This window comes from Microbulbifer variabilis, from assembly GCF_056232115.1.
The window spans coordinates 2205001-2262671 of sequence record NZ_CP174325.1; the positions used below are offsets into that span (position 1 = coordinate 2205001).

Here is a 57671-nt window from a genome sequence, read left to right on the forward strand (position 1 = left end):
CTTAGGCAAATCCGGGTCCCTAAGGCTGAGAACTGATGACGAGTCTCTTTTAGAGACGAAGTGGTTGATGCCCTGCTTCCAGGAAAAACTTCTAAGCTTCAGGCAATAGTGAACCGTACTCTAAACCGACACAGGTGGTCAGGTAGAGAATACCAAGGCGCTTGAGAGAACTCTGGTGAAGGAACTAGGCAAAATGGTACCGTAACTTCGGGAGAAGGTACGCCGGTTTTGGTGATGGGACTTGCTCCCTAAGCTGAGGCCGGTCGAAGTGACCAGGTGGCTGCGACTGTTTATTAAAAACATAGCACTCTGCAAACACGTAAGTGGACGTATAGGGTGTGACGCCTGCCCGGTGCCGGAAGGTTAATTGATGGGGTTAGCTTCGGCGAAGCTCTTGATCGAAGCCCCGGTAAACGGCGGCCGTAACTATAACGGTCCTAAGGTAGCGAAATTCCTTGTCGGGTAAGTTCCGACCTGCACGAATGGCGTAACGATGGCCACGCTGTCTCCACCAGAGACTCAGTGAAATTGAAATCGCTGTTAAGATGCAGTGTACCCGCGGCTAGACGGAAAGACCCCGTGAACCTTTACTACAGCTTTGCACTGAACTTTGAGCCTATTTGTGTAGGATAGGTGGGAGGCTTTGAAGCAGCGACGCTAGTTGTTGTGGAGCCGTCCTTGAAATACCACCCTGGTATGTTTGAGGTTCTAACTCTGGTCCGTTATCCGGATCGAGGACAGTGTATGGTGGGTAGTTTGACTGGGGCGGTCTCCTCCCAAAGAGTAACGGAGGAGTACGAAGGTGCACTCAGCATGGTCGGAAATCATGCAATGAGCATAATGGTATAAGTGCGCTTGACTGCGAGACAGACATGTCGAGCAGGTACGAAAGTAGGTCATAGTGATCCGGCGATTCTGTATGGAAGGGTCGTCGCTCAACGGATAAAAGGTACTCCGGGGATAACAGGCTGATACCGCCCAAGAGTTCACATCGACGGCGGTGTTTGGCACCTCGATGTCGGCTCATCACATCCTGGGGCTGAAGCCGGTCCCAAGGGTATGGCTGTTCGCCATTTAAAGTGGTACGCGAGCTGGGTTTAGAACGTCGTGAGACAGTTCGGTCCCTATCTGCCGTGGGCGTTGGAGATTTGAGAAGAGTTGCTCCTAGTACGAGAGGACCGGAGTGAACGAACCTCTGGTGTTCCGGTTGTCACGCCAGTGGCATTGCCGGGTAGCTATGTTCGGACGGGATAACCGCTGAAAGCATCTAAGCGGGAAGCCTCCTTCAAGATAAGATCTCCCTGGGAACTTGATTCCCCTAAAGGGCCGTGGAAGACTACCACGTTGATAGGCTGGGTGTGGAAGCGTTGTGAGGCGTTGAGCTAACCAGTACTAATTGCCCGTGCGGCTTGACCATACAACAGAGATGGTTACTAACGACTAGCTAAGCTAGCGGATTGTGAGTTAGAGACATACAATCGCTTGCGGTGTATTACTACAGATTGTTTTACCGACTTATTTGGGGTTATCGCCGGTCGACAGACCGAGGCAAACAGCGATAACGCGGCAGGCCAAGCACATTGCTTATAAGACCAGCGCCAACCCAAGCCAGTTTGCCTGACGACAATAGAGTTGTGGAACCACCTGATCCCTTGCCGAACTCAGAAGTGAAACGCAACATCGCCGATGGTAGTGTGGGGCTTCCCCATGTGAGAGTAGGTCATCGTCAGGCTTCTAATCCGAAAGGGCCACCCAATGGGTGGCCCTTTTTTTATGTGTGAAAAAAATATCCGTGAAGAGCCGTAAAGAAGAAAAGCAAAAACTTGGAAGTTAAAAATAAAAAGAAGTTAAAAATAAAAAAAGGCAAAGATGAAACGAAGAAAAATTAAAAAAGAAAAGCTAAAAATAAAAACAAAGAAATCCTGAGAAGTAATGAATAACCCAGTCAGGTTTTTGCCCTCAAAATCCAGTTGAAAAATTTAAACAGGAAAAACCCCGATAAAAAGTCGAACACGTTTACGCGACTGTAAATAAAGAGTTCTCCTCGCGACTTTCTCTCCTGAAAAAAATTGAGCGCCCAGCTATTTTTTACTGCAATCTTCCCTGGAAGGGCATTCCCAAATAATTTACCGCAGTACTACTAGTAGTCTTCCCGGAAAAAATCTTCCCAATAAAGAAATTATCTCCGCTGTAAAAAAGGGCCTGACAGGGATAAAAGTGACACAAAAATACCAACGAAAAAGCCGGTGATTTTTTGTGCGCTCGCGCAATGTCACACAACTGTAAGGCTGGCAGCGGATATACCACAGTTATACACAAGTCTATCCAGCCATTCTGTTAATAACGGCCGACCTGTGGAAATCACCCTAGAATCAGTGGTGTTTTTTTATCCATTAAAAGGCCCCCTATGGAAACAGAGGCCTGAAAGTGGATATCCCGGAGTTATGCACAGGTCTATCCATGGATTCTGTTAGTAACCGTCTCTTCATCCGCTTGTCATCAGTTATAAACAACTACCTGTTTAGACAGAGGTGTCAGTTTTATTAAAGGTGGCACGGAAGTCTTTGTGATCGAAAGTTTGGGTTGGGTGGAATAAGAGGGAAATAAAAAAGCCCCTCTGAGTGGGGCTTTTTAAAATAACTGGAGTATTTATAGATTACTCAGATTTAGTGGGAATACGCCCGAGGTCACCTTCCATTTCGGTGGCAAGGAAAGACATCACCACCCAGGCAGCGACATTTTGGCGCAGGTTCTCAGGGTCGATTTTGTCCAGGGTATCGTTGGGAGTATGGTGGTAGTCGAAGTAATCAGTACCATCCTGGTAAAGGCCAAAGGCTGGCACACCCTGGGCGACGAAAACACTGCTATCGGGGCCGCCATAGGATTCGTTATTACCACGCTCAATGCCTAGCGGCGCCAATAATTGCATCATCTGGTCGGCGATATCGAATTTACTCTCCGGCAGCCTAGTATCAAAGCGCCAGACTTTTCCTGCGCCAAAGTCAGATTCTGAAATGGCGATAATGTTGTCGAGTTCATGGCGGTGGGCATCGACATATTGCTTAGCACCGACCAAGCCAATTTCTTCTGCACCGAACAGGACTACACGCAGGGTGCGACGTGGACGCTCGGGTAACTCACCAATCAGGCGTGCAGTCTCCAAAACAATGGCGACACCAGCACCATCGTCAAGGGCACCTGTGGCTTCGTCCCAGGAGTCCAGATGGGCCCCAATGATCATGACTTCTTCCGGCTTTTCGCGACCAGTAATTTCCCCAATCACATTAAAAGAGGGGCCATCGGCAAGGCGCTCATTATTCACATTGAGCTTAACTTCTACAGGTGCACCGCGTTTGAGCATGGCTTCAAGCAGGTTGGCATCGGGTGCTGAGAGCGCCAGGGCGGGGACCGGATTTTTAATACCGTCGATAGACATCATACCGGTGTGAGCGAAACGGTCTGAGTCTGTGCCGACGGAGCGCAGGAGCAGGGCAGCTGCACCTTTCTCTGAAGCTGCGCGCATACCGCGACTGCGCCCCTGAACTGCAGGGCCATAGCCTTCACCGGTGCGGGCTTTTTCCATGCGTTTGTTGATAAACGCTATTTTACCCTTAACCTGTTTTGGCGATGCTTTAATTAAAGCCTCTACATCGGCGAACTCGACAATCTCGGCGGTGAGACCGCCATCGGGTGTTGCAACACTGTAGCCCAGGGAGCTGACAACCAGGGGTTGCGGATAAGGAGAAACAACTTCTGCGTGGGCATGGCCACGAGCCCAGCGCGGTACGTCTATCTGTTCCGTATAGACCCGGTCAAAACCCAGGTCTTGCATCTTTTTCTGAGCCCAGGCCACTGCACGCCGGTCTCCCTCGGTACCTGCGCGGCGAGGCCCAACCTCCACTGTCAATGATTCCACGATGCTGTATGCATCTGAGGACTCCAGGGCGCGGTCGCGTAGTACCTCGGCAACTGAGAGGTCCTCCTGAGGCAGCGGTTTTGCCTGGGCGATACCAATCGCCATGGTTGCTATAAGACCCCCGGTAAGGGATAACAGTGGTTTAAACATATGTTTATCCTTGATTAACACTCGTTGGCTCAAGATTTTGACTGTTTGTCTGATGTATTAATAAGTAGTTTGCTGCGAATTTGGCGCAGCTGTTCCAGTCCCCTTTCGGTAAATAAATAGGGTGGGCTATCACTGGACTCGTACTCTTCTATTTCCAGGCACTTGAGACGCATTTTCTCCAGCTCTGGGTCATGGCGCATCGGAATCGCCACCAAAGCACGCCACTCACTCTCGCTGGCCTGACCGGTAATGGCGTCTTCCAGGCCTTTAATAAAACTGGCTCTATCCATGCGAAAACGCGGGGTACGCAAGTGCATAAAAGTCCAGATTACAATGACGAATGCACAGAAGGACAGCAGCAAGGTGAGAAACAGGGTCACTTTTCTACGGCTCCAATAGTAATTTTATCGCGATAGCCAGGGTGGCAAGAATAATCACAGGCTTAATTAGCCTGGCTCCATGTGTGATAACCAGGTTGGACCCAAGTCTTGCACCAATTATCTGGGCGGCAGCCATAGTAATACCCAGCATTAGAGAGAGGTGGCCACCTAGTATAAATATAACTAGTGAAGTGATATTTGTGGCCAAAACCAATGGTTTGGTCGACGCAGTAGCTTTACGCATGTTGTAGCCGAGTAGCGCCGCAAATGCTAAGGCATAAAAGGCTCCCATGCCGGGGCCAAAAAAACCTCCGTAAAAACCTATCCCGCCACCGACAAAAAGATGAAAGAGCCTCGAGTCCATTCTGGGTTTGGAGTCGATGTCTGAAATTCTCGGTGAAAAACTGAAGTAGAGAGCAATGGCGATAATCAGTAAAGGCAGTAATGTATCCAGTGTTTCAACGCCGAGCTTTGTGACAGCCCAGGTCCCCATGGATGAACCGATCATTGCTGTGACAAGGCCGGGCCACAGGGGTCTCAGTTGCAAGTGCCCCTTTTGAAAATAGTTAAAACTGGATGAGAGAGTGCCGAAAACCGCTTGGAATTTATTGGTGCCGAGGGCATCGAGCGGGGGAAGGCCAGCCCATAAAAGTGTGGGCAGGGTGATCAGGCCTCCACCACCGGAGATGGCGTTGATAAAGCCCGCGGTGAAGGCCACCGCGGTGAGTATCAGGAGTGTGGTTAAGGTTAAATCGCTACTAAGTTCTATCACGGGAGGATTCGTTACCCTCCAAGGTGCCAGTCTGCATTTTGCGGTGGAACCCCTGGTATTTACTGAAGCGGTGCTGGATCTCTCTCATATCCTCGTCCAGGTTTCCGGTGGGATGGTAGAGGGAGTCAAGGCAGAAGCGTTTACGTGAAAAATCCCAGGCAACCAATAAGATTGGTACATTGGCTGCGTAAGCAATTCGCAGGAAACCACTTTTCCACTTGGTAACTTTCTTACGAGTTCCTTCGGGAGTAATACCGACCCACATTTTCTCGTTATTGCGGTACTGCGTGGCTACCTGTTTTGCGATACCCCCTGCGGAGCCGCGATTGGTAGGGACACCGCCGAGCCACATAAAGAGATTTTTAAAGGGAAAGAAAAAAGCTTCCCGTTTCATCAGCCAGGAAATTTTTACCCTGTAGGCCATGATAAAAGGCATGGCTACGACAAAATCCCAGTTGGATGTGTGTGGGGCCAGGGCCACCATCACTTTCTTCTCAGGGGGGAAGGTGCCCTCCAGGCGCCAGCCCATCAGCCTGATCAGCAGCCTGCCAATAGCAGCGGTGACGCTGTTGCCAAGGCGGGGTATCTCTGCCGGTAATTCTTTCTGCTGACTCATTATGGATCTCTCAGTCTACTGCTTAAACGCCCTGGAACTGGCAAATGGTCTCAGGAAAAGCCCGCATAAATTAATGCTCACGGGTAGCGTAGAAGCGAATATCCGGATAACGCTCCTCTGCCAACTGCAAATTCACTCGGGTTGGTGCCAGATAGGTTAGGTGGCCGCTACCGTCAATGGCGAGATTGGTACTTGCTTTGCGTTTGAAGTTCTCCAGTTCTTTGACGATTTCACTTTCCACCCAACGGGCTGTATTCACATTTACATTTTCGTAAATGGCTTCTACTTTGTATTCGTCCTTAAGGCGATAGGCAACCACTTCAAACTGCAATACACCAACGGCACCGACAATAATGTCGTTGTTATCCAGCGGGAAAAATACCTGGGTAGAGCCTTCTTCAGAAAGCTGTTGTAAACCTTTTTGTAACTGTTTCAGTTTCAACGGATCTTTGAGGCGAATCCGGCGGAACAACTCTGGAGCAAAATTGGGGATACCAGTAAATTTAAGAGCCTCACCTTCGGTAAATGTATCGCCAATCTGGATAGTACCGTGGTTGTGTAAGCCGATAATGTCACCGGCAATGGCCTCTTCTACATGGGTGCGGTCGCCGGCCATAAACGTCACGGCGTCGGCAATTTTTACATCCTTGCCAATGCGCACATGCTTCATTTTCATTCCGCGGGAGTAGGTACCGGAACAAACGCGCATAAAGGCGATACGATCCCGGTGTTTGGGGTCCATGTTGGCCTGGATCTTAAACACAAAACCGGAAAACTTTTCTTCGCTCGGTTCAACCTGGCGCTCTTGGGTAGCGCGGGACTGGGGACCCGGAGCCCACTCCACAAACCCATCGAGCATTTCACGAACGCCAAAGTTACCAAGGGCAGTACCAAAAAATACTGGGGTAAGTTCGCCCGCTAGGTAAGCTTCCAGATTGAACTCATGGGTGGCACCGCGCACCAGCTCGATCTCCTCGCGGATATCCTCTGCGTACTCCCCGAGCAATTCGTCAGCCTCTGCTGAATCAAGTCCCTTAATCTGGATATCATCCGGGATGGTGTGGCCTTGGCCTTGGGTAAATACGTGAATCGTATCGGTGTAGAGGTTGTAAACCCCTTTAAAGCTTTTGCCGGAACTGAGCGGCCAATTGATAGGAGCGGCCTGGATGTTGAGGACCTCCTCAATTTCATCCATCACTTCGATGGGGTCTCGAATGTCCCGATCGAGTTTGTTGATAAAAGATAGAATGGGAGTGGTACGCAGGCGGCACACATTCATTAGTTTTATTGTACGGTCTTCGACCCCCTTGGCCCCATCGATCACCATCAGTGCCGAGTCCACTGCGGTGAGTACCCGGTAAGTATCCTCGGAGAAGTCCTCGTGTCCAGGAGTATCGAGCAGGTTAACCGTGCGCTCTTTGTAGGGAAACTGCATGACCGATGAGGTGACAGAGATGCCCCTTTCTTGTTCCATGGTCATCCAGTCAGAGCGCGCATGGGGCCCCTTCTTACCTTTGACAGAGCCTGCCATCTGGATTGCGTTTCCGAACAAAAGTAACTTTTCGGTCACGGTTGTTTTACCGGCATCCGGGTGGGAAATGATGGCGAAAGTTCTACGTCTTTGAAATCGTTGAGAAAAATCTTGGTTCACTTAGATTTAACCTTATCTGTGTACGCCCTGTGTACACATATAGAAATATACTCCAAGGCCGAATCCGAAAGGACGCATTATATCAAATTGGCCTTTGGTTTTGCTCTTGGCTGGTGACCAATGAATACTATCCGGTCAGGCTGGTCGATGCTAATAGGGTGGCAGGGTAGGCTCTTGGCTGTATACATTTACTGTTGCTGGAGTTGACTCTTTCCAACGTTCCTGGGTTAGCTTCACTGATTAGTTTTCGCGGTCCATGTTTTGTATTGATGTGACAATATTGACATTTGATGACAGGCTGGGTTGAAATGACTATGGACTTGCTGAAAGTCTTCACACGTCATTTTCAAGGAGCACTGAAATGGAAGTTAAACGAAAATTTTTTCTAACAGCAGCATTACTTGTATCAGTAGCGCACTCTGTACCGGCACTGGCATCTACATTATCAACAAGCATAGAACTCAAAAATAACACTTCTTCTGATAATGTGCTCATTAATGGAACAAATTCAACCGGGATTATTTCTCCATTATTTCCAAGCCCAGCAGTTGCAAACAATTCGACTTTCCACACCTCTATCACTAATAGTGTGGCGGATGCTGGGGTATTAACCTATCAATCATGTAGGTTCAATTGGTCAGTTATCCAGATGAATGGCTACTATCAATTTTCAATAGGAGCAACCCCTTCATCTAAGTGCAGTTCAGATGTATTGGTTCAAAATGTGTTTACTGGGGAATACAAAATAAGATTCAACATCGACGCCTAAATAAGTAAGTAATCCTTAGCGAAGGCGATGAGGTGCCTGCCATCGCTAAGGATGGACTGGAAAACAACTGTGTATTTTTTAGGCGTAAAATTTGAACCTCCCACTGCTCATCACCTTTGATCGACTAATATCCATTTAAAATCTTTTTGCCTTCGATATCGAAAATCCTTTAGAGATACACAAAATGTAATACCCGCTCAATTTTAACGCAGAAGAAATAATTATTTTCTATTAATTGATTATGGGCAATGGAGATAGATTTATTGAGAAATGCAATAAAAGACGCCGTGTAATTGTGTGTGATAAATAATGAAGTTCGAAGCGTAACAACTTACCCCTTAGTGCCGACAAATAATCCCAAGTCAGATTTTTTACTTGAACTTAGTAGATAAATTTATTTGCGACGGTTATGTAAGGAGAATGATGATGTGTAATAGTTGTTATAGTTCTGGGGCAACTTATACTTTAATAAATAAAATTGAACTGTGGGCCAATAATGGTCTTACCTATACCGATTTGGAGTGTTTGGTTCGTTCATCTGCTGTGACTTATCCAAATACTTATGTTTTTGTTTTTAAAAATGCAATTATATTTAATGGTACCGCTCGAAAGGTATACGTGGACGTACATTATGTTGGCAACAAAATAATTCCGGGTTCGCCACGACAAGCATTTGGAGGGCTTTGGGTGAGCGGAGTTGGAAATCAAGCGATGAAACCAGAACAGCACGGTGGTGTGCTACTAAGACAATTAAAATTGGAGCTTCCCAGTCATGCGCCAAAAGGTGGAGTTAAAGCTGTATTTGGTGACCGACATGGCAATCAGCCATTACCAAATGGGATAATTCAATCGAATAAGTTAATATAAGGTGCTCTTTTCGGGTTGATATCCTTCCCGCCCGATAAAATACAAGCTTTTCTCTTCGGGTGGGGAAGTATTGGTCTTAAGCTGCTTCTGGATGTGAAACTTGAGACTCCCACTTTTCAATATCATCGATAGCCCAATGTTTGTGACTGTCAGATGCTTTGATGTGTGGCTATGGAAAAGGGTTTGTGTCTCGTTTTATCCATCTAAAAAATGTACGGCTTGAGCAGCGGTAGTGCTGGTATAAATCCTTGGTTGACCAATATCCTTTAATCATATTTTTTCTGTTTCTTAATATCTAGACATTTTGCTCTACACAAAGGCAAATCCCTGGCTGTTGTGTGTGAGTTCACCTGCTTGCTACACGGAGTCGTAAACGGGATTAACCGTTGCGTGTCCGAAGAAAATATCGTTGATAATATTGCGTATCATTAGGTGATGTGATCGCCGAAGTTACCATTATCGCCCATACATCACCGGTGATTCGTAGGTAGATTTTCGGCAGGTCAGAAAGTCCATTATTGGGTCGTAATTGCCAGGTGAGGGGAAACTATACAAAAGATCGAAAGACTCAATTTAAAGTCTGGCTAGGGAACCCTTTATCTGGGGGCTATAGGCCCTCAAAAGAAATGGAAGATACAGGAGGCTTATATATCTCCTGCCTATACCATTAGGTGGGGACTTGCCAAGGGTGATGACTTGAGTAGTTAGTGGAAGCTGTACCTTAGGAGTGGGATTTGCTGAGGGTGGCAACTTGAGTGGCTTGCAGAAATTTTACCCTTAGAAAATTAATATTTAAATCAGGTAGTGTTCCACTTCATATTCTTTGTGCCATCTCAGCCACTGTATTCTGCCAAGTGTCCGACAGTGCTCAGTATGTATACATTTTCACGGTTAACAACAAGTCGATTTGTGAACATGCCTATATACAGATTTTCTTGTGGCTGAGGTTGGTTTTGTATGCGCCGGTACTGTTTAGAGGGTGGGGTATACTGCGAATTAGGCAATATGTGAGCTTGATCAGCGAAGACCAAGCTCCAATGGGCTGAGTTGCTGTCAGGGCTGGCGCTTCTGGACATCTTTCGAATAAAGTTGGCCTTTCAGCCAAATCAATGTTGGGCGGATTGCACAGTGGGACCAGTCAAGGCTGGTGAACGGGTTTGCAGTTCTCTTAAGTTAAGGGGGATCTATGAGTCAGGACAGGTTGCAGGCGTTGCGTGGTGAGCTCAAGCGGCAGGGGGTGGAGGCCTTCCTGGTTCCCCGCGCTGATGAATATCAGAATGAGTATGTACCCGCCGCCGATGAACGACTGTCCTGGATAACTGGGTTTACCGGGTCCGCCGGCATGGCAGTAATCAGTCAGAGGGAAGCAGCGCTGTTTGTCGATGGGCGTTATACATTGCAGGGAGAGCAGCAGATAGGGGATCAACCCATTGAGTTGGAAAACCTTGATGGTCAGGCTATTGCTGCTTGGGTTTGCGATCAATTACGTGAAGGACAGTCGCTTGGCTTTGACCCACGTTTACATACCGAACCTGGACTGGCACTGCTGAAAAAGCGTCTCGCCGAGAGGGATATCTCCCTCCGGCCACTGGAACAAAATCCAATAGATGCGGTTTGGCGGGATCGGCCCCACCCTCCCTGTGGAGCCGCGCGTCCACATCCATTGGTATTTACCGGGGAGCACTCTAGAGAAAAGCGCCAGCGTATTGCTGGATTACTGGCGGAAAAACGTGTAGATGCCCTTTGGCTGCCCAACCCCGAAAGCTGCGCTTGGCTTTTTAATATCCGCGGTGATGATATTCCCCACCTCCCCGTTGCCCTGGCTAATGCGGTGTTGTACCAGGATGGCAGTGCCACACTGTACCTGGCCGAGCAGGCTATTGGTGAAGGGGTGCTGGAGCATCTGGATCACGAAGTGATACTGGTGTCAGAAAAAGGGCAGTTATTCGAAGACTTGCGCCGTCGCCATGCCAATAAGATCTGGGTAGATGCCTCAATAAGCAATTGCTGGACCCTGCAGCAGCTGCGCGAACTGGATTTACAGTTGCTACTTGAGCGCGATCCCGTGATTGAGGCGAAGGCTTGTAAAAATTCTGTGGAGCTGGCCGGCTCCAGGGCCGCCCATGAGCGCGATGGCGCGGCACTGTGTGAGTTTCTGTGCGAGTTACCCAGTGCGGTTCAAAATGGCCTTGACGAACTGTCGGCGGTGCAACTGCTGTATAGCAAGCGCGAGGAGCGCGAGGGTTTCCGCGGAAATAGTTTTGAAACTATCTCGGGCTACGGACCCAACGGTGCCATTGTGCACTACCGGGTGAGTGATCAATCCAGCTTGGCGATGAAAGCGGAAAGCATTTACCTGTGTGATTCCGGGGCTCAATACCCGGATGGCACTACCGATGTCACTCGCACAGTGGCCCTGGGGAAATTTCCGGCACCTGCAAAGGAGCACTTTACCAGAGTACTGAAGGGCCACATTGCAATAGCCACCCTGCGCTTCCCACTAGGCACCTGCGGAGAGCAGATAGATGCTATCGCAAGGCGCTCACTGTGGGAGGCGGGTCTGGATTATGCTCATGGTACAGGCCATGGGGTTGGCAGTTTCTTAAGTGTGCATGAAGGACCACAGAGAATTGGCAAGGTAGCCACTGGTGTGGCATTGCAGCTAGGCATGATTCTTTCCAATGAGCCCGGCTTTTACCTTACCGGCCAATATGGAATTCGAATAGAAAATCTGGTTTTCGTTAAAGAGAGTGCGGATTACATCGGTTTTCTGGAGTTTGAGGAGCTGACATTGGCGCCGATCGATCACCGTTTAATTGATGTGGAGCTGCTGACAAAAAAGGAGTTGGACTGGCTCAATCGCTATCACCAGCGCGTACGCGATACTATTACGCCGCTGGTCAATGAGAAGACTGCCGAGTGGCTGCAAAAGGCGACCGAAGCCCTGTAATTTTTTAGCTGGGGCTTGCCCCCAGCAGTTGTTATAAGCACCAAAATTTGCCTGTGAATAACAAGGCTATTATTGCATCTCGAATTTATATCCCGCCCCATACACCGATTGAATAAGCTCTGTGTCTGGTAGTACAGCGGTTATTTTCTTGCGTACTTTTTTGATATGGCTGTCGATAGTGCGGTCGCTGATTACCCGGTAATCTGAATAGATGCGATCCATGATTTGCTCTCGGGAAAAAATGCGGCCGGGTTCACTGTAGAGCAGCTCAAACAAGTGAAACTCCAGGGAGGTCAAACCAACATCGCGGCCGCCAATACGCAGCTGCCTGGTTTTGGGTTCCAGTTGTATCGTGCCCAGGTCTGGTTGCCCGGTGGCAGTGGTACGACGTAATACCGCCTTTACCCTTGCTACCAGCTCCCTGGGACTGTACGGCTTGCACACATAATCGTCCGCACCAATTTCCAGCCCTCGCAGGCGGTCTGCTTCCTCTATTCTGGCGGTCATCATAATAATCGGTACATTACTGGTGCGACGGATTTCCTCGCAGATTTCCAGTCCGCCTTTTCCGGGGAGCATCAGGTCCAGCAAAATTAAATCTGGCGATTGGGACTTCACATAGGGCACAACCTGATTGCCATCAGAAAGGATATCGGCTTGATATTCAGCTGCGCGTAAATAGTCCAGCAGCAGGTTGGCCAGCTCGGTTTCATCTTCAACTATAAGGATTTTTGCGGTCATTATTCCTACCATTTGATCCGCTGAATAAGGGGGAGAAAAATACTGATTTCCAGGCCTCCTAAGCGCGAAGAGGTGGCTGAGATACTGCCCTCATGGGCTTTGACAATATTTTGACAGATTGACAAACCCAGGCCAGCCCCACCGGTCTCGCGGCTACGTGAACTTTCAGTACGGTATAGGCGGTCGAAAAGGTGGGGTATATCCCCATTGGTGACTCCAGGGGCTGAATCCTCGAAAGTGAGGATAACGGTTTGTGCTTTGGCACGGGCTGAAACTCGTAATTGGCCGCCACTATCGGTATAGCGCAAACTGTTAGTGAGCAGGTTGCCGAATAGCTGCTGTAGGCGCGCCGCATCGGCATAGATGAGCCTGTCTGCACTTAGTTTATTGGTCAATTTCAAGGCTATATTTTTCTGCGCAAAGGCACTGCGAAAATCATCGACGATATCATTTAGTAATGGAGCTAGGGGAATATCGGTTTTGCAATAACTAAGAGCTCCCACGTCAGATAGGGAGAGTTCGTAGAGGTCGTTGATCAGGCGATTTAACTGGTGAATTTTATCATGGAGTATATCGAGGTTTTTTGGGGAAGCGGTGCGTACACCATCCTGTAACGCCTCAATTTGTCCCTTCAACACTGCCAGTGGAGTGCGCAATTCATGGGATATATCTGCCATCCAGCGATTGCGTGCGTGCTCATTGGCCTCAAGGGTTGCAGCCAGCCGGTTGAAATCCGCACTTAGCTGGCCCAGCTCATCGCTGCGTTCAATATCGATACGGGTTTTGTAATTGCCGGAGGTAAGGCGATGGGTAGCTTCAGCTAGGCGGCGGATGGGGCGAACCAGCTGCCAGGCCAGGGGCAGGGCGATACCAAGGGCCAGGATGAAGGTGACAATAGAGATCAGTGCAAAAGTACGTGACTGTTCCCGTATAAAGCCCTGCTCATAATTATTGGACAGGGATGCCGGTGGGTTGATAGTGAGAAACCCCACTGTCTTGCCTTCAACGGTCAAGGGTTGGTAGAGCAATTTCTCTGCTGGTGCGGGGCGTCCAATCACCAGGCGCTTTTCGCTATCGAGCAGGCTTAGGCGTGGGCCGAGACGGTCACCAGCGGGTGGAGGCATTCCTGGTCTGCCACCTTCTGGACCCATGCCCCTTGGAGGCCTGCCGGGGCCGCCAGGGGGCGGTGGTGGTAATTGTCCCAGTTGGCGAAAGATGGTTTGATGGTGTAGGTCCAGCCATTCATGGCCGTTGCCTTCCAGGGACTGCCAGCTCCCTTTATGTGCATAAAAGTCTTCCAGCGCTTGAACAAGGTCTTCAACATCGCGTAGTTCCTGTGCACGCATGTAGGCGAGAAAACCGTGGCTAAAACTCCACTGGAAAAATACAAACATACCACCGACGGTAATTGCGGTGGTCAGTAAAAATGCCAAGCTGAGTTTGTAGCGAATATTTAACGACATATCGTATCCGGTTCGTCCTTCAGGCTGTAAACGCGGCGAATCCTCCCGTTCCGTTGATCCTGGGTCATGCCTGTGCTGGTCGGTTGTAACACAAGCGTACACGTACAGTAATTATGCAGTAAATACGCAGATGATTTTCTTTCCCATGGCGGGTGAGTAGCTTTTGCTGTGCAGAACAAAAGCTCAATTATTTGCAAGGGTGGCTCCCAGTGTTGGAGCCTGATTTTTAACGGAAGCTCCGAGAGAAATTGGCGAAGTGGAAAACCGGTGTAAGACAAAGTTTTCCCGGTCGCACTGTATAAAGAGGGTTGCCAGTATCCGTTTACCTCCACGGCTCCAGGTGCTGTGATCGTGTGCATTTAGGGTTACAGTGATTTGGTTAAATCCGGGCCGTAATAGCTTTTCTGGCAGGTGCACATCGGCGGCATAGAGGCGCTGTACTTTTTTGCCATTAATATAAAGATGTGCGTGGCCCTCAAGAAATCTTTGTGGGGTATCACTGGCATCGCGAGGTGATTCGAGTTCGAAGCGGTCAAAGTCGATGTGTAAATTGAATCCGGACATCGTATCCCGGCTGATGTTCAGCTCAATTCTCGGTGTGGCAATATGCATTGGTATTTCCACAATGGGGTGCTGATCACCACCGTGTCCTGTATGCGGATTGGCTTGGGCTATCACTGTGAGGGTGCCGATCACTGCATATACCAGGAACCCGGCAATTAAATACTTGTGTAATTTCATAAGCTGCTCGCTTCCAAGTATGATTAAACTTTAACGACCGAAAGTAGTGGAGCATCGATTCACGATAGTTTGGTCGTCCAGTTTTCCGTAAAAGCGCGGCCCAAAAGTAAATGGGAATGCCGGTATCAGCTGGGCATCATCACTGAGCGTAACCGTTAGGTGGTAGTGATAGCCGCGCTCGCTATCGCTGTGCCCGTTGTACTGATCAAGGTAGGCTCCGCCCAGAGCGGTTAATTCGGAATCCCAGTAGTAATCTTCGTAAAAGAAACCAGAGGTTGTATCGAATTCATTACCCGATAGAGAGGTATAGCTGCCGCTGGTAGTGGGACCGGTATTATTGGTGGTTTGGGTCCCCTGGTTGATGTTGTATTCATCTACCAAGAGACAGCTCCGCTCTCCGGCATCGCCACAGCCGGTTTTCGAGTTGGGATCGTTATAGTTGCGCACCGCCCAACTACTCAGTGCCAGTTGGCCGTCGTCTTCCCAGGGGCCGTGAATGGCATAGCCATCGGCAGTGTAGCCGTAGATTGGTGAGTGGCTATTACCCACATCACCCACCAGGTCAGCGAGGCAGTTGCTGTAGAAGTGATGGTGGTAGTCGCCATTGGCGGAATGGCCTCCACAGACATCCACATCGTAGACCTCTGCGAAAGGTGCGAGAGTGTGCCAGGTGTTGTTAACCGACTGGCCATCACTCCATTGGTAAATTGACGTGCCGTTCACCCAGTAGCCCTGGACGCCGAGGCCGGTCTCGCAATCCTCGGTAGCAGCTTCTGGCGTTTTGGGAATATAGCCTTCATGGGAAACGTTTTCTGGGCAAACGGGCCCCGGTGGCCAAAAACCATATCCAGCTTCAGCGCCGCAAGAGGAATTACTGCGGTAACCAATATCCTGACCAAAACTGATAATATCCCCTGGCTGCACTGTAGGGCTGCCACTGAGGAAGTCTGTGCTGACTTTGGGGCGGCTGAGAAGCGCGTTGAGGATATTGTCAGTGATAAGAATTTCGTAGTCGGGGATGCCTGTAGCAGTTACCCGTGTATAGTCTCTGCCACTCACCGTTACTGACTCGACACTTTGTACGTTTACCAGAACCTGTTCATTACTGTTATTCTCATAGATGTAAGGAGCGCGCTCATCGGTGGTGTTGATGATCCAAACACCGGCATCCCCCGAGCTGCCATCATCGCTGCTGTTATCCCCAGAGTCACTATCGCCATCACTGCCATTGCTGCTCACATCACTGCTTGTTTCTGTTTCAGAGGAGGAGTTTCCACCACCTCCACAGCCATGCAGTACACCAGCGAGTAATGTGAGGGAGAGGGCATAGGACAGTAGCGAGTACCCGTCGTGATTTAAGAGTGCTTTTATTTTCATAATCCACCGAGGCATCAAAGGATAAGTACTTTGAAACTACCCGAGAAAAGTGGACAAAATATGGATGCTTGCTGTGCATTTTGATACTGGATGCAGTACAAGAATTATACTGAGAAGCGGTTTCTAAACTGGAAATTCCCCCCGACAACCTAAACTGAAAAGCTGTCCTATGTCTTTGCCGCTAAGTAATTCAGTCATTTTTTAGAGAGAGCAAATTCCTCCTGTACCTATGATTATTTATCGCCGGGCATTGTGTACAGTGCGCCTGGGGTAATGGTGTTAATTTTTGCAAAGCCCAATATTTTTATGGACAGAGTTCCGGCACACAGCCTGTGCGCTGGAGTCCCGTCGAGTCACGGAGGGAATCAGGGGCGTGGAGGTGGTCTGGGTGGCAGCCCGCCGCCGACTTCATCGGAGCAGACATTTACCAGGGCTTGATCGTCCAGCTTGCCGAAGAAGCGTGGGCCAAGGGTATAGGGGAAGGCTGGAATTAACTGCGTGTTGTCACTCAGGGTCACGGTCAGGTGGTAATGGTAGCCACGCTCTCTATTACTGTGCCCATTCTATTGGTCCAGATAAGCGCCGCTTTGTGCGGTTAGATGCGGGTCCCAGTAGTAATCCCTATAAAAGAAGCCGGCAGAAGTTTTGAAGATATTGCCGGACAGAGCGGTAAAAGTATCGCTGGTACTGGGACCAGGCTTATTCAGCACTTCATAACCCCGTGCCAGGTCGTATTCGTCGACCAGCCGGCAGTTCCTCTATCCGGGAGAACCACACCCGCTGATTGAGTTGGATCGTCGTAATTTTCGGATAGCTCAGCTACTTTTGGTCAGCACACCATCTTCTTCCGAGGGCTCATAAACTGCATAGCCGTCGGCAGTAGAGCCGTAAATGGGTGGGTGGATGTTACCTATGTCGGCTACAAGCTCTGCAAGGCAGTCGCTATAGGAATGGTGGTGGTAATCGCCACGTGCGGCGTGCCCGCCGCAAATATCCACATCCTACATTTCTGCCACTGGCGCCAGAGTGTGCAAGGTTCCATCCAAAACCTGGCCGTCGCTCCACTGATCGATAGAGGCACCGTTAACCCAGTACCCTTGGACACCCAGGCCAGTTTCACTCGCCTCCCCAGACTCTTCCGGCACCAGCGGAAAATACCCTTCGTGGGAGATATTTTCCGGGCAGACCGGGTCTGATGGCCAGTAATCATAGCCAGCATTCACGCCACAGGAAGAGTTACTGCGATAGCCGATGTCCTGGCCAAATCTGATGAGATCGCCAACCTGTAGGAGTGGATTGCCGCTGACGAAACCGGTATCCACCCTGGGTCGACTTAGGAGCCATTCGTACAGGTCTTCAGTAATTTCGGTTTCATAGTCGGGGATACCGGGGGCCGTTACACTCGAATAATCTTTTCCACTCACCGTAACCGAATCGACACTCTGTACATTCACCAGAACCTGTTCATGACTGTTGGCTTCGTAAATATAGGGCGCGCGTTTATTGTCGATATTTATTATCCAGGGGGAATTATCCAAGTTTTCAGTGAAGTTACTTAAATTCTCACTCGAGTCAGAGCTTTCTGGGGTTGGGTTATCCCGATCGCATCCGCCTAACAAGCCAATGAATATGATTAACAGGATTTTCTCAGGCAGCAGGCGCTGCTTTGAGCGGGGGTATTCCATTGCTTCCATAGGTCACCGACCATGTTGGGAATTGGTCGATTTCTAAGTGATCCTTCACCGGAAATGCCGGATTTGAGGTGAGGCTTGCCGGTGGTGTCTGAAGCGATCGAGGAAAAGTGGAAGTAATGTGCATGAAGAGAAAAGTGGCGGTCGCTTCCTTGACTGGTACTGACGTTTGAGTGAGTGGAGTGCCTGAGGTGGGGAGTAAGCCCCGGTGTGCCCGGGGCTGCTGTTTAGCTGGCTGGCAGCTGCTCCGGGGTGGCTACTTCGGCCGTACGCTGTCGGGTATCGTGGCGTAGCCACCACCATGAAAGGATACCCAGGAGGATATTGGATGTGGCTGTCGCAACAAACAAACCGGTCATTCCCCATAGCTGATTTCCCAGCCAAGCCAGGGGCAGGTAGATACCGAGCACCCTCAAGAAGGAAATCATGGTAGCGGGCAGGGGGCGTCCAAGGCCGTTAAAGGCGGCATTGGCTGACATTACAAAGCCGTAACCGGCATAACTGATGGGCACCAGGGTGAGGTAGGCGACTGCCACGGCGATAACTTCTGGGGACTCACTAAACAGGCGCGCGATAGGTTCGCCAATAAAATACAAAAGTACTGCCAGGCTACTGCCCAGTATGAGGCAGAAACGTGCCAGTACGCTGACAGTTTCCCGCAGCCGATCGATTTTTCCAGCTCCAGCATTCTGTCCCATAAAAGGACCAACTACCGCTGAAAGCGCATAGAAGATAATCAGAGCCATCGGCTCAATACGCATCGCTACCCCCAGACCGGCAACGGCATCATCACCATGCACAGCAACCAGTGCTACAACGACACCGCCAGACATGGGGATGATCACATTGGTCAGTATCGCCGGCAGTCCTACGGCCAGTATCTTGCGCCAGGATTCAATTAGGGTGCCCAGGTGCCATTGGGGTGGGGCCATCAAGTGTTCGCGGCGAATCAGGAAATAAAGAGCTGCAAAGAAACTCAGTGCGCGCACGATGACCGTCGCGATTGCCGCACCCTGTAATTCCAGGCGGGGGAAGCCAAACAGCCCAAAGATCAGGATGGGATCGAGAATAAGGTTAAACAGGGCCACACCCACCATAATACGCCCGGTCAAGGCGCTGTTGCCGATGGCGCGTAGGGCGGACATGGCGATCGTGGGGACAATCACGAAGATAGTGCCGAGGTACCAGGGCACCATATAGTCGGCAATGAGTGGCAGTAGCTCAGGGCTCGCACCAAGCAGTGAGAATAGTGGTCGGATCGTGAGCAGGCCGGCAACTGAGATTACCAGGGAGATCAGTAACGCCAAAATCGAAGTATCGGTAACCAGTCTGCGTACATCCTGTACTTCTCCGGCACCAAAGGCACGGGCGACTGCCGATGAGGTGCCGGCGCCCAGGCCGATAGCAAAGCTGTTGATTACCATCACTACGGGAAAGGTAAAACTCATGGCCGCCAGTGGCGCACTGCCCAATTGGGAGACAAAGAAAGTGTCCACAATATTGAAGGACATTACGGCGAGAATGCCCCATACCATAGGAAGGGCCAGCCTCTGCAGGTGAGCGGGTACCGAGCCTTCGAGGAGTGATGGGCTGCTGTTCGATAGCGTCATTCAATAACTCTTTTTACGCGGTCGGATCAGTGGGAACCTCGGTGATGCTGCCGCAAAAACTGATGGGTGGTGACGCTGTTTGGCAGGGCGCCCCCCTTGAAAGTCGCCCTCTAGGCGCAGTGAGAAAACGGTCCTTTCTGTTGTCAGTGGGTATTTTACGACCCGCTATCGTCCAGGGCGAGGCTCATGAGTACAGCATTCTCTCTGCTACCGTTTTCTGCGGGATAGTAATTCTTACGCAAGCCGTCTTCAGAAAAACCTAGTTTGCGGTAGAGCGAGAGTGCGGCGAGATTTGAACTGCGCACCTCAAGCAGTAGCCGCCGGATGTCATCGGGTAGCTCTGTGATTAACCCCTTGAGCAATCTCTCGGCGATGCCGTGCCGGCGCCAATTAGGAGCGACGGCTACATCGAGGATTTCCACCTCGTCGAATAGATGGCTGATGACACAGCAGGCGATCATTTCCCCTTCATTCTCAAGTAGCCAGCCTTGGTGTCCAGACTCAAGACTTTGTCGGTATTGGGTTTCATTCCACGGGTGGCTGTGAGCACTGCGTGCAAGCGCAGCGAGAGCTGCACAATCAGTTACTCCTGCCAGGCGTTTTCGTAACCCAACAGCTGCCGGCAAACTCATTTTGCCTCTGTCTCTGCCGGGTAAGTTACACGCAGTAATTGCCAGAGGTCGCGTTTGCGCTCGGGTTCCTGTAACAATAGGGACAGGCTTGGCATGCCGATGACACGGACCCCTTGCCAATTATTGACAGTTTCATCGAGTGGAATGGGAGTACAAAACTTCTGTGCTTCATCGCCCATCAGCCAAATAGACTTTACCGGGTGGCGGGCACAGGAAGCTTCTAGCCAGCTGGAAAAAGTATCTCGAGCTTCAGAGGCATCGGCTATCGGGCCAAAGCGGTTTTGTGCCAGAGGCCAGTGCAAGCGCTCCTGCTGACGCGATAACTGATGCCAGTTCATCGCTTGTACAATATTGCCAAACAGGGCATCCAGCGGTAGGGCGGCTCCGGGTTCATGGCTGTCCACAGCGAGAAGCTCTTCCCCGAGTCGCCAGCAATTGAGGACAAATGGCCGAACCTCCTGTCGGGGCGGCGCAACCTGCGTAATGACCGCAGGTTGCACTTGGGGTACGCCACCGGTAAGCGTTGCAATATCCGGCGGGCTAACAGCTGTGTCAGCCTGCTCTGGGGTAGAGACAATGTGCGCTACCGATTGAGGCAGAGGGTTGGCAGCGGGCTCTGCCTGTCGCAGTGGGGGTGGGGCAGCCTCTACAGCCGGTGGCAGCAGGGCTTGGCGAGGCTCCGGTGCGAGCGGCAATACGAAGCGCGGCGCATAGCTGGCGACACCAAGTACTGACAAATATTCCGCTCGCTGCAGTTCGTTCACTTACACGCCCTGTTTTTTACTCTCACTACTGGCGAGCAAGTTTAACGCATCCATATAGGCTTGTGCGGAGGCAATTAGAATATCGGTATCTGCCCCTACCCCGTTAACCAAACGGCCATCTTTTTCCAGGCGTACAGTCACTGATCCCTGGGAATCGGTTCCCTGGGTAACAGCATTCACGGAATAGAGTTTCAGGTCTGCACCGCTATCGACGATATGCTCAATGGCTTTAAACGTGGCATCTACGGGGCCGTCACCCTTAGCTTCTGTCTCGTGAGCTTTGCCATCAATTGACAGGCTGATAAAAGCCTGGGGGGCGCTGCCAATTTTGCTGCGTACATCCAGGTCGTTGAGCTGAAAGCGCTCCACAGGAGCTTCACTTTCAGCAACCAGGGAGTGTAGGTCTTCGTCGAAAATTTCGTGTTTCTTGTCAGCCAGTTCTTTAAAGCGCAGGAATACCTGATGGAATTCTTCGCTGTCTGAGAAATTGATGCCCAGTTCTTCGTAGCGGGCGCGCACGGCAGCACGACCGGAGTGTTTGCCTAAAACTAGGCGGTTCTGGCCCCAGCCCACATCCTCAGCACGCATGATTTCATAGGTTTCACGATGCTTGAGTACACCGTCCTGGTGAATGCCGGATTCGTGCGCGAAGGCATTGGCGCCGACGATAGCTTTGTTTGGCTGCACCGGGAAGCCGGTTACTGAGGAAACCATGCGTGAAGTGGGTACAATATGGCTGGTATCGATACCGGTTTCTACTGGGTAGAGATCCTGGCGGGTCTGCACAGCCATAACAATTTCTTCCAGGGAAGCATTGCCTGCGCGCTCTCCCAGACCGTTGATAGTGCACTCTACTTGACGTACCCCATTCATCACGGCGGATAGGGAGTTGGCTACTGCCAGGCCCAAGTCGTTGTGGCAATGGGTGGAGAAGATGGCTTTATCGGAATTGGGGACACTCTCGATAACCCGGCGGAACATGGCACCGTATTCTTCTGGTTCGCCGTAGCCGACAGTATCGGGAATATTGATGGTGCCAGCCCCGGCAGTGATTACCGCTTCAATAATGCGGTACATAAAATCGGGCTCGGAACGGCTACCGTCCTCCAGGGAGAATTCCACATCATCGGTAAACTGGCGTGCGGTTTTAACTGCGTTTACCGCTTGCTGCAACACGTCTTCCGGATCCATCTGTAGCTTGTACTTCATATGGATCGGAGAGGTGGCGATAAATGTGTGGATGCGGGAGGCGTTGGCTTTCTTTAAGGCTTCACCGGCACGCAGAATATCGGCGTTAACCGCGCGGGCCAAGCTACAAATCCGGGATTCGGTCACTGCTTCAGCGACTGCCTGCACGGCTTCGAAGTCCCCGGGGCTAGCGATTGCAAAACCGGCTTCTATAACGTCCACCCGCATGCGCTCCAGTATACGGGCAATACGTACCTTTTCCTCTTTGGTCATAGAGGCGCCGGGGCTCTGCTCACCATCGCGCAGAGTCGTATCAAAAATGACTAACTTATCTTTCTTTGTGCTCATTTTCGCTTGTTCTCCTTATTTGTTCCGAGGCTAAACAAGCGGCTCTGCTGCTGTCTATGCGCCGTCCAAATAAAGTTGGGAATTCTGTTGGGGGTAGGGGAGAGAAAAATTATATGCCGCGTAGCGGCAGTCGTAGCGAGGAAGCTAGGGCGAGATGATGCTGGCTAAATGTACAGATGTCAGTCTTCATGTCTGGCGATATCCGCGTCGGACTAGATTTCACACATTATGTATATTTTTCAACCTTGCAGTCAATGGTTATCCTAAATTTGCACTTTATTCTTTTTTTTGTGGTTTTTTCATCCTATTTTGCCTCGATTTTCAATGAATTTTATTTAATAAATACATGTCCCCTCAAACTGTGAGGCCAATGAGGGGGCATAAATGGAGCAGTAGAGTCTATTTAGTAGGTGAACTGGCAGTCTCACTTCCCAGCTTATTCAGGAATTGCCAAAGGTCTTCGTGCAATTGCTCCACTTCAGACCGACTGATTGAAGACTGGTCAATGCGTTGTTGTACCCAGGCGCGGGCCCGGGGCTTAAGATCCAGAGCTACTTCGGTAGCCGACAGTAGGGTGACACGTTCATCCCAGGAGGCGCGGTATCTTTGGACCAGACCGCGCTGCTCCATGCGCTTTAATAGGGGGGTGAGTGTGCCCGAATCGAGCATGAGGCGCTGGCCAAGAGCTCCAAGGCTCCGGTCTTTGTGGCTTTGATCCCCCTCCGCGGCCCACTCCCACAGAACCATCAATACCAGGTACTGGGGGTAGGTGATATCCAGGTCCTTCAGCATGGGCTGATATGCCCGGGTCATAGCTCGGGAGGCGGCGTAAAGGGCAAAGCAGAGCTGGCGATTGAGAGCCAGCTCTATGGAATCATCATCACAGACCACAGTCACAGCATCCGCTCAATTTCCGCCTGGAGGGATTCGGGAGTGTCCTTGGGAGCGTAGCGCTTTACCTGTTCGCCGTCCTTACTAATCAGAAACTTGGTGAAATTCCACTTGATTCCTTCGGTGCCAAGCAGCCCCGGTGCACGCTTTTTCAATTCTACAAACAGTGGATGTGCAGAGGGGCCATTTACGTCCAGCTTGGCGTAAACAGGGAAACTGACTCCAAAATTCAGCTCACAAAACTCCTGAATCTCTTCATCACTGCCTGGTTCCTGCTTGCCGAATTGGTTGCAAGGAAAACCGAGAACAGTCAGGCCGCGATCCTTGTACTCTTTGTAGAGGTTTTCCAGCCCACTGTACTGTTTGGTAAAGCCGCATTTACTAGCGGTATTGACTATCAGGATCACCTTGCCCTTAAAGTCTTCGAGAGTTGCAGTCTCACCAGCGGCAGTCTTGACGGGAATCGAGTAGAGGTCAGTCATGATCATCTCCTGTAATTTATATTGTACGCAATGTAATTGTGTGCAATATAAATTACAAGCTTATCTCTGAAGCAGTTAGTGTTCATGCGGACTTTGTTGTGAGAATGGTTATCAATTATATTATGCGCCATATTCTCAACATTGTTTGCAGCAACAGAAAAGGACTCTCCATGCGCCTTTCCCAATACCTGGCCCGCCTGTTTGTGGCGTTGTTGGCGATTACGATAATCCCCACCCAGGCCCAGCAGGCAGGCCTTTCCGAGCAGCAGCTGCGCCAGCTTATGCAGATGGCGGAATATATAGGTGTGGATTACCCGGAGGCGGTGGCCGACGGTGAGATCATTAACACGGATGAATATGCTGAGATGGAGGAGTTTGCCCAGTTGTTGATCGACCGTGGGCAACAGCTCGCGGATTCCGCAGAGGCTGTGACAATCCGCGCCGAAGCCAGGGCTTTACAGGAGGCGATTCAGCGCAAAGCAGCTATTGCCGAGGTCCAGGTGCACACGGCTAAATTGCGACAGGGATTACTGTCTATTGCGCCGGCGCTTTCTCTGCCTACCACGCTGCTCGATCTTAATGAAAGTCGTGCCCTCTATCAGGCTCAGTGTATCGCTTGCCACGGTGTGGAAGGTAAAGGGGATGGCCCTCTGGCGGCCCAGCTGGAACCTGCACCGACCGATTTCCACGAGCGCGAGCGGGCTGAGAATCGCTCGCTGCTTGGGCTCTATGATGCCATTAGCAATGGTATCGACGGTACTGCCATGACAGCATTCAAGAACCTCAACGAACAGCAGCGCTGGTCACTGGCTTTTTTCGTGGGGAGCCTGGCTTTTACAGGAGAAAGCGCTGACGCTGCAGAACCGAAGCTGAGCTTGCAGGATCTAGTGATGTACAGCCCACAGGTACTGCGAAGCGACCGTCCGGATTTTTCCCCCCAGTCAGTAGCGGCTCTGCGTGGAAATCCCAGCGCGCTGTTTAGCACTGCAATGGAAGAGGGGGACACCCCAATTGATGTCGCGCGTGTACAGTTGCAAAAATCCCTGCAAGCCTACCAGCAGGGCGACTTTGTCAGTGCCCGTACTCTGGCTATCAGCGCTTACCTGGATGGCTTTGAGATGGCTGAGAACTCGCTGGATTCACTGGATGTGCATCTGCGCCAGGCCACTGAGCGTGAACTGCTGGGTTTGCGTGCACAACTGAACGCAGACAGCGACCCACAACAGGTTGAAGATCAGGTTGAGGCGATTCTGCAGCAACTGGCTCAGGCGGAAGCACTGATGGAGGATAGCAATCTGTCCGGCGCCGCCTTGTTTATTGCCAGCTTGGTAATCCTACTGCGTGAAGGGCTGGAGGCCCTGCTGGTAGTAATTGCGCTGACAACAATTCTGGTGAAGACTGGACGCCGCGATGCCCTCAAATTTGTGCACTTGGGTTGGATTGGTGCATTTGCAGCTGGCTTTGCCACCTGGGTTGCGGCCCAAAGCGTTATCACCATCAGCGGTGCCAGCCGTGAGGTCATGGAAGGTGTCGCTGCGCTGTTGGCCGCAATGGTGCTCTTCTATGTAGGTTTCTGGATGCATAGTAAGACACAGGCGTCAGAGTGGCAGAAATATATTCAAGATAGTATCAATCGCAGCTTGAGTACTGGCGCCCTGTGGGGGATTGCCGGCCTAGCCTTCATTGCGGTTTATCGTGAAATTTTTGAAACTATTCTGTTCTATCAGTCGCTGTTGGCGCAGACTTCAGAAAGTCAGTACAACACACTCTGGGGAGGTATTGTCGCTGGTGTGGCCCTGCTCGCAGTAGTTGGCTTTGCCCTGATGCGTTACTCAGTGAGCCTGCCGATTGGCAAGTTCTTCTCTGCGACCACTTATGTACTGCTGGCCCTGTCATTCGTGCTCGCAGGAAAAGCGGTGGCGGCGCTACAGGAAGCGGCCTGGATTGCTATTTCACCCCTTCCAGTACAATTCAGTATTGACTGGTTGGGAATTTACTCCACTTGGCAGGGGCTAGGTCTGCAGGCCACTATTCTTGTGGCCGCGTTATGGCTGATGAGAAAAGGCGGTGCTACTGCTGAAGCTGCGGGCAAAGCGGCTTAGATGTCAACGAGATACCCGTTCTTGTGGACGGGTATCACCTCCCCCTACTCCTCCTTCAAGTTTGCATTTGCTCTTGCAGAGTTTCCGCGTCAATTTTAAAAGCGGTCAAAGTCTTACCTGTCACGGCCAGAGTTCTGGGAAAGCTGGTTTTTTTCTTGTCTCTGGTTGTCGGGCCAGTGAGTTTGCAATATGGCTTTTGGGGAGCTAGGGGCATTACTGGCGCCGACGAACAATTGCTCAAGTACCCTTTGGAGATCATTGGTGAAAGGTTTTCGTATCTTCAGGAGTAATTGCTGCTCCAGCGGTGATATGAACTTTGGACAGAAGTTTCTGCCGCTTTTTACTCTTATTATTTCTGTGCGTATTGAGCCCCTGTAAAAAGATAGGAAAAAGGGGAGTAGTTATGCCGGACAGAACTCTGTCGATAGAGACCCGGTTATCTTGGGTATGATCTTTATTCGTTCCAGTACTGGGGAATAAGCAAACCAGATCACCATTACCTAGCGCATTTTGGATGTCTCCAGATACTTTCTCTTCACCTTCGGTTATGTCATGGATGATGGGATTGGTGCCGTAATTCTTGAATATAAAGTGCAATACCGGTGCTTCATAGATAGACCTGGGCAACACAAAACGAATAGGGCGTGAAAACGTGTCCATTAATAGTAGAGGGGCAAGTTTCCCGTCAGGAGAGCAAGCCAATAGAGCCGCGCCCTTTTTGGGTATTTGATTGAGGTTTCCGTGTGTTGTGCGGACCAAAAGGCGAGATGAAAACCAGATTATCAGGTGCACAATAAATTCGGGTAATTTGCAAAAGAGGAAGGTTATGACTGCAATATTTAAAAGAGCGATGAGAATAAACAACTGTGGAATGGTGATTTTCAACACGTCCAAAAATACGATATTCAGCAGTGAGATAGCTACAATAAAGAAAGCGTTAAGTACGTTATTGAGAGATAAAACCTGAGCGCGAACCGTTTTTTCTGTTCGGTCCTGAATAATGGTATAGAGTGGAACGATAAAAATACCTCCAAAAATGCCCAGTAAAGCGGTGTATATCAGGATTGCATAGGCGCCATCGCTGCGGAGGTACTCTGCTACCGATGCCCCGGATAGTGTTTCAAACTGGGCGGCACTCCAACCCAACCCAAGACCGGCCAGTGTTATACCTAACGCACCGACAGGCACGATACCGAAGGTAATTCGTCCCCTGGAGAGACTCTCACACATCAGTGAGCCTACCGCGACCCCAATAGATAAACAGCATAAGATGAGGGTGATAACAGGTTCACTGGCGCCCAGTATATTTCTAGTGAAGCTGGGAATCTGGGCCAAATAGGCTGAGCTCACCAGCCAAAACCAGGAACAGGCAATAATTGCATAAAAAACAGATGGTGTTTTTATGGTTAGCCGTAAGATGCGCCAAGCCTGTGACAGGGGGTTCCAGCCGATATGTAGCTTGGGAGCCGATGATGGTGCTGTCGGGATCCAGCGACTAGTTAAGTAGCCAAATATTGCGACGATGACCATGATCCAGCCTATATCGAATAGACCAGGCTGTCCCGGTTTGGTATAGCCAGCCAGTAGAGAGCCGGCAATGGTACCGATAAGTACCCCGGCAAAGGAGCCCATTTGTGCAAGCCCGTTACCGCCCATTAACTCTTGGCGCTGCAAGTGCTGGGGTAAAATGGCATATTGCACTGGGCTGAAGATCGCTGTGTGTGCTGCCAGCAGGAAGAGCACAAGAAAGTCCAAGGTACGGCTGTTGTAAATCAGGGTATAGGCCCCGAGTATCACAATAAAAATCTCAGCCAGCTTCAATATTCTGATGATTACGCTTTTGTCATACTTGTCGGCCAACTGCCCGGCGGTAATGGAAAATAAGAAGTAGGGCAATATATAGAAGCCGGTAGCCAGGTTGATCAGTGCGTTGGCCTGACCTTCTGATAGGCGGAATGCCAACATTACCAGGAGCGCATTTTTGAATATATTGTCATTGAATGCCGCGGTAGTCAGCGACAGAAATAATGGCAGGAATCGGCGTCTACATAGCAGTTTGAATTGATTGTGCTGAGCCATTGATGCTCGCTTCATAGAATTATTAGCGCTGGATATTGCCGAGAGGCTCTAAGTATCTAGGGCATCAGTAAACGCAGCCTCGCCGCCCAATAGTGTGGAAATATCAAGATGCTAGTTATAAGAATGCTAGCAGGTTGTGGCAGTCATATTTGCCTGGCTTGTTTCAAGCTAGAAATACTTTTTCCATAGATAAGAAAACTGTCGCTCAATACTCGCTTTATTTACACTGGCGCCATTAATAGGCTTATCAGCGAGGAGATAAAGCCGTCTAAATAGATGATGTTCATTATTGCCCTGTGTATCTTGAATTGAACCCGATTGCGTCTTTCCTGTTAAAAGTAGCGGAATGACTGGAAGTTCACTGTGCGCAAGGATTTTCTCTATCCGTCTATCCCAAGTACGTTCACCAACTTCTAACTCAGGAAAAATACACAGTAGCTCGCCCTGACCGATGGCCCGCTCCAGTTCGGCACGAGTGGTCTTTGTGAAGTCCCCTGTGGGTAAGTCATACCAAATAGGAGAGGGGCCGCCATGTTTCAGTGTGAATCGCAGAAGTGCCGATACTTCTTGGCAGTATAAAGCGGACTTGTCGAGGCACCGTGTCATAAATAATCAGTGGAGCCAGTTAATCAAATGGGCTGCAGAATTTTACTGTCAATAAAGAGGGCGGCCGCACCCAGTAGAACTATAGGAATCTCTATCAGTTTGATGATTCGCAGCATACGGCTTTTATCTACCCTACCTGCCAATTGCCCTGCGGTAACTAAAAATAGGAAGAACGGGAGTAAGTAAAAACCGGTGGCGAAGTTGATCAGGGCATTGGCTTCTGACTTTGCCAGCTGGAATGCCAGTATGACCAGTAGAGCATTCCGGAATAAATCATCGTTGAAAAAGGTGGTGACGAGAGATAAAAAGAGTGGCAGAAAGCGACGTTTGCCCAGCAGTTTAAATTGATTTTCTCTGGCCATCGCCGCTTATTCTGGGAATAGGATTGTGCAGAGTCGTATAAATAACTGACAGCCATACTCTAGGCACATTCTGTACAATAAGTGGAGCGTCAGAGCGGAGCTAGGTGGGGAAAGGTTAGCGTTTGGGAGACTGTGGCTCAGTATCGTAACAATGAACTGGGGCTGAGCATGCAGGTCAGCCCCGGGAATAAGGGCTTTTAGCGCTGTTCGCCGCGCAATTCTAAAACTTCATCGTGGAGTATTTCTGCCTTGGCCTCGGGGGGCTCAATTGGACTACCGGCAACTACGCTCACTTTGGACCAGAAGCGCCGAGGCCAGGTAGAAAAAGCGTGCCCATCCTTGTGGCTGAAAAAACTGCCCCACAAGCCCCTTAGCGCCATAGGAATTACCGGCACCGGGGTTCGCGCCAATATTTTTTCAATACCGGCTTTAAACGGTTGTATTTCTCCATCCTTTGTCAGTTGTCCCTCGGGGAAAATACATAGTAGATCGCCATTCTTCAGCCCCTGTTCAATTTCCTGGAAAGCTTTTTCGTAACCCTCTGGGTCCTTCGCCTTGGAGCAGATGGGAATGGCGCGCCCGGTTCGGAAAATAAAATGCAAGACCGGAATTTGGTAAATGGGCTTGTACATGATGAAGCGAATCGGGCGTCGCACGGCGCCGGCCAATAGTAAAGCATCGACATAACTGACATGGTTGCACACAATTAGTGCCGGACCATTTGCGGGTATCTGTTCCAGCCCTTCGTGCTTTACCCGGTACATCGTATGGGAAAGCATCCAGATCAGTAAGCGCATGGCAAACTCGGGCACCTTGGTAAATACGAAGGTGGCCACAGCGGCATTCATCAAGGCAATTACCAGAAAGAACTGTGGAATGGTGACTTCCAGGATATTCAGGAAGAACAGGCCGAGCAAGGCGGAGACCACCATAAACAGCGCGTTGAGGATATTGTTGACGGAGATAATTTGTGCGCGAATTTTTGCGGCTGAACGGTCTTGCATCATCGCGTAAAGAGGTACTATGTAGAGTCCCCCGCAGATACCGATCAGAACCAGACAGGTGAGGATTGGGTAAGCTCCGTCACTGCTGAGGAAAGCGCCCAGGCTTGCCTGCTGTAATTCGACAAAATTGCTGCCGAAAACAGATAGGGCAATACCGGTAACAGTAAGGCCGGCGGCCCCAAGGGGAACCAGGCCCAGTTCAATATTTCCATCCGACAAGCGCTCACATAGCAGTGAACCCAGGGCTATGCCAATGGTAAAGGTACATAACAGCAGGGTGACGAGGGATTCGTCACCGCCGAGAACATTTTTGGTAAAGCTGGGAATCTGTGTCAAGTAGGCTGCGCCCATTAACCAGAACCAGGAAATACCAATAATTGCGTAGAAAATGGATGGGGTTTTGGAAGTCTGAACCAGGATGTTTTCTGTTTGGGTAAAAGGGTTTGGGTTGACGCGTAGGTTTGGCGCTGGTGCTGGAGCCAGTGGAATACTGCGACTAGTCAGGTATCCCAGGACTGCCGCCCCCATAATCACCAGGCTTAGGTAGAAGAGGCCGTTTTCTCCCTGGCCGGTTATCCCTGCCAGCAGGCCGCCGACGATGGTCCCGGTAAGGATGCCGACAAAGGTTCCCATCTCTACCAATGCATTGCCGCCAACCAGCTCAGAGCGCTTCAGGTGTTGCGGCAGGATGGCATATTTAACTGGGCCGAAGAAAGCGGACTGTATACCAAGCAAGAAGAGTACGGCGAGACAGAATACATTATTTCCACTGTAAAGTGCGGTGACGCCAAGTGCCCCAATACAGATTTCCCCGAGCTTGATAAGCCTGATCAGACGGCTTTTATCGTACTTGTCGGCCAGTTGCCCGGCGGAGGCGGAAAAGAGAAAGAAAGGCAGGATGAACAGGCCCGCAGCCACATTAATCAGGGCATTGGCCTCGCTCTCTACCAAGCGGAAAGCAATCATCACGATCAGTGCATTTTTATAAACATTATCGTTAAAGGCACCGAGAAACTGGGTGAGGAAGAAAGGCAGAAAACGGCGGCTGCTTAGCAGCTGGAATTGGGTGCGATGGGCCATAAATAATCTCTTTCCAGTAAGCACCTTACCTATGTTACGCCATAGCGGCTACAAGTTGTCTAGGCTGTAGTGGCAATGAAATATGCGAAATTGGCGCGGGGCAGTGAATAGTGCAGAGAGGGGCGGGAGGAGAGATATCGCAGGGATAAGGATGACCGGCCGCTGGCGGCGGCCGGTCTTGAGAGGAAAGTCCGTTACCAGATTTTCACCCGCTCTTCCTCAGGCAGATACATGCCGTCACCCTCTTTTACATCGAACGCCTCGTAGAAAGCTTCAATGTTGGGCAATACGCCTTGGACCCGGTATTCGGCGGGAGAATGGGTATCTGTTTTCATACGACCGCTAAGCGCTTTATCGCGCATCTTACTGCGCCAAACCTGGGCCCAGCCCATAAATACACGCTGATCGCCAGTGAAGCCATCAATCACCGCAGCCTCTTTGCCATTGAGGGACATTTTGTAGGCTTTGTAAGCGATGCCCAGACCGGAAAGATCACCGATATTCTCACCCAGGGTCAGCTCGCCATTGATATGTTCGCCTTCCAGCGGTTCGAAAGCGTTGTATTGGGAGACCAGCTTGCTGGTGAGGCTTTCAAAGTTGCTTCGGTCTGAGTCTGTCCACCAGTTGTTCAGATAGCCCTTGCCGTCGAACTTGCTGCCTTTGTCGTCGAAGCCGTGACCAATTTCATGGCCGATCACTCCACCAATACCACCATAATTCACCGCGTCGTCCGCATTTACATTGAAGAAAGGTGGTTGCAGGATAGCGGCCGGGAAAACAATCTCGTTCATCGCCGGGTTGTAGTAGGCATTAACGGTCTGTGGGCTCATGCCCCATTCGCTGCGATCGATAGGTTTACCCAGCTTGTCACGCTCGAAGCTGGCTTCAAACAAGTTGGCGGCCAGCACGTTACCTACCAGGTTATTGGCATCCACCTGAAGGGCGGAGTAGTCGCGCCACTTATCGGGATAGCCGATTTTTGTGGTGAAGTTATCCAGCTTAAGCAGCGCCTGCTTGCGGGTATCCTCCCCCATCCACTCCAGAGACTGGATGGATTCACGGTAGGCCGCTTTCAGGTTATCCACCAGAACGACCATGCGCTCCTTGGCCTCTGGCGGGAAGTGCTTTTCTACGTAGCGCTTGCCGACAAGCTCACCCACCGCGCCGTTGACGAACTGTACTCCGCGCTTCCAGCGGGGTTCCATTTGCTCTACACCGTGAATAGTGGTGCTATAAAAGTCAAAATGGGCCTGTGCCAGTTCACTGTGCATATAGGGCGCCATAGCGGATAGGACTTTGACCTTTAGATAGCGCTTCCAGGTGGCCATATCGGTATCGGTGATAATCTGGTTGGCCGCTTCCAGGTATTCGGGCTGGCCGACGATGAAGCTGTCAGCCTTACCCAGCTTGGCCTTGGCCAGATAGCTGTCCCAGTCTACCGCCGGCATCAGCTTCTTTAGCTCCGCAACAGATTTTTTGTTGTAGTACTTCTCGGGGTCTCGGTTATCCAGACGGCTGCGCTGGTGCTTAGCTAAGCTCTCTTCCAGTTTGAAGATCTTGTCAGAGAAAGCTTTGGCATTGTCGAGCCCAGCCAACTCCTGGATTTGTGCCAAGTACTCTTTATATGCTTTGCGCAGTTTCTTGCTCTTCTCGGTATCCTCGAAATAGTAATCTCGATCCGGCAGTCCCAGACCCGCCTGCCAGAGGAAAGTTATGTAATTTTCAACCTGCTTCAGGTCCTGATAGATAGTACCGCCGAAAGGAACGTTGTAGCCGGCGATATCTGCATAAGCGAAGAAGTCAGTTAGGTCTTTACGGGACTTGATAGCGTCTACCTTGGTGAGTTCACCGGAAACGGCAGACAAGCCCTTTTTCTCAATCAGCTTTTCATTCATAAAGCTGTTGTAGAGGTCACCAATTTGTTTAGCGCCATCGCTTTTGGCGCCCTTGCCCGCTTCCATAATGAGGGCTTTTACCTGCTCGGTGCTCTGGTCCCGCAGGATTGAGAAGCCACCCCAGCGGGATTTGTCAGCGGGGATTTCGGTGTTTTCCAGCCAGGTACCGTTTACATAGGCAAAGAAGTCATCCTGTGGACGTACGTTAGTATCCATGGCGCTGAGATCAATGCCTGAGGAGAGCTGCTCCTGCTGGCTAGCGGCTTTATGATGGCCAGAATTGCCGTGATCGTGTGCCTGGGCTGTTATTGATAGTTGGGTGCCGGTAAGGATGCCCGCGATAGCGACTGGTAATAATAATTTTTTCATTTTTGCTCTATTGGCTAAATTTTCATCGGTCAAAACAGCCGCATATGGTAAGAGGTGACCTCAGGCCAGGACAAGGGGAACTGCGTTCAGAGGGAGATTGGTCGCGATAGACTGCGGAGGGAGCAAGTAAAAAGAATGGGATGAGGGCGGTAAAAGTATCAGTTTGAGCCAGTAATAAGGCCCCATAAGCTGGGACCTTATTGGGATGGGACTTAGTCTGGTAAGTTAAAGGTAATTGGCAGTGAGAAGCTAAAGCCATCGCTCCCGAGCTGTGCGGGCACAGAGGGGTAGGGGGCTGCCCGCTCAACAGCAGCACGGGCTTCGCGATTGAGAATACTGTAGCGAGAGTCCTGTACAGTCTGAATTTCCTGGATATCACCAGCAGAATCAATTACCACATGCAAGCGTACACTGCCTTCCTGGCCGCGTTCCTGGGCGCGTTTGGGGTAACGAATATGGCTGAAAGTATGGCGCAATAGGGTGGAATGGAATATCTGACGGGCGAGAATCATATCTGCGGTGAGAGGGGCTTCTTCTTCCTCCTCAAGCATTTCCGCAGTGTCGGCGGAGGACTCCATGGCGTCAGTGGCAGCCAGTTGGTTGGCCTCTGCGCTGTCTACACCTGCGAGTTGGCGCGGTTCACCTGCTGACTGCAGGAGTTGGTCTGTTGTCTCAGCTCCGGCCGCGCTCTCTACCAAGTCTATGACCTCAATAGTCTCGGCAGCCGCGGGTGTTAGGGTCATTGTTGGGGGGGCGAGTTCGACTGCGGCCAGAGTCGGTTTGGGTAATACCTCCTCTTTTTCCGGCTCCTGGACAGCCGCTAGGGCTTCTTCCTGGCTGATTTGCTTCAGCTGCAATTCGGCGATGCGTTCACTGCTGGGCTCGAGTGCTTCAAAGGAAGTGAGTAGGCCACTGGGAATATTTCCCGCAGCGAGCAGACCATCGCGGAAATCTGTGGATGGCGGTACAGGACCAACCCAGGCACGCATCAGGGTATCAAAGAAATCGGGATCATTGATCTCGCCCAGAGTAATGCCGTTTAAGGCTACGGTGGTGATGCCGGTATCTGCGGCAAAATCAATGGTCAACTGGTCCCCGCGTAAAAAGCGCCCCTTAAACAGATTGGCAAATGTCACCATGGTTTCAGCCTGGCTGCTCAAGGTATCGCCGCGGTTGTTAATGGCGATGCCTTCCATCCACTGGTTGCGGAATCGGCGTGCGGGCAGGCTACTGGCTAGTACACGCACCTCGAGCCGTCGTGGCAATTCACTATTAAGTAGCCCGGCGGAGTCACCGCTGAGGTTTTCAGAATAGATGGCGGCGATGTAGAGCTCTTTGTTGAATTGCTTTTCGAGCGCGAGGCCGTTTAGGAGTGGTGCAGCTTTTGCAGATACAGCAAGTGTAAACACCAAAAGTGAGAAGACAATTTTTATCGATTTCATTGTTCTACGGTGTCTGATTACCCGGATTAAGAGGTTCCGGTAATTAAGAAGTTGGGGCCCCTCCCCAGTGCACACAAGTCAGATGAAAAAGTGCGCATTCAAAGTGTGAGCGAGCACACTGTACTCACCACTTCGTCTAACTCTACTGCAACTGCAATGGAGTTCAAGCCTAGAGCGGTTAGAATGTCCTCCTACAGGTGATTGGGCGATCACAGCGGGAAACGATTGTCACAAGTCAGGATGGGTGTTGCAGACTGTTATCGTTTAGAATCGCGCTTTATAAAGTCGCTTTGGCCACAGTTTCCAAAAAAATGGAATAGTTTTCACTAATTTGTCGTACGCATGGAAATTAAACCTCTTATCGATTACCCGCGGGATGCCGTGGATCGGCTGCTCAATGTCATTCATCTCTTTCGTGATATTCGCGCAGCCAGTGAATGGCAGTACGATGTACTGTTGAAGCGATCCAGGCTGGTAAGCCTGGAGCCGGGAGAGCAACTGTTGCGCGCCGGTGATGTGGATCAATGGGTCTATTTCCTGTTGCGTGGTGAGTTGCAGGTACAGATGGAAAATACCGGTAATGGTTTGGGGGTGTCCCCGGAGCGTACCTTGGCAGTTATTCGGCCGGGAGAATTATTTGGCGATTTGTCGATGTTGCTGGCGGAGCCGCGCAGTGCCAATGTATTTGCCGCGCGTCATAGCCGTGAGACTCAGGTACTAGGCCTCGATTGTACTTTGTTTGGTGATCTGGAAGACCTCTCCCTATTGCAGTTACCGGCTAAGCTGATTTTTTATCGCAATATGGTGCATTCACTGCGTTGGAAACTAGAGGTTTACCGCTCCAAGTATCCGGGCCACCAGTTGGCGGATAGCCACCGCAGGCTGAAACTTTATACTGGTCCCAAGAACAGTCGCGAGGAACTCCTTGCCCTTGCGGAGCAGGCTCGTGCATTGGCGCAAATACTGCTCGATTGGAATGCGGAGTTTGGTTCTGGCGAGTTGGTCGATGATGAATCTGATATGCTCGGCTTCCTCGAATCCATGCTCTCATGAGTATCAAACCAATTTAATCTTTAAGAGGGTTGAGCTGCTGTCGTGGCCCTAGGTAGTTAGTCAGAATTTGGCAGTGGCCAGCCTTCCCTCCTCTTTAGGTTAAATTCCCGGTTAAAACCAACGCTGTGATTAGGCTCCCCATATACTCAGAGTCTCTCAGACCTCTGTGGATGTAATCGGCCCTGTCGTCACGTCAGTTGGTCTATTTCCAGCAAAATTCAATTTTGGAATATGGCCGTGCTGTGTAAAATTTGGCCTGCTTAAGCCCCTGCTCCATTGAAGCGGGGCCTGTTTACCTTTGTTCAACAGGTTTTTATAGCTATGAGTTTATTGGCATCCATCTGGTCTAACCGCAATTACCGCATGGCAATGTTCATCAGCCTGTTGGCATTTGCCTGGCTGTTCAGCGGCGAATTGCGTTCGGGTGATCCTGTTGGGGAAGAGGAGAAAGCGGCGGCAGGTATAAAGCCCGAGGCGACTATGCGCGTCCAGGCCCAGCGTATCGAGGCACAGTCCTATGCAACCCAGGCACTGGTAAATGGGCACACAGAAGCTAACCGCAGTGTACGCCTGCGTGCGGAACTGGATGGGATCATTACCAATCTGCCTGTGCCCGAGGGCAGTTCTGTGCAACGCGGAGAGGTGATCTGCGAAATTGAAGCGGAGGATCGTCTGGATAAATTGGTGCTAGCGGAGGCAGCCCAGCGCAAGGCTGAGTTGGATTATGCCGGTGCCTTGCGCTTGAAAAAGAAGGGGTTGCAATCGGATACCGCCATGGCTGCTCAGCAGGTGGCATTGGCCCAGGCGCAAGCGGACTACATCCAAGCCAAGGTTATGGTTGATAACTTAAAAATCCGTGCCCCTTTTGACGGCGTTGTTAACAGCCGGGCTGTAGAGTTGGGAGACTTTATTCGCCGCGGTGAAGAGTGTGCCACTCTGTTGGATCTGGACCCGCTCCTGATAGTCGGAGAAGTATCGGAAAACCAAGTAGGCCACCTAATTCCAGGGGGACCAGCCAGCGCGCAATTACAGCGTGGAATACCGGTGCAAGGTAAGGTCCGTTATATCAGCCAACAGGCCCAGGAGATTACCCGTGCCTACCGGGTCGAGGTTGCAGTTAATAATCCTGATAATGCTCTACGGGGTGGCTTGAGTGGTCGCCTGGCCCTGCCTACCGGTGAAATCCTGGCACATCATATCAATTCCTCGCTATTGACCCTGGATGATCGGGGTGAACTGGGGGTGCGTATCCTCGATGAAAATAATCAGGTTAACTTTATTAATGTCACCCTGGTGGGCGATGGGGATGGTGGTGTCTGGGTTAGTGGTCTACCGGACAAGGTCACATTAATTACTGTAGGCCAGGAATATGTCAGTACTGGGGATATTGTCCGTGTGGAAATGATTGCACCCGAGCGGACTTTTGAAAGTCTTTCCCAGCCTGCAAATACTAACTCCGAGCCTATTTTAATACCTGCCTCGGACCAGCGCCCAATAGTAGAAGGTGACCAGCAATGAAGTTGTTGGAAGGCGCGATTGAGAGAAATCGCAGTACGCTTTGCTTGATGCTGCTGATTGTCCTGGTGGGGCTGGTGGCACGCGGAGCAATGACGATCGAATCCAGCCCCGAAGTAAATCCACCCTTTGTTATGGTGCAGGTAATCCATGAGGGAATCTCGCCGGAGGATGGAGTTCGACTGTTAGTGCGCCCAATGGAGCAGGAAATCCGTGCAGTCGAGGGCGTTGTCGAAGTGATTGCCGTCGCGCGGGAATCGCTCGCCTATATAGTGGTGGAATTTGATTCCGCAATCGACGTCGATGATGCCGTGGACGATATCCGCAATGCTGTTGAGAGAGCCAGGGCCGAATTACCCAGGGATGCGGAGGAGCCGACAGTTGAAGAGGCTTCAGCACAGCCATTCCCCACAATAGTAGTTACTCTTTCTGGAGAAAAGGTCAGTGAGCGGGTTTTACTCGACAGTGCACAACGGCTAAAACGCAAAATTGAAAATCTCAGTGATGTGCTGAGTGCAGACCTGCATGGAAACCGTGAAGAAGTTGTTGAAGCAATTATCGACCCGGTGCGCCTGGAGCATTACCAGGTAACCAGTAACCAGCTGATTAATGCGGTACTGGGTAATAATCTGCTGATTCCCGCCGGCGAACTGGATACCAAGCGCGGTCGTTTTTCAGTAAAAGTTCCAGGTTTGATAGAAACTGCCCAGGATGTTTATGAGATCCCCTTAAAAAACTCCCCCGATGGGGTCATTACCCTGGGAGACGTTACCGATATCCGCCGTACCTTCAAAGATGCCGTTAGTTATACAAGCATTAATGGCCGCCCCGGTCTCGCAATTAATGTCGAGAAACGTAACGATGCCAGCTCCGTAAATGTGGCTGACAGTGTCAGGCAGGTTGTACAGGAAGAGCTGGATATGCTGCCCAGGGGGGTGGAAGTGGAATTTGTCTTCGACCAGTCCAACTTTGCGCGGGATATGGTCAGTGAAATGCAGGGCAATATTCTCACAGCCATGCTGCTGGTGATGATTATTGTGGTCGCCGCACTTGGTTTCCGCTCGGGTATCCTCGTGGGTCTGGGCGTACCTTTTTCATTGCTATTTGGTTCCATTGTTACCTGGTATTTGGGTTACTCCTTCAACTTTATGGTGATGTTCGGCATGTTGCTGGCGCTCGGGATGTTGATTGATGGTTCCATTGTGATCACCGAGTTTGCCGATCGCAAAATGGCTGAGGGGTTGAGCGCACGCAATGCCTATATCGCCTCAGTCAGCCGCATGTTTTGGCCGGTGGTCGCCTCTACCGCGACAACGCTCGCCGCTTTTTTGCCGATTATGCTTTGGCCTGGAGTTGTCGGGGAGTTTATGCGTTATTTGCCGGTGACTGTATTTGCAGTTCTGGCGGGTTCGCTGTTGTACGCGCTCTTTTTTGCCCCGGTGCTGGGTTCCCTGTTTGGCAAGAGTAATCTGACTGCATCCACTCGAAATCACCTCAAGCAACTGGAAGAGGGAGAGCCGACCTTGCTGCCGGGCATTACCGGATATTACACACGCCTGCTGGCGTTTGTACTGCGTCGCCCCGCCGCAGCATTTGCAACCACGATAGTGATACTTGTGGCGATCTTTATGGCCTTTGGCCGTTACGGTGCTGGGGTGGAGTTTTTTACGGAAACTGAAGAGCAATATGGCAATGTAGAAATTCGGGCCCAGGGCAACTTGTCTATGGCGGAAAAGAAAGTACTTGTAGCCCAGGTAGAAAAGGCTGTGTTAGGCGTACCGGAAGTTCGCGTTGCTCACAGTACTATTGGCTCTGGAGGAATATCCGGTAATTCCGATAGGGCACCGGATCAAATAGCCAATATGCTGGTAGAGCTGTTACCGGCAGAAGAGCGGGCAAGGCGCAGCCGGGAAGTATTTGAAGATATTCGTGCACGCACTGCCAACTTTGCCGGAATTAAGGTGACGGCCAATGTTATGGAGGGAGGGCCGCCGGTTGGTAAGGATATTGTCTTGGAGTTACGAGGGCAGGATTATGAAAAACTCCTGGCGGAGACTTGGCGATTGCACCGGGCGATGGAGGATGAATTCACAGGTCTGCGGGATGTTGTGAATACAGCCCCACTTCCCGGTATTCAGTGGGAGGTGCAAGTGGACCGAGCCAAAGCTGCCCTGTATGGAGCGGATCTCACTGAAGTAGGGCGCGCAGTACAATTGGTGACAAATGGTGTGCGCGTGGCCGAATACCGTCCCGATGACACTGATGAAGAGGTGGATATTCGTATTCGCTACCCAAGGAGCGCCCGTGGAATTACTGCATTGGAGCAGCTGAAGGTAAATACGGCCCGAGGTACAGTGCCGATCAGTAGCTTTGTACACACAGAGGCCATGCCCAAGGTTGATAAAATAGAAAGGATTGATGGAATAACCCGTATGCAGATTAAGGCGGACGCCCAGGAGGGAGTATTACCGGATGATAAGGTAAAAGAAATCCGGGCCTGGCTGGAAAAAAATCCGGTGGACCCGAGTATTGAATTACTGTTTCGTGGTGCAGATGAAGAGCAGAGTGAGTCTTTCCAGTTTTTAGGCGTTGCTTTCCTACTTTCACTATTCCTCATGTTTATCTTATTGGTGACCCAGTTCAACAGCTTTTATCAGTCATTGCTGATTCTATCCTCGGTAATTATGTCTACCATTGGCGTCATGCTCGGCCTGCTGGTAACCCAAAGTACTTTTAGCGTCATTATGACTGGAGTTGGCATCGTTGCTCTGGCGGGAATTGTGGTCAACAACAATATCGTACTTATTGATACTTACAATTTTGTGCGTAAGAGTGAACCGGGACTCACACCAGCCCAGGCTGCGCTAAAGGCCTCTACCCAGAGGCTGCGCCCGGTGTTTCTTACTACGGCCACAACTATTCTTGGGTTATTACCACTGGCTTTGGGGGTGAGTGTGGATATGGTTGGCAGGAATGTGGTGGTTGATGGAGTGATAGCCTCCTTCTGGGTCAAACTTGCCAGTGCTATTGTGTATGGTCTTTCTTTTTCCACATTACTAACGCTTCTGGTCACTCCGGTGATGCTGGTGCTACCGGGACATCTACGTGGAAAGCGATTTGGGACCGGGTTGGGCAAAATTCGCTGGAGTTAGCTTTATATAGTCTTATGATCACTAATTGCGGGGGCCATGGCCCCCGTTTTCTTTGTAGGAAATAAAAATGCTAAAAACCTGGCCCGAAAGTATTGTGGAGCGCAGCCGCTATCTTGTCGGGACAAACTTGCGCTCCAGTATCGTGGACTTTATTTCGCAGCATCAGTTGCCAGCGGAGTTTCACTCAGAGGTACTTCAATATTATTTGCCGCTGGCATTGTGGTTGCAGGAGTGTCATGCACCAGGAAAAACGCTGGTAGTGGGTATTAGCGGTGGCCAGGGCACTGGTAAGTCCACACTGACAGACTTTATTCGTTGCGTTTTGTCAGAGTTTGGACTCGATTGTTGTGCACTCTCCCTGGATGATATTTACCTGACCCGCGCAGAGCGACGACAACTTGCACAGGATGTTCACCCCCTTTTGCAAACTAGGGGAGTACCGGGCACTCATGACGTTCAAATGGGGATTGATATCCTTGAGGCTCTGTGTCATGCCAGCAGTCAAACGACTATAGCTCTCCCCCGTTTTGACAAAACTGTTGATGAGAGGGCGCCTCATGATCGGTGGCCGATACACAATGGGAAGGTGGATATAGTTCTGTTTGAGGGCTGGTGCCTTGGAGCTCGGCCAATGGTTAGAGCAAATTACCCATTAAACCTTCTGGAAAAGACAGAGGATCAAGCTGGTATCTGGAGGAATTACGTCAACCAACAGCTCAAAGATCATTACCAACAGCTTTTCGATAAAGTAGAAGTTATGGTATTGCTAAAGGCGCCAGATATGAGTTCTATTCTTGAGTGGCGAAAACTGCAGGAGCAAAAGCTACGTGAGCGGACTGGTATGGGGATGCGAGAAGAAGAGTTGGAGCGATTTGTTCAGCATTATGAAAGAGTAACTCGAAACATCCTGATGGATATGCCTAACTGGGCGAACTGTGTTTTGCAATTAGGTAGGGACCATCGAATTAAGAAAGTCAGACTCAGGCCAGAATGAGAGAATTACGCGGCTTGGAATAGGAGGAGTGGCAAACGAAAAGCTGAACCCCGGGCCAGCCGGGGTTCGTACAGCGGGAGTTCAAGTTCCCGTTGCTAGGGCACTTACTTGGCCTTGGGCGGGCGGCCACGACCGCGCTTTACAGGAGCAGTTTTAGTTGCAGCTGGGGCTGCGGCGTCTGCTTTTTTGGGGCGCCCTGGCTTTTTCTTTGCTTCTTCGCTTTTAGCTGGGCGTCCAGGCTTCTTTTGTGCAGTTTCTGCCTTCGGTGGACGGCCGCGGCCGCGCTTCACTGGAGCAGCTTCAGTTGCAGCTGGGGCTGCAGTGTCTGCTTTTTTGGGGCGCCCTGGCTTTTTCTTTGCCGCTTCACTTTTGGCGGGACGACCGGGCTTTTTCTTGGTTTCTTCAGTTTTCTTGGGGCGACCGGGCTTCTTCTTAGTCTCTTCAGCGGCTGCTGCTTTTGGCGGACGGCCAGGCTTTTTCTTGGCTTCTTCAGTTTTAGCCGGGCGTCCAGGCTTTTTCTTTACAGCAGTTGCCTTCTTTTTCTCTGCAGCGGCGGCCTTTTTGGCAGCAGCAGCAGCTTTTTTGGCTTCAGCAGCGGCTTTCTTCTTGTCAGCAGTAGCCAGCTTTTTGGCAATAGCAGTTTCTTCTTTAGCGACAACTTTAGCTACCTTAGCGGCAAGTTTGTTGGCAGCTTTGATCGCAGCCAGTTCTTCTTTGGCTTCAGCCGCGGCATTCTTGAGTTCAGTTGCTGCGGTTTTGGCAGCTGCTGCGGCATCGCGGGCTTTCTGCAGTTGCTTTTGCTGTGCAGGAGTCTTCTTCTTGGCGCGAACAGTGGCCAGTTTTTCCTGGGTGGTTTTAGCTTTTTCTGCAGCTTTCTTGGCGTTGATGGCCAATTTTTCTGCTTTAGTGGAAAGGTCTTTCTCTTGTTTGACTCGAGCGCTTTCCAGTTTTGCGGTCAAAGAGCGAAGCTCTGCTTCTAGTTGAGCGATATCGCTAGTAGCGACCTTAGGGGCTTTCTTTGTAGCCATTAAATTATCCCTGCAAAAGATTTGTTTTAGTAAATTGGAGGCATTCCTATCAATTATTCTCAGCCATCTTTGCGTTGCATTGCGTCACTAAAGACGTTTGTTTTCGGCAGAAAACAATTGATAGTGAGTCCCTCCAAGTAAGCGGCGCTAATTGCAGCTTATTTGTATACCTAAATGCAAGTGTTTTATAGGGTTTTTTGCAATTTAAGTTAAAAAAAATGGTTTTTTTTAACTTATTTCCATTTTGTGGACCTGTCAAAGAGGATTTCGAAGGGCGTTTTGTGTTTCTTGATAAGTTATGGACACGCTTTGTTTATCGTAGCGCACATTTATCAAATGTGTTTAAAACGTGAATAGTTGAGTAATTTCGTATGGATTAATGGTCCTACATTTTTTGTGGTCAACTCTCTTTGTTGGCAAGCTTCTCACTACGGTTAAGATGAGTTAAGTAAGCAATTTAACTTTCTTGTCTACTCAACATGCTAACAAAACCTAACTGATGGCTGTCCATGCCACTTTGTATCTCCGGAAATTTCGCTGTGCAAAGGCATCTATTATCGGGGTGTATAAGTGTGGAGAAGCAAATCATGTAGTTTGAGTGGTTCTTGAGTGTAACTAGTGCGGCGTAAATTAAGTATTTGTAGTGGAAGTGAGTGGCAGACGATATAGCCTTCTTATTTATACGGTTTTATGAGAGCAGTTCTTTGGGAGCAGATTATTAGATGATGCTTTTTGTAACCCATGGTTCTACGGCAACATGGCCGATCTCCGACACCAATGTATAGATTAGTTTTGATGCTCCAGGTTAAGGGGTGCCAACTGATTGAGGGGTTTACACAATGTTTGTGACAGGATTACCAAATAAAAAGCAGGTCAGTTCTTTCAGCCAAAGGTGGGGAAGTTCTAGAGGGGTAGATTAACTAGTTGTTTGTTGATTCATACACTCTGTATTGTCCCTACTTCAGACCGAATCAATTCATTTTGTTATATAGTGACACAAGAACGTATTTCTCTCATTTGTGAATTCCAGTTGATGTTTCGAAGCTTGAAGTAGTCTCACTAGGCAGCATTCGGCCCACGAATTATCACTTTTGTTCATTTTCTATTGAAAGTTGTAAGGGCTTAGTTTGTTAATAGTGTTCATGGGCAGATGTCAGGCTGGGTTGGCGGCAACAAAGTTATTGCGATTGATATTTGCAATTGGGTGGGAGGAGGTTGGACTTTAGTGGATTCTTTTATGGGGCTCCGGTGAAAGGAAAAGACCAGGCTGTTTCTTTCACCGAACAACTAGCTATCTTCATTAGTAATGATTAGATCATAGTGGCCCGTATGGCAGATAGCGGTTATCAGAGTGTTGGCGAATCCACAGCAGCTGTTCTCGTGATAGCGCGGCTTTACGTTGTCGAAGAACCTTTGCTAAAGGTATTACGGCTGACTCCGCTCCCGCATCCCAGCCGGCCAATTGCATTTCTGCGAGTGTGAAAAAACGTATCAGTTGCCATAGCTGATCGTTATTCCAATGCTGGCTTTGCTCCAGCCACTGTTGAGCTGGAAGTCGGATAAGTTGTGAGGCTTGTTGGTCCTCCTCATTTATGGTTTCTGCTAGAGGGCTATCTATCACTGTGGCCGCAATAAATCTCTGCAGTTGATCCCGGTTGAATTCCCAATGGCTTTCTTCTTGCTGGCCATTCACCTGTGGCTCCCAGGCACCGACACTCATACTCACTCCTTTATATAGATAGGATTTTTTTCCTATTATAACGGGCTGGAAATATTCCTGCGGGAGAGAATTTTCTTAATTGGATTGGCAAAGGGTTTTCAAGGGGAGGATGCCAGAGCTAAAAGCCAGAATTAAGATAATATAGAAGAAAATCACCCTGCCGAGGTTCCAATGGAATTTATCTCTAAAGCCCTGCCTGCTACCAAACGCGTCGCTCTAGTGGCACATGATAACCGCAAGGGAACAATGATCGACTGGTGTTTGCGCCACCGCGCGCTTCTGGAAAAGCACAACCTCCTGGCTACTGGAACTACCGGTGGCAAGATTGAGGAGGCCACGGGCCTGAGGGTGGAAAGGTTGCTAAGTGGCCCCCTTGGTGGGGATCAGCAATTGGGGGCCAGAATCAGTGAGGGAGAGGTCGACCTATTGGTTTTCTTTTGGGACCCTTTTGAGCCGATGCCACATGACCCGGATGTTAAAGCGCTATTGCGTATCGCGGCAGCCTGGAATATCCCTGTGGCTTGTAATTCGAGCAGTGCTGATATGATTGTGCAGTCGGCCTTGATGGATCAGGCTTTCAATCGTGAAGTACCGGATTATCAGAACTATTTAGAACAGCGCTAGTCGGATTTTTTCGCTCAAAAAATGATCTGCGGGGCTGGGATTATTTTGTAAGCTATTGATTTTTATGGACTATTTGTCTGAGTTATAGGTTGTGCTTGCAATGCTTGCCGATTCGCGGCAATCTTGCCCACCAGATTAGACCGGTTAATCCGGCACCTTTGGTATTTGATAATTGCACGGTGTTTTATGAGTAGACGACGCGGAAAGGCCGTAGAAGAAGAAAAGGCGGATATCGACCTGACGCCCATGCTGGACGTTGTGTTTATCATGCTGATCTTCTTTATTGTGACGGCGTCCTTTGTGAAAGAGAAAGCGTTGGACGTAAATGTGCCTGATCCGAATCAGACCAACCAGAACCCACCTGATGAAAGTAATCAGAATATTCTACTGGTTGTGAATGCCAATGATGAGATCACTCTGGCGGGTAGCAGAATTGATAGCCGTGCGGTTCGTGCCCGTATCGCCCAGCTGTACGCTGAGAATCCCCAGGCAATCGTGATTGTACGTGCGCACAACAAGTCCAGTGCCGATACTTATGTACAGATTGCTGATGCGGCTAAGGAAGTAAGCCCGGTTATCCAGGTGTCATTGGTACCCTTCGAGAAGTAAGCTCACTCAACTATTTAGTTGAGGGTTAGAGTTAAAAAGCCAGCATTGTGCTGGCTTTTTTTATGCCTGCGCAGTTTTACGGGCAGGAAGAGCTACTTGACTATTCACCGACTTATAGTCATAGCTACTTTCTTAGGTCCCGAGTTGTATCTAGAATTCTGAGCGGATAGCCCACAGATCAGGAAAAACGGCCTTGAACAGGGTAGTTTGCAAGTAGCCCACACCACTAGAGCCGCCGGTGCCAATCTTACTGCCAATGGTACGCTCCACCATCTTCACGTGCCGATACCGCCATTGTTGTAGTGAGGTATCAATATCCACCAAAGCCTCGCAAATCTCGCTAACCAGGGGATCATTGCGATAGATATCAATTAGAATTTGCTGTACCGCAGGGGATGGTTCGGCAACCAGGTTAAAATCACGCTCCAATAGACTATTGGGTATATGGTGGCCCTCCTTAGCCAGGAAATTTAGAAAAGCGTCCCACAGTGTTGGGGATTTCAGTCGCTTTTGCAGGCGAGCATAGTGTTCAGAACCCGGTAAATAGTTATCGAGCTTTCTTGGATCCTTGGCTCCATATAAGAATTCCAGCTCGCGGAATTGAAAAGATTGAAAACCACTGGCGGTTGAAAGACGATCACGGAAAGAGAGGAACTCCAGAGGGGTGAGGGTTTCGAGGATATCTACCTGCTGGATTAGGGTACGATAAATGGCATCCACTCTTTTCAGCGTATGCAGAGCGCGGTTGCGTTCGCCAGCATTGAAAAGGCTCACGAGGAAGTCCAGCTCGTGCAGCATTTGCTTAAACCACAATTCATAACTCTGATGAATCACAATAAATAAAAGCTCATCGTGCTCTGGGCCATCAGAAAGGGGCTTCTGGCATTGCAGAAGCTCGTCTACTTTAAGGTATGAGCTGTAGGTGAGTGGCATAGTGGGCAGCTTCCTGGTCGAGTTTTGATCAGCTACAGAATATTGCTCTCTTTAGCCAGTCAGGATCAAAACAAAAATTTCAGCAAAGTGATTAGTATGTTGCTCAATATTAGGCCCGGAGTTCTTTGAATGGAAAACCCCGTACAACAACTGCGTGTCGACGGTGCACGCCTATGGCGTAGCTTGATAGAGATGGCTGAAGTTGGGGCCACTCCTGCTGGTGGCTGCAATCGACAGGCGCTGACGGATGAAGATCGCAATGGGCGCGATTTGTTTGTGCGTTGGTGCCGTGAAGTTGGCTGCGAGATTCGTGTGGACCGAATGGGAAATATCTTTGCCAGGCGAGCGGGTTTAGATAATAGCTTGCCTGCGGTTATCACCGGGTCCCATCTGGATACCCAGCCTACTGGCGGAAAATTCGATGGTGTGTATGGAGTACTGGCGGGATTGGAGGTACTGCGTACTCTGGAGGAGAAGGGGATAAGGACCAAAGCGCCACTGGAAGTAGTCGTGTGGACTAATGAAGAGGGCGCACGTTTTTCCCCAGCGATGGTGGGTTCTGGTGTTTGGGCTGGGGAGTTCAGTCTCGAGTACGGCCATAGCCGTGTTGATAAGGCGGGATTCAGTATTGGTCAGGAGTTGGAGCGCATTGGATACCTGGGAACTGAGCCAGCCAAGCCCTTCCCGGTAAAAGCGGCTTTCGAAGCTCATATTGAGCAGGGGCCGATTCTTGAAAAGCAGGATCAGGTGATTGGTGTGGTTACCGGGGTACAGGGTATCCGCTGGTACGATGTCACTTTTTTCGGTACTCCCTGTCATGCCGGTCCTACGCCTATGGAGGACCGCCGTGATCCGGTGCAGGCTTTGGCATGGCTTTGTGAAAGGCTTTACGGCGAAGTAAAGGCTTACTCTGAAGATGCCAGAATGACCTGTGGCGATCTGCGCGCAGCTCCGGGCAGCCGCAATACAGTGCCGGAAAAGGTTGTACTGGCCCTGGACTTGCGTCACCCCAAGCCAGAGGGGTTAGAGCACCTGCATCGCAGCCTTTACCGAGTGGCAGAGCAGGTGCAGGAAGCCAGTGGTGTTGCCATTGATGTGCGGGAGGAATGGTATTCGCCGCCGGTAGCTTTCGATGAAGCGTGTATCGAGGCTGTTGACAGCGCTGTGCAAAGCCTGGGTTACAGCCATCGCAAGATGGTCTCCGGTGCTGGGCATGACTCTGTTTATGTCTCCAGGGTTGCCCCGGTCTCAATGATTTTTGTCCCCTGTGCAGGTGGCCTTTCCCATAATGAGGCTGAATCCGCTGAGCCTGGACATCTTGAGGCAGGTTGTAATGTCTTGTTGCAGGCAATGCTTTCCAGTACTGATTTGGCCTGAGGCTATAGAGAAATAAATTAAAGACTGAATGGGCTTTTGGGGAATATAGCCAGTGGCCCGGCAATAGTAATTTGGATGGATTAGATGAGTGAATTTACCCTGAAGTACCGCAATGAGGATGGCGGCACAGTTCCCCTTGCCAATTGGGGGATGGATTCCGAATACGGCGTATTGCGCGATGTACTTATCGGGCCTGTGGATAACTTCAGCTGGCGGACTGGTAATGCCAGTGCCCGTCGCGCCGAGCGCCTCGGAATGCAGTTTGATCACAAGGTAGCTGAAGCCCAGCACGCGGAGATGCTTGATGCTTATCGACATGCGGGAGTAAATACACACCTGATTCCAGCCGATCGTAGCTTGCCTTACCAGATTTATGGGCGTGACTCCTCAGTAATGACTCCTTGGGGCCCGATAGTGACGCAGATGTACAGTCCCTGGCGTCGTGGTGAATGGGTGCCCATCGTCAAAAAATATGCCCAACTGGAAATTCCCATTTACGATGTGATTACTGCAGGCTCTCTTGAAGGCGGTGATTTCATGGTGTTAGAACCCGGGGTAATACTTTGTGGATACTCTGGCGAGCGCACTAGCCCCCAAGGCTTCGAGCAAATGCAACGCTGGGTGGAAAAAGAGGGCTGGGAAGTGAAGGGTTACCAGTTTGACCCCTTCTTCCTGCATATTGATGTCATGGTGGCGATGCTGGCAGAGAAGTTGGCAGCTATTTGTGTTGATGCTGTAGAGCCTGAGTTGGTGCAGTGGTTTAAGAGCCGTAATATCGAGATTATCGATATCCCTTTCCCTCAAGTTTTGGAACTCGGGGTTAATGTGGTGGCTCTGGGCAACGACCGGGTGATGTTGCCTAAGGCTAACACTGGCCTGGCGGAGAAATGCCGCGCTCATGGGCTGGAAGTGATTGATCCAGACATCTCCATGATCACCCCGGGGGGTGGCGGCGTTCACTGTATGTGTCAACCTCTACGAAGGGACCCTGCGGTAAAAGGCTAGCGGTGCAGCCCTCCCGGTGACTCTCAGCTGCCGGGTTTATCCCGTCAACGAAAGTGGTTGGTTATGAACTCGCCTAAGCGAGTGCAGCCGGTAATATGAATCGCCTGAATAGGTGCTCTCTGTTATTGATCCGCTCATTGAGTGGATAGCTGGAGTCGTTTTAATGCAAAACGGCTCTATGACAGGCCAATATAAAAGACTGTTTGGCAGTCTCAAATGATTCTATACCCGGAGAATAATATGCAAAGTGCATGTACGGAAATTCTGGCCCAGGTCAACGACCGTATACTGGAAATCACCATTAATCGCCCGGAACGCAAAAATGCTCTGACCATGGCCATGTATACTGCTATGGCTGAGCTGCTCAATAGTGCAGCGAATAACTCCGATATTCGAGTGGTCATCATAACTGGTGCAGAGGGCATTTTTACAAGTGGTAATGATTTAACAGACTTCCTCGGCGGTTCCGCTGAGGGTGAAGAGTCACCGGTATTCCAGTTCATGAGTGCGCTTTACAGCTTCCCCAAGCCTGTTGTAGCAGCGATAAATGGTCCGGCGGTAGGTATCGGCACCACTATGCTGTTGCACTGTGACCTGTCCTTTGCCGGTCATGATGCTATGTTCCAAATGCCTTTTGTAAACTTGGGGCTTTGTCCTGAGTACGGTTCCAGTTACTTGCTCCCCCGTATTGCTGGCCATGCCAAAGCTTCAGAACTTCTATTACTCGGCAAGAAGTTTTCTGCACAGGAGGCTGTGGATATTGGTATTTGTAATGCGGCGGTGGAACCTGAGCAGGCGATTGCTCGTGCTCGAGAGGCCGCTTTGGAACTTGCGGTAAAGGCACCGGCAGCTGTGCGCTTGACGAAACAATTATTACGTCAGGCGACACTGGAAAAAGGACTGGAGTTTATCCAGGATGAGGGGCGCCACTTCAAGGATCGACTAGCCTCGGAGGAATTCAAAGAAGCTGCGACTGCTTTTATGGAAAAACGTCCCGCAGACTTCTCAAAGTTCGACTAAAAGTAAAAGGCCGCTAAAAAGTGGCCTTTTTTTTCGCTTGATTTACTTACTGTTGATGTTGCTTACGGTTGCCGCGGGATAGGTAATTGACTGCCTGATCGGGGTGATCTGTAAATAAACCATCCACGTGTAACTGGTAAGCGGCAAAATGTAAAAAGTGATTAAAACTTTCGAACTCTTCTGGGAGCTTTTCTGGGTCGGCGCGGAAAGTGTAAGGATGTACCTGTAAATGTCTGCGGTGAGCGCGGCGTACGACATTATTGGCACGTGGTTTTCCATCCTGAATTTCAATCAGCATGGGGTACCAGGGGCCGATGCCATCTGCGTAGTTGGCAATCTTACGCAAACCGCCCTGTTCCAACATCCAATCATAATCGTAATTTTGAATATTGCCGTTAACTTGAATTAATTTCTCTCCCCAGCTGGTTGCTGCAATAAGTTGAACCAGAGGGATGTCCATATCGAGAGCAGGCATTAATTCATATTTAATTCGTTGTAATTCTTCAGCATCAAAACACTGGAAGAAGATTTTTTGATCCCTGTTGATGTAACCGTATTGCTTAAGTTTCTCCAGTGCAATTGCGGCAATGTCCTTACCTTCCCAGTGATGAAAGTAGGGTTTTTTGATTTCCGGATAGATACCAATGTCATAGCCAAGTGAGCGGTTCAATCCCTGGATCAGTTCAATTTCCTCTTCAAATGTAGAGAGTTGGAAACTGGATTTCCACAGGGGGAAACGATGTGGATATTTCGCCTGAGGTCCATCTTCACCCATGATGAATGCTTCACTGACACGTAGTTTTTTCAGTTCTTCCAAAGTGAAGTCAATAGTGTAAAAGTGGCCGTCCTCACGGGCCCGATCGGGAAAAACATCAGCAACGTCGGTTGTGCTATTAAGATAAATATCGTGCATTACAATCAGGTGGTTATCTTTACTAAGAACCAGGTCCTGCTCGATATAATCAGGGTGCATACCGTAGGCCAGTGCTTTAGCCTCCAGGGTGTGCTCCGGTAAATAGGCAGATGCTCCACGATGGGCGATGACCAGAGTGCGCTTATTCTTGTCAAAAGAACTATCTGTTTCGGCACAGGTAAGACTTGCGACAACGGAAGAAAGTATTATTAAAAAAGATAAAAATTTTTTGAACATTTGAAATGCATCCCATATAAAGATACGAGACTTTCTAGCAAATAAATATGGCAGGGATGTATCAGTATACAGGATATAATCTGAGGTTGTGATCTGCCCAGCATTTTGCTGGGCTCCGCCAGTCAAGTCGTTGCATTCAGACAGATTCTTCATGTCTGTCTGAATGCAAAATTTACTAAACATTTTACTGCTGGATTTTATACGGTTATCTCTTGAGGCCATAGGTGTTCTGAAAATTTCTGACGCAGATCCTTTTTACTAATTTTTCCAGTAGCTGTGTGTGGTAATTCATCGATAATTATACAGTCATCGGGAATCCACCATTTGGCAAACTGCCCCTGGAAAGTACTGAGAATTTTATCGGGTTTTAGTTTGACACCTGTTTCGAGAACCACGAGCAATAGGGGACGCTCTGCCCATTTTTCATGAGTCACGCCGATAACTGCCGCCTCTGCTACACCCTCTAGTGTCATAGCGAAGTTTTCCAGCTCTATTGAGGAGATCCATTCACCACCAGATTTAATAACATCCTTAGTGCGGTCGGTAATTGTCAGGTATCCAAGAGAGTCGATAGTGGCAACATCGCCTGTGTCAAACCAACCATCGGTGGTTAGAGCAGACTCTTCGGACTTAAAGTAGCGCTCACAAATCCAGGGACCGCGCACTTGTAAGGCGCCAAAGGCAGTCCCATTGTGAGGGAGGGGGTTTTCTTGAGGGCCGACAATACGCATTTCTACTCCAAACCCTGCTCGTCCCTGCTTGAGTCGTAGTTTTTTGGCTTCTTTAGGTGCAATAGAGGGAGCGATTCGGGCGTTATAGGTACCGAGTGGGCTCATCTCGGTCATGCCCCAGGCATGGTGGGTATAGACACCATGCTGCTGTTCAAATTCTTCCATAATGCTCCAGGGACAGGCGGAGCCACCCACTACTACGCGGTTGAGGCTCGGAAGGGTCTCTTTGCTATTGCGTAGGTACTTCAGCAGTGCCAGCCAAACAGTTGGGACGCCGGCGGCAATCGTTACTGATTCCTGTCTTATCAGTTTACTAAGTGTCTCTCCACAACCCATACTGGGCCCAGGTAAAACGAGTTTGGCGCCGACTGCTGGTGCTGCGTAGGGAATAGACCAGGCATTGACATGGAACATGGGGACAACCGGGAGAATGGCTTCGTCGCGGCGAATAGCAAATGCATCTGGCATTAACACACCATAGGTGTGCAGTGCCATTGCGCGGTGGGAATAGAGTACGCCTTTTGGATTACCGGTGGTTCCAGATGTGTAGCAAAGAGCTGCCGCACTCTCCTCACGTAAATCTGGCCATTGGAAGCAGCTGGGCTGGTTGACTAGTAGGTCTTCATAGCAATAGTAATTGGCTAATTTACTATCGGGCATATGTGCCCTGTTTGTTAAGACAATTACACCCTCCACGGTGCTGAGCTTATCCTCCATTGATTCGATGAGTGGCACAAATAAAGGATCAATAAATAGCCAGCGATCTTCGGCGTGCTCAATAATATAGTGAATCTGCTCAGGGAAAAGCCGGGGGTTAATCGTGTGGCAGACCAAGCCGCTGCAGGATGTTGCGTAATAGAGTTCAAAGTGCCGGTGGTCATTCCAAGCGAGTGTGCCGATGCGGTCACCTCTATTTGCTCCGAGCATACATAATACTTGGGCGAGCTGCGCAGCACGAGCAAAAGCCTGCTTATAGCTGTAGCGGTGGAGGGGGTTATCCAGAGTAACCGAAATGACTTCACTATCCGGTGAATTACACAGGGCGCGGCGTATAACAGCGGTAAGTGTGAGCTGAGATTCCATCATCATGCCGTTCATAGTCGACTCCTATTATTATGTTTATTGTCATCTATCGGTAACTAGCCTGAATGGCCACGCCGGACTTTAGGGGGTTCTTTCAAAATGATTCAGGTAAGCTTTGAAATCAGGGCCCAATGTTCAAGCTTATGAAAAAACATATCACCCTTCATAAAGTAGGCAAATAAAAGCTTTACAGAAAAGAGATACTGTTGCCAAGAAATTAATGTGGATGAAGCAGTCACAATGCGTTACCGCACTATCTTAATCCATTCACCAGGTTGAGGTTCACCGCGAGGGTAGTAACCATTTAAAAGTCGTAATTGCTCTTCGGCATATTCACCAATTTCCATATGTTTAGCCAGAGAGGAAAAAGTAGTTTTTTCATTTGCTTTTACGTAGCGCAACCGGCGAATATCTTTCTCCACAATATCTGTTTTACGTAGGGGCCGGAAACTACGGATACTAGTTAGGAACATAGTGTCATATTTTTCCAGGGCCTCTTTATCCTGAGAGCCAGAGTTGGTTACCTTGCCCTCCAACATAAATTGCCGGCTTCCATAGTAGATAACTGCAACTCTGTCGGGATCGGGCGCCTCTTTCTCAAGGTTGGGAAATTTTCCTGTGTGACCCACAAGCTGATATTGTTGTAATTTTTCCCCTTGCTCCAGTTTTCGTAAGTCATATTCCTCACGCAAGGCCATATCTGCAGGTTGGTTACCATCGCGTTTTGCTACCTTGATAGTAATTGTGGCGGAGCTATCTGGGGCGGATCCTACAATTGAAGACCGCTGGTTTGCCACCGTCCAGCCATCTGGGAAGAGGAGAGAGAAGCCCAGGCGTTTATGATTAAATCGATTTTTATTGGATTGCCGGGAGTTATCCCCGTACACCAGACCATCAGTCTTCTCCCGATAATAGGCCACTTTGGTTTCTTTATTATCTTCAGGTAGGGTACCCGCTGCTTTTACTACTTCCTGCAGGCGAAGATCATTACGGGGATGAGTAGAAAAAACACCATGATAGGTTTGGGGTTTTTTACCCTCAATACGGGCACGTCTTCTGGCAAAGGTCTCCTGGTCTTTTAATAGCCCGATAACATTTATCATTGCCTGTGGATCATAGCCCGCATTAAACATATATTGCGCACCGAATCGGTCTGCTTCCAACTCCATTTCCCGGCCATAACCCTTTACCGCTGCTGTACTGTATAAATTGGCTACATCGCCAACCACGCCGCTACCGGTTACTAGAACCGATAAAACTGATGCGACGCTGGCACCAGTGGCTGCAGTTTTTTGCCGAACAGCGTGTCGCGCAGTAATGTGCCCGATTTCATGGGCTAGTACGGCGGCCATTTCTGCCTCTGAATGTAAATAGGTGAGTAGGCCGCGATTGATATAGACATAACCGCCAGGAAGGGCGAAGGCATTGATGTCCTGGCTGTCGATGATGGTGAAATGGTACTTGAGATCAGGCCGATCACTGGCAGCAGCCACTTTTTGCCCGACATGATTGACGTAGGCTGTGAGAATCGGATCCTGGTAAATAGGAGTACTTTCTATCAGCTTCTCATGCATCTCTTTGCCAATAGAGATTTCCTTGCCTTCAGACATTAACACCAAGTCTGGGCTTTTTGTGGCAGGGTTGAATGCACACCCTGCCCCCACTGCTACCAGCGCACTGGCGAGCCACCGATTAATGGTTTTCATTACCCCCTGCCTCCTTGTCTATTTATTGTCTAAGAGCTTGTACCACTAGCTGGAACCAGGAACTGTTGTAGCTGGGCCGCCATACCTTTACAGGCATTATTCTGTACCCTGGCAATCAAGGGGATTGGGATGACAATCGCAGGCATATAAGAGGTGCCTTTGGCATCAGCACTCAGTTTGCCTGATAATTCCCGATCACGGAAATCCCAAACAGAGGCCTCATAGTCGGATTCCTTATCCCAGGTACCAAACCCGAAACAGCCGGCGCCGCCGGTACTGATGGTGCAGCTAATAGACCCAGCACTTGCCGTCGTTTCAGTGGATCCATCAATCCATACTATGTACTTAACCCCGTAGTTTTCCATGCGCTCACGCACGCCTTCATTTTCCATTAGACGGTCCAGAGAACGCACATGCATGGGAGCTGTGCGGGGTTCAAACCAGGGGTACATAATGTCGACAAATTCTTTCTCTGGAATGATGTTTACACCCATCTCCGGGTTGTGTAGCTCTCTGCCGACACAGGCAATAAGATCTGGTTCTGTCTCATAATCGCTGGAGTGACGGCGCCCGAGAATAACTACGGAGTCGCCTGCTCTTAGCTCTCCATCGCTACGCCGGTATTCGTCAATAACAACAGTGGTACAACCGGTCAGGAAAATCAGTGCGAAAATAATGAATGGCTTGAACACAACAAAAATCCTCTATTCAGCCTTGCTGGATTTCACTTTGAACTCCTGCAATGAAGCAGACCTTAATTTCCCAGAGAGAAATGCCTGTAACTCAGGTACTTTTTCGAAGCCGGTGTAGAGCGTTGCCCCTGCGTCACGCAGGGCAATGTTGATTGCCTGGGTTAGAGCCTGCTCCTGGGACTTCAGGAAGGCTGTAGGTGTTTTTCCGTAGGCAGTAATTACCCAGCTGGCTACCTGTTGCCCACGGGGATCATAAGCATTCATGTCATATTTGATCCACACTTCAAAAATATTAACTCTGGTTTCCCGTGGCATAGTGAATTGCAGCTCCCTGACTTCGGGAACTATTACCAACTCGACATTGTCAGGTACTTTTTGTGGGTACTCGGAAAGGGAAACTGTATTGGTAAACATGGAACCGAGTACTGTCTCGAACAGGTTTTTTTGTGCCCGGCCAGTATTAATCTTCCATTCCTCACGATCTTCGCTATCTTCCTCGTAAATGTAATTTCTAAAATCGTCACTGAGGTAAATGCCTACAGAGAGGGGGAGCTGTTCACCCACAGGTGATGGATACTTCCCCTCCACCCGCACAGTATGAGAGCAGGCCGCAACCAGTAGTGAAAACAACACCACCGCGGTAAAGTGGAGTGGCAAAGCCGCCTTTATCCTGTACTTCATGAATTGCTCCTGGAATCAATCAGCTAGCGAAAATCGTTTAGTCCTACAAAAGTGCCACCATTGCGATAGGTGAGTTCACGCATAAGGGCTGCAAATCGCAGGCCAGTGGTTTGCAAATGGGGAGGGCGGGAAAACTGGATGGGAAATCCCACAGCATGAATGCGGATATTGCGCTTTCCTTCTCCATGCTTTGCGTTCACCCGATCGACCGCTAGCATCACATTACGGATAGATTTACCAGTAAATTCATCGCCCAAGACATAGATACTGATTTTCTTGTCGGGATCGTAAAAGCTACGAACTGCTTTTTGTATACCTTCCACCGGACTGGAATTGCTAAAGGGGTTCCAGGTTTTTAAACGATTAAGAATAGCCTGGCGACGCCCGGGTGTATCGGGAATCCACTTGTTGCGGTAATTGAAAAACATGTAATCGCCCATGTCATTCATCACCTGAATGCCCTTAACATTGGGATAGAGATCCAGAGTATTAACCATTTCTGCCATCATGCGGTCCCAGCCGTAATTGAACATACTTCCGGAGGTATCGATGATGAAGAGAATGTATTCGCTGTCTACAGGAATACCGCCAATAACATTGTTTTTACGTTGATAGTTTTCACCCAGTAAGCGACGCATTTCTTCAGTCAGTGTCTGTAATGCGACGGTAAGTTCCCCTTTTAATTTCCCCTCTTCACTTTGCCCTTCGGTTTTACTGGCATAGACGGCCTGCAGAGCTACTAACTCTCCACGAAGATTGGCAATTCGCTTGTGTTCAATATCAATTTGTTCTCGTTTAGCATTGAGGTCTCGATTGAGGACTGTGGTCTCCCCACGGATTTCTGCCAACTGCTGTTGCAGTTCCATTACCTGGGCTTCCAGGTCGACTTCTGCCTCCTCTAGAACTATGGGTTCGGCAGTTTTAGCGATCATCAAGAGCAAGACAATGGCTCCGAAACCACAGCAGATTACGTCGAGAAAGGAAATACTGAACTCTTCTTGGCGTCTTTTCTTTCGTGAAACTGTCATGGCCAGTCCCTCGATGGTGCGAGAAAAGAGCCTTGGGTTTCCATTGCCAACTTCCAAAACTCGCTGGCAGCAAATGGGTCGCCTTCCATAGGAGTCAGGATAATATTCACGGGGACATTTTTAGGAAGTACCTTGACGGCGCGCTTGAACAGGTTGCGCCTTTCTCTACCAGAAATTGTGGAGCCCCTGGGCGATTTAATTCCCTGGGTAGGTAGCCCATCTGTGATGAGAATAATGTTATCCGGTAGTGGAGTCATAGCATGAATGGCGTTGAACACCCTTTCCAGGCTGGTACCGTTTTCAGGTACTATTTCATTCAGTCCTTTAATTGCCTGGTCCAACTGGTCGCGATCATCCACATTGAGCCAGCGATCTTCCGTACCGGCAATGGCGGCGCGAAAAGAGGTATTAAAAGTATAGATCTGGTACTGGCTGTCTGGAGGCAGCTGTGCGGTTAACCAAGAGACTGTGTTGATAGCCCTACGCCACTTTTCAGTTTGTCGTTTCACTCGTGACGACATATTTCGAGCGCGTATGATTTTGATCAGTTCATCGCCGAGCATAGAAGCGGAAGAGTCCAGCAGGACCAGGATTCTGTTGCCTCCCAGGCGTAGCCCGGTCAGGTATTGGCG

At 49.9% G+C, this 57671-nt stretch carries 48 protein-coding genes and 2 rRNA genes (2 of these 50 only partly in view); 16 read left to right on the forward strand and 34 right to left on the reverse strand.

The window, feature by feature from the left end; all coding sequences use genetic code 11:
• Both ACJJI7_RS09655 and rrf read left to right on the forward strand, forming a co-directional pair.
• Positions 1-1417 (forward strand): 23S ribosomal RNA (locus tag ACJJI7_RS09655); it begins 1461 nt to the left of the window's first position.
• Positions 1418-1616: 199 nt separating this feature from the next.
• Positions 1617-1732, forward strand: a 5S ribosomal RNA gene (gene rrf, locus ACJJI7_RS09660).
• Between the two features lie 924 nt (positions 1733-2656).
• Here rrf and ACJJI7_RS09665 read toward each other — a convergent pair.
• From ACJJI7_RS09665 to ACJJI7_RS09685, 5 genes are all read right to left on the reverse strand, one after another.
• Entirely contained in the window at positions 2657-4066 is a 1410-nt protein-coding gene (locus ACJJI7_RS09665) for a M20/M25/M40 family metallo-hydrolase (protein ID WP_444902261.1), read from the reverse strand.
• A 29-nt stretch (positions 4067-4095) separates the two neighbouring features.
• The gene (locus ACJJI7_RS09670) at positions 4096-4446 is read right to left on the reverse strand and encodes a hypothetical protein (protein WP_282951704.1); all 351 of its coding nucleotides are present in this window, start codon (positions 4444-4446) and stop codon (positions 4096-4098) included.
• A 4-nt stretch (positions 4447-4450) separates the two neighbouring features.
• Positions 4451-5218 (reverse strand): TSUP family transporter, encoded by a 768-nt coding sequence (locus tag ACJJI7_RS09675; RefSeq protein ID WP_282951703.1) that lies wholly within the window; start codon positions 5216-5218, stop codon positions 4451-4453.
• The gene (locus tag ACJJI7_RS09680; protein WP_020411846.1) at positions 5205-5834 is read right to left on the reverse strand and encodes a lysophospholipid acyltransferase family protein; all 630 of its coding nucleotides are present in this window, start codon (positions 5832-5834) and stop codon (positions 5205-5207) included. Before ACJJI7_RS09680 ends, ACJJI7_RS09675 begins: the two co-directional genes overlap by 14 nt.
• 70 nt (positions 5835-5904) lie before the next feature.
• Entirely contained in the window at positions 5905-7485 is a 1581-nt protein-coding gene (locus ACJJI7_RS09685) for a peptide chain release factor 3 (protein ID WP_282951701.1), read from the reverse strand.
• A gap of 361 nt (positions 7486-7846) precedes the next feature.
• On the opposite strand from ACJJI7_RS09685, the gene ACJJI7_RS09690 reads away from it, so the two are divergent.
• The 4 genes from ACJJI7_RS09690 (at position 7847) to ACJJI7_RS09705 (ending at position 12071) form a co-directional block, all read left to right on the forward strand.
• Positions 7847-8254 (forward strand): hypothetical protein, encoded by a 408-nt coding sequence (locus ACJJI7_RS09690; RefSeq protein WP_282951700.1) that lies wholly within the window; start codon positions 7847-7849, stop codon positions 8252-8254.
• A 375-nt stretch (positions 8255-8629) separates the two neighbouring features.
• Complete coding sequence (locus tag ACJJI7_RS09695; RefSeq protein WP_282951699.1) at positions 8630-9121, forward strand: hypothetical protein; 492 nt, start codon at positions 8630-8632, stop codon at positions 9119-9121.
• A gap of 609 nt (positions 9122-9730) precedes the next feature.
• On the forward strand, positions 9731-9829 hold the full coding sequence (locus tag ACJJI7_RS09700) for a hypothetical protein (protein ID WP_475717133.1): 99 nt from the start codon (positions 9731-9733) through the stop codon (positions 9827-9829).
• Between the two features lie 478 nt (positions 9830-10307).
• On the forward strand, positions 10308-12071 hold the full coding sequence (locus tag ACJJI7_RS09705; protein ID WP_282951698.1) for an aminopeptidase P family protein: 1764 nt from the start codon (positions 10308-10310) through the stop codon (positions 12069-12071).
• A gap of 69 nt (positions 12072-12140) precedes the next feature.
• Here the strand turns inward: ACJJI7_RS09705 and ACJJI7_RS09710 are convergent, their stop codons facing one another.
• The 13 genes from ACJJI7_RS09710 to ACJJI7_RS09770 all read right to left on the reverse strand — a co-directional run bounded on the left by ACJJI7_RS09710 (position 12141) and on the right by ACJJI7_RS09770 (position 23999).
• The gene (locus tag ACJJI7_RS09710; RefSeq protein ID WP_282951697.1) at positions 12141-12812 is read right to left on the reverse strand and encodes a response regulator; all 672 of its coding nucleotides are present in this window, start codon (positions 12810-12812) and stop codon (positions 12141-12143) included.
• 5 nt (positions 12813-12817) lie between these two features.
• A complete protein-coding gene (locus tag ACJJI7_RS09715; RefSeq protein ID WP_282951696.1) occupies positions 12818-14275 on the reverse strand; it encodes an ATP-binding protein in 1458 nt (485 codons plus the stop codon).
• Between the two features lie 183 nt (positions 14276-14458).
• Positions 14459-15016 carry a hypothetical protein gene (locus ACJJI7_RS09720; protein ID WP_282951695.1) on the reverse strand — a complete coding sequence of 186 codons (558 nt, stop codon included), beginning with the start codon at positions 15014-15016 and terminating at the stop codon, positions 14459-14461.
• A 30-nt stretch (positions 15017-15046) separates the two neighbouring features.
• Entirely contained in the window at positions 15047-16393 is a 1347-nt protein-coding gene (locus tag ACJJI7_RS09725) for a YHYH protein (RefSeq protein WP_282951694.1), read from the reverse strand.
• A gap of 563 nt (positions 16394-16956) precedes the next feature.
• Entirely contained in the window at positions 16957-17103 is a 147-nt protein-coding gene (locus ACJJI7_RS09730) for a hypothetical protein (protein WP_282951692.1), read from the reverse strand.
• Between the two features lie 105 nt (positions 17104-17208).
• Entirely contained in the window at positions 17209-17391 is a 183-nt protein-coding gene (locus tag ACJJI7_RS09735; protein WP_282951691.1) for a hypothetical protein, read from the reverse strand.
• Positions 17392-17394: 3 nt separating this feature from the next.
• On the reverse strand, positions 17395-18078 hold the full coding sequence (locus tag ACJJI7_RS09740; protein WP_282951690.1) for a hypothetical protein: 684 nt from the start codon (positions 18076-18078) through the stop codon (positions 17395-17397).
• A 233-nt stretch (positions 18079-18311) separates the two neighbouring features.
• Positions 18312-19694: an MATE family efflux transporter gene (locus ACJJI7_RS09745; protein WP_020411860.1), complete on the reverse strand. Its 1383-nt coding sequence runs from the start codon at positions 19692-19694 to the stop codon at positions 18312-18314.
• A 155-nt stretch (positions 19695-19849) separates the two neighbouring features.
• Positions 19850-20326 (reverse strand): ribosomal protein S18-alanine N-acetyltransferase, encoded by a 477-nt coding sequence (gene rimI / locus ACJJI7_RS09750; RefSeq protein WP_020411861.1) that lies wholly within the window; start codon positions 20324-20326, stop codon positions 19850-19852.
• The gene (locus ACJJI7_RS09755; RefSeq protein ID WP_020411862.1) at positions 20323-21090 is read right to left on the reverse strand and encodes a hypothetical protein; all 768 of its coding nucleotides are present in this window, start codon (positions 21088-21090) and stop codon (positions 20323-20325) included. The genes rimI and ACJJI7_RS09755 overlap by 4 nt, the downstream gene beginning before the upstream one ends.
• Entirely contained in the window at positions 21091-22626 is a 1536-nt protein-coding gene (locus tag ACJJI7_RS09760; RefSeq protein WP_444902260.1) for a 2-isopropylmalate synthase, read from the reverse strand.
• A gap of 399 nt (positions 22627-23025) precedes the next feature.
• Positions 23026-23523: a MarR family winged helix-turn-helix transcriptional regulator gene (locus tag ACJJI7_RS09765; protein ID WP_444902259.1), complete on the reverse strand. Its 498-nt coding sequence runs from the start codon at positions 23521-23523 to the stop codon at positions 23026-23028.
• Entirely contained in the window at positions 23520-23999 is a 480-nt protein-coding gene (locus ACJJI7_RS09770; RefSeq protein ID WP_020411865.1) for a glutathione peroxidase, read from the reverse strand. The genes ACJJI7_RS09765 and ACJJI7_RS09770 overlap by 4 nt, the downstream gene beginning before the upstream one ends.
• 170 nt (positions 24000-24169) lie before the next feature.
• On the opposite strand from ACJJI7_RS09770, the gene ACJJI7_RS09775 reads away from it, so the two are divergent.
• Positions 24170-26101 carry a cytochrome c/FTR1 family iron permease gene (locus ACJJI7_RS09775; RefSeq protein ID WP_211214882.1) on the forward strand — a complete coding sequence of 644 codons (1932 nt, stop codon included), beginning with the start codon at positions 24170-24172 and terminating at the stop codon, positions 26099-26101.
• Positions 26102-26356: 255 nt separating this feature from the next.
• Here ACJJI7_RS09775 and ACJJI7_RS09780 read toward each other — a convergent pair whose 3' ends face one another.
• From ACJJI7_RS09780 to ACJJI7_RS09805, 6 genes are all read right to left on the reverse strand, one after another.
• On the reverse strand, positions 26357-28180 hold the full coding sequence (locus ACJJI7_RS09780; RefSeq protein WP_444902258.1) for an MFS transporter: 1824 nt from the start codon (positions 28178-28180) through the stop codon (positions 26357-26359).
• Between the two features lie 168 nt (positions 28181-28348).
• On the reverse strand, positions 28349-28786 hold the full coding sequence (locus ACJJI7_RS09785) for a hypothetical protein (protein ID WP_444902257.1): 438 nt from the start codon (positions 28784-28786) through the stop codon (positions 28349-28351).
• Positions 28787-28809: 23 nt separating this feature from the next.
• Positions 28810-29148 (reverse strand): hypothetical protein, encoded by a 339-nt coding sequence (locus ACJJI7_RS09790; RefSeq protein WP_444902256.1) that lies wholly within the window; start codon positions 29146-29148, stop codon positions 28810-28812.
• Positions 29149-29345: 197 nt separating this feature from the next.
• Entirely contained in the window at positions 29346-31232 is a 1887-nt protein-coding gene (locus ACJJI7_RS09795) for an MFS transporter (RefSeq protein WP_020411871.1), read from the reverse strand.
• Between the two features lie 194 nt (positions 31233-31426).
• Entirely contained in the window at positions 31427-33496 is a 2070-nt protein-coding gene (locus tag ACJJI7_RS09800; protein ID WP_444902255.1) for a M13 family metallopeptidase, read from the reverse strand.
• 212 nt (positions 33497-33708) lie between these two features.
• Positions 33709-34938: a TonB family protein gene (locus ACJJI7_RS09805; RefSeq protein ID WP_444902254.1), complete on the reverse strand. Its 1230-nt coding sequence runs from the start codon at positions 34936-34938 to the stop codon at positions 33709-33711.
• A 342-nt stretch (positions 34939-35280) separates the two neighbouring features.
• On the opposite strand from ACJJI7_RS09805, the gene ACJJI7_RS09810 reads away from it, so the two are divergent.
• The 4 genes from ACJJI7_RS09810 (at position 35281) to ACJJI7_RS09825 (ending at position 41652) form a co-directional block, all read left to right on the forward strand.
• Positions 35281-35991: a cyclic nucleotide-binding domain-containing protein gene (locus ACJJI7_RS09810; RefSeq protein ID WP_020411874.1), complete on the forward strand. Its 711-nt coding sequence runs from the start codon at positions 35281-35283 to the stop codon at positions 35989-35991.
• Between the two features lie 321 nt (positions 35992-36312).
• On the forward strand, positions 36313-37509 hold the full coding sequence (locus ACJJI7_RS09815; RefSeq protein ID WP_444902253.1) for an efflux RND transporter periplasmic adaptor subunit: 1197 nt from the start codon (positions 36313-36315) through the stop codon (positions 37507-37509).
• On the forward strand, positions 37506-40658 hold the full coding sequence (locus tag ACJJI7_RS09820; protein WP_444902252.1) for an efflux RND transporter permease subunit: 3153 nt from the start codon (positions 37506-37508) through the stop codon (positions 40656-40658). The genes ACJJI7_RS09815 and ACJJI7_RS09820 overlap by 4 nt, the downstream gene beginning before the upstream one ends.
• A 67-nt stretch (positions 40659-40725) precedes the next feature.
• Entirely contained in the window at positions 40726-41652 is a 927-nt protein-coding gene (locus ACJJI7_RS09825) for a phosphoribulokinase (RefSeq protein ID WP_282951678.1), read from the forward strand.
• Between the two features lie 104 nt (positions 41653-41756).
• On the opposite strand, the gene ACJJI7_RS09830 is transcribed toward ACJJI7_RS09825, so the two are convergent.
• Positions 41757-42680 carry a hypothetical protein gene (locus tag ACJJI7_RS09830; RefSeq protein ID WP_020411878.1) on the reverse strand — a complete coding sequence of 308 codons (924 nt, stop codon included), beginning with the start codon at positions 42678-42680 and terminating at the stop codon, positions 41757-41759.
• 1315 nt (positions 42681-43995) lie between these two features.
• Positions 43996-44400: a hypothetical protein gene (locus tag ACJJI7_RS09835; protein WP_020411879.1), complete on the reverse strand. Its 405-nt coding sequence runs from the start codon at positions 44398-44400 to the stop codon at positions 43996-43998.
• Positions 44401-44571: 171 nt separating this feature from the next.
• Here ACJJI7_RS09835 and ACJJI7_RS09840 point away from each other — a divergent pair, with 171 nt between their 5' ends.
• Together ACJJI7_RS09840 and ACJJI7_RS09845 are read left to right on the forward strand one after the other, a co-directional pair.
• Entirely contained in the window at positions 44572-45024 is a 453-nt protein-coding gene (locus ACJJI7_RS09840; protein WP_020411880.1) for a methylglyoxal synthase, read from the forward strand.
• A gap of 186 nt (positions 45025-45210) precedes the next feature.
• Positions 45211-45633, forward strand: a complete 423-nt coding sequence (locus ACJJI7_RS09845) for an ExbD/TolR family protein (RefSeq protein WP_020411881.1) — start codon at positions 45211-45213, stop codon at positions 45631-45633.
• A gap of 150 nt (positions 45634-45783) precedes the next feature.
• Here the strand turns inward: ACJJI7_RS09845 and ACJJI7_RS09850 are convergent, their stop codons facing one another.
• Positions 45784-46575: a tryptophan 2,3-dioxygenase gene (locus ACJJI7_RS09850; protein WP_282953626.1), complete on the reverse strand. Its 792-nt coding sequence runs from the start codon at positions 46573-46575 to the stop codon at positions 45784-45786.
• A 120-nt stretch (positions 46576-46695) separates the two neighbouring features.
• Here ACJJI7_RS09850 and ACJJI7_RS09855 point away from each other — a divergent pair, with 120 nt between their 5' ends.
• The 3 genes from ACJJI7_RS09855 (at position 46696) to ACJJI7_RS09865 (ending at position 49968) form a co-directional block, all read left to right on the forward strand.
• Positions 46696-47943, forward strand: coding sequence for a Zn-dependent hydrolase (locus tag ACJJI7_RS09855; protein WP_282951675.1), 1248 nt, complete (start codon positions 46696-46698; stop codon positions 47941-47943).
• A gap of 84 nt (positions 47944-48027) precedes the next feature.
• Positions 48028-48948, forward strand: coding sequence for a dimethylarginine dimethylaminohydrolase family protein (locus ACJJI7_RS09860; RefSeq protein ID WP_444902251.1), 921 nt, complete (start codon positions 48028-48030; stop codon positions 48946-48948).
• A gap of 240 nt (positions 48949-49188) precedes the next feature.
• On the forward strand, positions 49189-49968 hold the full coding sequence (locus ACJJI7_RS09865; protein WP_020411885.1) for an enoyl-CoA hydratase: 780 nt from the start codon (positions 49189-49191) through the stop codon (positions 49966-49968).
• 46 nt (positions 49969-50014) lie between these two features.
• Here ACJJI7_RS09865 and glpQ read toward each other — a convergent pair whose 3' ends face one another.
• The 7 genes from glpQ to ACJJI7_RS09900 all read right to left on the reverse strand — a co-directional run.
• Positions 50015-51118, reverse strand: a complete 1104-nt coding sequence (gene glpQ / locus ACJJI7_RS09870) for a glycerophosphodiester phosphodiesterase (RefSeq protein WP_444902250.1) — start codon at positions 51116-51118, stop codon at positions 50015-50017.
• A gap of 197 nt (positions 51119-51315) precedes the next feature.
• Positions 51316-52947 carry a long-chain fatty acid--CoA ligase gene (locus ACJJI7_RS09875; protein ID WP_444902249.1) on the reverse strand — a complete coding sequence of 544 codons (1632 nt, stop codon included), beginning with the start codon at positions 52945-52947 and terminating at the stop codon, positions 51316-51318.
• A gap of 230 nt (positions 52948-53177) precedes the next feature.
• On the reverse strand, positions 53178-54638 hold the full coding sequence (locus ACJJI7_RS09880; protein ID WP_444902248.1) for a M48 family metalloprotease: 1461 nt from the start codon (positions 54636-54638) through the stop codon (positions 53178-53180).
• A gap of 29 nt (positions 54639-54667) precedes the next feature.
• The gene (locus ACJJI7_RS09885) at positions 54668-55330 is read right to left on the reverse strand and encodes a hypothetical protein (RefSeq protein ID WP_020411889.1); all 663 of its coding nucleotides are present in this window, start codon (positions 55328-55330) and stop codon (positions 54668-54670) included.
• Positions 55331-55342: 12 nt separating this feature from the next.
• The gene (locus ACJJI7_RS09890; RefSeq protein WP_020411890.1) at positions 55343-56011 is read right to left on the reverse strand and encodes a hypothetical protein; all 669 of its coding nucleotides are present in this window, start codon (positions 56009-56011) and stop codon (positions 55343-55345) included.
• Between the two features lie 23 nt (positions 56012-56034).
• The gene (locus ACJJI7_RS09895; protein WP_020411891.1) at positions 56035-57039 is read right to left on the reverse strand and encodes a VWA domain-containing protein; all 1005 of its coding nucleotides are present in this window, start codon (positions 57037-57039) and stop codon (positions 56035-56037) included.
• Positions 57036-57671, reverse strand: partial view of a vWA domain-containing protein gene (locus ACJJI7_RS09900; protein WP_020411892.1) — the 3' portion only. Its footprint extends 447 nt past the window's final position; 636 of the gene's 1083 nt are visible here — the last part of the coding sequence; the start codon falls outside the window, past its right edge — the gene reads right to left on this strand; the stop codon is at positions 57036-57038. Before ACJJI7_RS09900 ends, ACJJI7_RS09895 begins: the two co-directional genes overlap by 4 nt.

Bases quoted from the DNA above. Each gene is read 5' to 3' on its own strand.
- ACJJI7_RS09835 (WP_020411879.1), bottom strand. From the start codon at position 44,400: ATGAGTGTCGGTGCCTGGGAGCCACAGGTGAATGGCCAGCAAGAAGAA.
- ACJJI7_RS09720 (WP_282951695.1), bottom strand. From the start codon at position 15,016: ATGAAATTACACAAGTATTTAATTGCCGGGTTCCTGGTATATGCAGTG.
- ACJJI7_RS09795 (WP_020411871.1), bottom strand. From the start codon at position 31,232: ATGGCCCATCGCACCCAATTCCAGCTGCTAAGCAGCCGCCGTTTTCTG.
- ACJJI7_RS09825 (WP_282951678.1), top strand. From the start codon at position 40,726: ATGCTAAAAACCTGGCCCGAAAGTATTGTGGAGCGCAGCCGCTATCTT.
- ACJJI7_RS09840 (WP_020411880.1), top strand. From the start codon at position 44,572: ATGGAATTTATCTCTAAAGCCCTGCCTGCTACCAAACGCGTCGCTCTA.
- ACJJI7_RS09805 (WP_444902254.1), bottom strand. From the start codon at position 34,938: ATGAAATCGATAAAAATTGTCTTCTCACTTTTGGTGTTTACACTTGCT.
- ACJJI7_RS09855 (WP_282951675.1), top strand. From the start codon at position 46,696: ATGGAAAACCCCGTACAACAACTGCGTGTCGACGGTGCACGCCTATGG.
- ACJJI7_RS09785 (WP_444902257.1), bottom strand. From the start codon at position 28,786: ATGACACGGTGCCTCGACAAGTCCGCTTTATACTGCCAAGAAGTATCG.
- ACJJI7_RS09680 (WP_020411846.1), bottom strand. From the start codon at position 5,834: ATGAGTCAGCAGAAAGAATTACCGGCAGAGATACCCCGCCTTGGCAAC.
- ACJJI7_RS09815 (WP_444902253.1), top strand. From the start codon at position 36,313: ATGAGTTTATTGGCATCCATCTGGTCTAACCGCAATTACCGCATGGCA.
- ACJJI7_RS09860 (WP_444902251.1), top strand. From the start codon at position 48,028: ATGAGTGAATTTACCCTGAAGTACCGCAATGAGGATGGCGGCACAGTT.
- ACJJI7_RS09830 (WP_020411878.1), bottom strand. From the start codon at position 42,680: ATGGCTACAAAGAAAGCCCCTAAGGTCGCTACTAGCGATATCGCTCAA.
- ACJJI7_RS09740 (WP_282951690.1), bottom strand. From the start codon at position 18,078: ATGGAATACCCCCGCTCAAAGCAGCGCCTGCTGCCTGAGAAAATCCTG.
- ACJJI7_RS09715 (WP_282951696.1), bottom strand. From the start codon at position 14,275: ATGTCGTTAAATATTCGCTACAAACTCAGCTTGGCATTTTTACTGACC.
- ACJJI7_RS09845 (WP_020411881.1), top strand. From the start codon at position 45,211: ATGAGTAGACGACGCGGAAAGGCCGTAGAAGAAGAAAAGGCGGATATC.
- ACJJI7_RS09800 (WP_444902255.1), bottom strand. From the start codon at position 33,496: ATGAAAAAATTATTATTACCAGTCGCTATCGCGGGCATCCTTACCGGC.
- ACJJI7_RS09710 (WP_282951697.1), bottom strand. From the start codon at position 12,812: ATGACCGCAAAAATCCTTATAGTTGAAGATGAAACCGAGCTGGCCAAC.
- ACJJI7_RS09820 (WP_444902252.1), top strand. From the start codon at position 37,506: ATGAAGTTGTTGGAAGGCGCGATTGAGAGAAATCGCAGTACGCTTTGC.
- rimI (WP_020411861.1), bottom strand. From the start codon at position 20,326: ATGAGTTTGCCGGCAGCTGTTGGGTTACGAAAACGCCTGGCAGGAGTA.
- ACJJI7_RS09890 (WP_020411890.1), bottom strand. From the start codon at position 56,011: ATGAAGTACAGGATAAAGGCGGCTTTGCCACTCCACTTTACCGCGGTG.
- ACJJI7_RS09875 (WP_444902249.1), bottom strand. From the start codon at position 52,947: ATGAACGGCATGATGATGGAATCTCAGCTCACACTTACCGCTGTTATA.
- ACJJI7_RS09690 (WP_282951700.1), top strand. From the start codon at position 7,847: ATGGAAGTTAAACGAAAATTTTTTCTAACAGCAGCATTACTTGTATCA.
- ACJJI7_RS09780 (WP_444902258.1), bottom strand. From the start codon at position 28,180: ATGGCTCAGCACAATCAATTCAAACTGCTATGTAGACGCCGATTCCTG.
- ACJJI7_RS09775 (WP_211214882.1), top strand. From the start codon at position 24,170: ATGCGCCTTTCCCAATACCTGGCCCGCCTGTTTGTGGCGTTGTTGGCG.
- ACJJI7_RS09705 (WP_282951698.1), top strand. From the start codon at position 10,308: ATGAGTCAGGACAGGTTGCAGGCGTTGCGTGGTGAGCTCAAGCGGCAG.
- ACJJI7_RS09880 (WP_444902248.1), bottom strand. From the start codon at position 54,638: ATGAAAACCATTAATCGGTGGCTCGCCAGTGCGCTGGTAGCAGTGGGG.
- ACJJI7_RS09760 (WP_444902260.1), bottom strand. From the start codon at position 22,626: ATGAGCACAAAGAAAGATAAGTTAGTCATTTTTGATACGACTCTGCGC.
- ACJJI7_RS09725 (WP_282951694.1), bottom strand. From the start codon at position 16,393: ATGAAAATAAAAGCACTCTTAAATCACGACGGGTACTCGCTACTGTCC.
- ACJJI7_RS09745 (WP_020411860.1), bottom strand. From the start codon at position 19,694: ATGACGCTATCGAACAGCAGCCCATCACTCCTCGAAGGCTCGGTACCC.
- ACJJI7_RS09810 (WP_020411874.1), top strand. From the start codon at position 35,281: ATGGAAATTAAACCTCTTATCGATTACCCGCGGGATGCCGTGGATCGG.
- ACJJI7_RS09665 (WP_444902261.1), bottom strand. From the start codon at position 4,066: ATGTTTAAACCACTGTTATCCCTTACCGGGGGTCTTATAGCAACCATG.
- ACJJI7_RS09770 (WP_020411865.1), bottom strand. From the start codon at position 23,999: ATGACTGACCTCTACTCGATTCCCGTCAAGACTGCCGCTGGTGAGACT.
- glpQ (WP_444902250.1), bottom strand. From the start codon at position 51,118: ATGTTCAAAAAATTTTTATCTTTTTTAATAATACTTTCTTCCGTTGTC.
- ACJJI7_RS09895 (WP_020411891.1), bottom strand. From the start codon at position 57,039: ATGACAGTTTCACGAAAGAAAAGACGCCAAGAAGAGTTCAGTATTTCC.
- ACJJI7_RS09865 (WP_020411885.1), top strand. From the start codon at position 49,189: ATGCAAAGTGCATGTACGGAAATTCTGGCCCAGGTCAACGACCGTATA.
- ACJJI7_RS09790 (WP_444902256.1), bottom strand. From the start codon at position 29,148: ATGGCCAGAGAAAATCAATTTAAACTGCTGGGCAAACGTCGCTTTCTG.